The organism is Bradyrhizobium sp. SZCCHNRI1009 (assembly GCF_032487575.1).
GTDB lineage: Bacteria > Pseudomonadota > Alphaproteobacteria > Rhizobiales > Xanthobacteraceae > Bradyrhizobium.
On record NZ_JAUEUL010000003.1, the window covers coordinates 399,215 to 454,193 of the forward strand.

The window sequence follows — 54,979 nt, forward strand, 5'->3', positions numbered from 1 at the left end:
CAGCGATTCGCCAGGAAGTTTGTCACGCGTCTCAGGGCGAGGCTCGCCGGATAGCGACCGGAGCAGAGAGGATCCGTGAGGCAGAACGAGACGCAGGACGACCGCCGCGCGAAGGAGCGCGCCGACATCACCGCAAGGATTGCACGGTTCAAGTCGACCCAGGAGAAGTTCGCGCGCGAACGCGAGGAATATGCCCGCTTGGCGTGGAAGAAGGCACAGCGCGGCGAGGCCGCGGAATAGCAGGGATGAGAGAAGAGCCCGGAGGCTTTCGCCATCCGTGCCCTCCTCCTTACGACTGGCGCTTACCAGTGATGACGCCAGTGGTGGTGGCGATGATAGTACGGTCCGCCGTAATAGGCATACGGCCCGGGCGCGTAGACGTAACGCGGGCCGTAGTCGTAGTAGCCGTAGCCCGGACCATAGTAATACGGGTGCGACGCCGCGATCGCGCCGGCGGTCAGCGCTCCCGCCGCGAGGCCGAATGCGAGACCCGGGCCGATGCCGCGCGCCTGTGCCGGAGCGGGTGCCGCCAGTGCGGTGATGGCGACGGCGCCCGCGGTCGCCAGAACAGCCAATGTCTTTCTCATGATCGAATGTCCTCCAATTCCCGTGCGTCCAAACAACGCAGATGCTGGGGAGTTGGTTGCAGGCCGGCTCCCCGCCGCGCGCGTCTGGAACCGTCACCGTCGCCACACGTTCACTGCCATGGGGGGAATCCGCGATGGCATCCTGGCTGGAACTTCTGTTCAACATCATCGGCTATGGCGGATTCGTCGTGCTTGCGTCCTGTCATCCCAGGACCGAGGCGGCCGGTGTAGCGCCTGAAACAGGAGCGGACGACGGCGCGGATCTGAACGGCGAGCGCCGCTAGAGCCGAGCTTTGCGGCGATCGCCGGGCCTTCATCCACAGTCGATCCAACGCTTGTCCACAGCTCCTCGCCTGGACTCTCCGGATTGCTGATCAACGGCTTGCTGCGCCATATCCACCGGCTTCTCCCCAGCACGCGCGACGGCGCTCCTGCGCGGGCCGGAGGTCGCACGGGCCGGTCAATTTTCCCGCAAAATCCTTTGAACCTGCCTGCGCCACCCCGAGACAGATCAGTACTGGGGATTTCAGGGCCCAGTGCTCGAGGGTGGCGCCACGCGACGAAGATATTCCGTCGCGCTGGCGCTGCTGTCGTTTTTCGGGCCCCCGTGGTGCCAACCTTCGCGATCCGGGGACGGCGGCGCTTCGGCGACCGCAACGCTCAGCCGCGCTGCAACCACATAGCCGCAACGAAAAAGGCCTCCCTTCCGGGAGGCCTTTGACGTGATCACGACCGTGACTGACGGTCAGATCAGGCAACCGCGTCCTTGGCGGCCTTGACCGGGCGCGCGCGCACGATCTTGCGGGCCGGCTTGGCCTTGAACATCATCTCTTCGCCGGTGAAGGGGTTGGTGCCCTTGCGCGCCTTCACGGCGGGCTTCTTGACGACGACGAACTTGGCGAAGCCCGGCACCAGGAACACGCCGTTCTTCTTCAGCTCCTTGTGGCCGACGTCGGTGAGCGTCTCCATGACGTTCTTGACGTCGCGCTTGGACAGCTCGGTCGAGGTCGCAATCTTCTCGATCAGTTGCGACTTGGAAAGTTGGGTAGCCATCGTATCTCCTTGTGATTGATACTGGTGAATGACGTGACGACTGCGCGGCTATCAGCGCATTGCTGCGCAGACTGGTCGGGGCTTTCTGGCTGCATTGCACAGCCGGGACTTCAGTCGTCTGGTGGCGTATCACCCCGCGATTTTCGGGATTCTCCTGCATTTCAAGGGGCCCCGAAGCACCCACAGCGGCGCCAAAATTCCAACGGAGCGCGCAGAAGTCAAGCTGCGTTGGCGATCGAACGGAGCATGCGATTCATTTTCCCCTATATTTCTAGGCATTTTCGACGGTCCTGCGTGATTTTGGCCGCACATTGCAGGCGAAACACGCTGAAATACCTGCATGCGGTCGCATCGCGCCCGTTCATCCATGCCGCGAATCACTGCCAAAACAGCGATTCGCGGGCATGCGGAGAGGCTTTCGCAACACCGCGCAGCCCATCGAATGCGTCGCCGCGCGCACCGGACATCCGCGCGAGCCGGCATCGCCGCAGCATCGGGCTCGATACACGGGCGAACGAATTGCTGCTATGGATCGGCGTCCGCAGGCGGCCATTGACCATCCGCTTCGAGTTCAGGGAGAGAAGAAACGATGCGTTATCTCCACACCATGCTGCGCGTGCGCAATCTCGACGCCGCGCTCAAATTCTATTCCGATGCGCTCGGCCTCAAGGAGGTGCGCCGGATCGACAACGACAAGGGTCGCTTCACACTGGTGTTTCTCTGCGCACCCGAGGATGAACACCTGCTGAAGAGCCTGCCGCCGACGCGCGGCGCCCCGCTGGTCGAGCTCACCTACAATTGGGACGAGGAGAGCTATGGCGAGGACCGCTTCTTCGGCCATCTCGCCTATGAGGTCGACGACATCTACGCCACCTGCGACCGGCTGATGAAGCTCGGCATCACCATCAACCGGCCGCCGCGCGACGGCAACATGGCCTTCGTCCGCTCGCCCGACCTGCACTCGATCGAGCTGTTGCAGAAGGGCGAGCCGAAGGCGCCCGCCGAGCCCTGGCTGTCGATGCCGAACACCGGACATTGGTGAGTCATCTGCCCGCGTGATTCCGGCCGGAACATCGAGGCCACCCTCGCGTTGTCGCTCCGATTGACGGTGAGGATACGAGGAGGCCGAGATGGGTCGTGGAATTCTATTGTGGTTGTTGGGCGTGCCGATTCCGGTGATCATTCTGCTGTGGCTGTTCTTCGGCCGCTGATCCCGCGAACGACGCGTTCGACCGAAAAGCCCCGCCAACGAGCGGGGCTTTTTGCGTAACATGCGCTAATGATGACGCTCGCCAGAGAGGAGCCGAACGTGTCCGCCGACAACAGACTGACGATCTGGGGCCGCCCCAATTCGGTGAACGTGCAGAAGGTGCTGTGGTGTCTCGCCGAGCTCGATGTCGCCCATGACCGGATCGACGCGGGGATGCAGTACGGCCGCAACAACGAAGCGGACTATCTCGCGATGAATCCGAACGGCCGCATCCCGACCCTGGTCGAGGGTGATTTCGTGCTGTGGGAGAGCAACGCGATCATGCGCTACCTCTGCCTCGCTCACGGCGACGGCACGCCGCTCTACCCGACGACGCCGCGGCACCGCGCCGCGGTGGAGCGCTGGCTGGACTGGACGCTGTCGACGGTGCAGCCGATCGAGCGTCCGCTGTTCTGGGGATTGGTGCGTACGCCGCCGGAGCAGCGCGACATGCCCGCCTTGCAGAAGGCGGCCGACGACGCCGCGGCGATGTGGCGCATCCTCGACGCGCATCTGGCCACACGCAGCCATGTCGAGGCCGAGCGCTTCACGCTCGCCGACATCGCGCTCGGCGCCTATGCGCGGCGCTGGTTCGGAGTCGAAGGTGTTGTCAAGCCGGAGCTGCCGAGTCTCGCGCGCTGGTACGGACAGATCGCGCAACGCCCGGCCTTCATCCGCCACATCGCGCCGCCGCTGTCGTGAGCGCCTCAGCGGCCGGCCGAGGTGCCCATCTCGACGCCCAGGGCGCCGCCGACCTTCATGCAGGTATCGGTTCCCTCGACGCGTACGAAGTTCGCACCGTAGGACGCGCAGGGATTGTTGGTGGCGGCGCCTGAACGGGGTGCGGCCTTATTCGGCCCAGCCTTATTCGGCCCGGGAAGCGATGGCACAAGAAGCGATGACCCCGGCGAGCCGGCGGCCGCAACGGTCACGGCGGCGAACGCCGCGAGGACGCCCAGGATGAGAGATCGACACATGCCGCTTGTTAGCGCGTCTGCGGCAGTGAAGCGATACTGGTCTATTTGCCGATGAACTTGACGCCGACCGAGGCGCCGCGGCGCCACACCACCTGGCACTGCCGGCCGGTTCTTGCGTCGCGCGCGAAGGCGAGCCGGATGGTCGCCGGCAGCGCCGCCGCGTCCTGCAAGGTCAGCTTGGCGCCGGCGCTGGAAATGTCCTGAACCAGGCAATGGCGCACGGCGAACCCGCCATCCAGCGTGATCCACGCCGGCTGCTTCATCGATTTGCGGGCTTCCCGCTTCTTGGGCGCGGCCATCATCCTGCTCCTGCTCGCCCGCTGCAGTACGGCAAGGACCCTAATGGACGGTTGACCGGATCACGGACTGGGCGTGCGATTCATGGATGCAGGACCCCGCGCCGACACGTCTCGGCGCAAACCGTCCGTTTCAAGATCGGAGATGGAAGGAAAGCCGGCGCGGAATGGCGCTCCCTAGCGGAATCGAACCGCTCTCTCCACCGTGAAAGGGTGGCGTCCTGACCGATAGACGAAGGGAGCAATACGCACGATGCCAGAGGGCACGAGGCCCCGGTGCCATCGCCGCTTGCACGTTTCGGCAAAACCTTCAGCAAATCAGCCGCTTGAGGCGATGATCTGCGAGGTCGGCTGAACCACCGACGGTGATTCCGTGCCGCGCGCCGAACGTATAGAGGCGTTTCGCCGGCCGGGCAAGCCACCCCATGCCGGTCTTTCCAGTCTGGTCCCGCATGCTCAACGGGCCGCAAACAGCGGAGAGATGCCGTCCGTGTCGATGTAGACCACGCCGTCCTCGACCTTCACCGGATACGCGGCCAACGCACTCTCCGGAGGGTGGAGCGGTGCGCCGGTACGGGCATCCCACGTCCAATTGTGCACGGGGCAACTGAGCACGCGGCCGTCGAAGCCGGCCTCCTCCATCGGCGCCGCGGTGTGCGGGCAGACGCCCTGGAACGCCTTGAGCTTGCCATCGTCGGGCCAGGCCAGGATGATGAGCTGGGCATCGGCGATCACGAGGCGCATGCCGCCTTCGTCGATGGTGTCGGCCTTGCAGACACGGGTGAACATTCACTGGCCTCATGCTTTCCGTTGCGAACATCGCACGCGAAGCAGCCCGAGCAAGACTCGTTCCGAGGATCGCGCCGTGCCCGCGAGCCCGACAAGACCGTGGCACCCTTCTTGCTGCCCTTCCCGGCATCTTCGTCGAACGAGCCATCATGTCGCAAAGGCGACAGACCGTTCGGCGGCGAGCTGCTGCGGAGTGCGACATGACCGACATGACCGAGCTGAGAACGCGCAAGGAGCCGCTCAATCTCGCCATCGTGCATGTCGATCCCGACGCCTTCATCGCCAACCTCACGGCTTGGCTCGAGATCACCGCCTTCATCAAGGCGCAGCGCGCCGGCGAGGCCACGGTGCCTGCCGACGGCAAGACGCCCGCATTGTCGGCGGCGCAATTGAAGAACGGCGGCGTCCATGAGGTCGGCAACGACGCGCTGTTCGCCTTCGCGATGACTGCGTCGCTCAAGGGCGACAAGGCGGCGGTCGACACGGTCGAGACGGCCCTGCTCGACGGCATGGGCAAGGATTTTCCCGGCTCGTTCGCGCTGTGGCACTTCCGCGCCACGATCGATGCGCCGACCACGTTGGACGATTTCGTCGGCCAGGCCGGCAGGAAGATGCTGACCGGCGATCTGTCCCCACCGCCCCTGCGCGCCAAGGAAAATTGGAGCGCCGGACTGCGCTTCTTCGAGAAGGCGCGCAAATCGAACTTCGTCCACGAGATCATGTATCCGCTGGCGAAATGGACGCGGGCGCGCTGGACCGAGACGGCGGAGAAAGGCGTCGCCTTCCTGCACCACATCGAGGACAACGTCCCGGTGCTGCGCGAGGTGCTGGCGGACCCCCGCAACGATCAGGCGTTCATCGCCAACGTGCTGCTGCGGCTCGCACCCGCCGTCGATATGGAGCTGAACGAGGAATATCAGGGCTTCCTGCGCTCGCTGGCGCGACGCAACTGATCGAGGGGGATTCCAAGACACCCCGCCCACGCAAAAAGGCCGGCGGGCGTTACGCCGCCGGCCTCTTGTCGCGACTGCCGGCTCCGGCCGTCCGGTTCCGTCGCACTCCTGGGGGAGCATGCGAACAGGGTCGCGCGGCCTGGTTAACGATGTCTTAATACGAGCCAGCCAACCGTATGCTTACGGGGCAGCACCGTCAGCTCAGCAGCAACGGGAGCTTCTTCTCGCGACGGAGCGCGCGCTCCTGACAGCCCGACAGCCGGATGAGCTTCTGCGGATACATGTCATAGTCGTGGCTGCCGAAGGCGTTCTGCTGCGCCATCGGGACCTGCGCAGGCCTGCCCGTAGCGTCGACGGCACCTGCATCCTGCGAACCTCGGGCCGGTTGGAGCCCTGTGTTCAAAGCGGTCATAGCCAACTCCGAGACGAGTGCCTGCCCCGAGCTGAAACTATAGTCCATGGCTCGCGGGGCGCAATTGGGCAAAATGCCATCAGCCGGCCGTGGCGCGCGCCTGCTCCGCCTCCTGTTCCCAGCGCAGGATGGTCCGCTCGAGATTGTGGAATTTCTCGGCGACGTCGCCGTCGAACAGCGGGTCCTTGCGGTCGGACATGCGGGCGTCGATGTCGGCCCAATCCTCCGCCTGGAGGGTACGCAGCGCCGCGGGAAACAGCAGGGTCTCCTCCTTGCGCAGATGCTCGCGCTGGCTGTCGATGAACTCATGCACGGCGGCGTGGAAGCGTTCGCGCAGGATCTCCTGGTCCGACAGCACCGCGTTCACGGCGTCGGCAAAGCCGCGCAGCCGCCGCGCCTCGGTCTCGTGCTCGTCGTCGACGTCGCCATAGGCTGCGGCCGCGGCAGGATCGCGCTCGCGCAGCTTGCCGAAGATCATCTCCTCCTTGGGATGATGACAACGCTGCGGATAGTCCTCGAAGTAGGCGATGATGCTCTGCAGGATGTCGTAGTCCGGCCGCCGATTGTGATCGAACAGCTCCAGCTCGTGCTCGAGCACCGAGAGAAGCTTCTCGAGATTCTCGTGCTCCTGCAGCAGCGCTTCGATGATCCTTGCCATGGCCGCCCTCGCCTGTGCGCCGGCCGGGCCTTGCCGAACCGGCATTTTCCCTGAACGCAAAAGACTACGCCCGCGCGGGCGCGGGCGGCATTGCGGCAGATCAAACCGACAGGCCGATGTGACAGGTCAGCAGAACGGGCTCACTCCGCGGCCAGCGCCTGCGGCGCCCGAGCGAGGCCGAGCCGGTCCCACACGTCGACCAGCGCCTCGGCCAGGGCGTCGATCAGGCCGTCATCATGGTAGGGCGACGGCGTGATCCGCAGCCGCTCCAGGCCGCGCGGCACGGTCGGATAGTTGATCGGCTGGATGTAGATGCCGTGCTCGGACAGGAGCAGGTCCGACGCGGTCTTGCACTTCTCGGGATCGCCGACATGCACCGGCACGATGTGGGTGTCGGACGGCATGACCGGCAGTCCCGCGGCGTTCAGCACGGCCTTGAGCCGCGCCGCCCGATCCTGGTGCCGGTCACGCTCCCATTGCGAGGTCTTGAGGTGGCGGATCGCGGCGGTCGCCGCGGCGCAAACCGGCGGCGGCAAGGCGGTGGTGAAGATGAAGCCCGGCGCATAGGAGCGGACGGCGTCGATCAGATTGGCGTTGGCGGCGATGTAGCCGCCGAGGCAGCCATAGGCCTTGGCGAGCGTGCCCTCGAGGATGTCGATGCGGGCCATCGCGCCGTCGCGCTCGGCGATGCCGCCGCCGCGCGGGCCGTACATGCCGACCGCATGGACCTCGTCGACGTAAGTCAGCGCGCCATAACGCTCGGCGAGATCGCAGATCCGGTGCAACGGCGCCACGTCGCCGTCCATCGAATACAGGCTCTCGCAGACGATCAGCTTGGGCCGGTCGGGATCGGCCGCGCGCAGCAGCTCCTCGAGATGGGCGAGGTCGTTGTGCCGCCAGACCTGCTTCTCGCTCCCGGCCTTGCGGACGCCCTCGATCATCGAATTGTGGTTGAGCGCGTCCGACAGCAGCAGACAGTTCGGCAGCAGTTTTGCGATGGTCGAGATGCCGGTCTCGTTGGAGACGTAGCCCGAGGTGAACACCAGCGCCGCTTGCTTGCCGTGGAGATCGGCGAGCTCGCGCTCGAGTTCGATCAGCGGATGGTTGGTGCCGGCGATGTTGCGGGTGCCGCCGGCGCCGGTGCCCATGCGCGCGGCGACGTCGACCATGGCGCCGATCACCTTCGGATGCTGGCCCATGCCGAGATAGTCATTGGAGCACCAGATCACGACATCCTTCGGCCCCTCCGGCGAATGCCAAATCGCGCGCGGGAAGCGGCCGGCGAGGCGCTCCAGATCGGCAAAGACGCGATAGCGCCGCTCCTGGTGCAACTGGTCGAGGGCACGGTCGAAATAGCTGTCGTAGTTCATCACCTGATCCGTCCTTCCCCTGCCCACGTCCCGAACCTGCGTTCCGGCGCGCCCTTGGAGCCCTGCTCGGGGTCGGACCAAAGCGCAATCCGGCGCCTTCTTCGTTGATCCAGATCAGGGATCGCGCACATTGCCGGGCATCCGGACACCGCTCGCCGCGGCTCTCACCACGACGCGCGCGGAGGCATTCAGGCGGGCAGCGGATTCCCCGCATCGGCAATATCGAGCCGTAGCGGCGCCCCGGTATCAAGAAAGGCGGACAGAGCGGCCTCGTACGGCGCGGGGTCGAGACCGCGCGCGGACAGCCATTGCGGCTCGTAATAGGTCTGGCGGTAGCGCTCCCCGGAATCGCAGATCAGCGTGACCAGCGACCCCGTCTGTCCCTGCTGCCGCATCTCCGCCGCCAGCCGGCACAGCGCCAGGAAGTTGGTTCCGGTCGAGCCGCCGACCGGCCGCCGCAGCCGCCGCGTCAGCACGTTCATGGCCGCCACGGACGCGGCATCCGGCACCTTCATCATCCGGTCCACCACGCCAGGCACGAAGGACGGCTCGCAGCGCGGACGGCCGACGCCTTCGATCAATGACGGCCGTTCGCAAGTCCGGGCGCTGTCGCCGTTGCAGAAGGCGTCGAAGAAGGCCGAATGCTCGACATCGGCGACGCACAGCCGCGTCGGGTGGCGGCGGTAGCGCAGATAGCGGCCCATCGTCGCCGACGTGCCGCCGGTCCCTGCGCCCATCACGATCCATTCCGGCAGCGGACAGCGCTCGCCCTGCAACTGGTTGAAGATCGACTCGGCGATGTTGTTGTTGCCGCGCCAATCGGTGGCGCGCTCGGCGAAGGTGAACTGGTCCATGTAATGGCCACCGAGCCGGCCTGCGAGCGCGGCCGCCTCGGCATAGAGAAACCGGCCGTCGTCGATGAGGTGGCAATTGCCGCCGTAATGCGTGATCGCGGCGATCTTCTCTTCCGAGGTGGTGCGCGGCATCACCGCGTAGAACGGCACGCCGATCATCTGCGCGAAATAGGCCTCCGAGACCGCTGTCGACCCGGAGGAGGCCTCGACCACCGGCGTGCCTTCCCGGATATGGCCGTTGCATAGCGCATAGAGAAACAGCGATCGGGCCAGCCGATGCTTGAGGCTCCCGGTCGGGTGGGTCGATTCGTCCTTCAGGTAGATGTCGATGCCGGCGAGCGCGGGCACGATCAGCCGGATCAGATGCGTGTCGGCGGTCCGGCACTGGTCGGCCTCGATGGCCGCCACGGCGTCGTCGACCCAGCCACGGCGATAGCGTGGACCACAGGTTCTGTCGGAAGCTGACCAAGGCGGCGAATTCATCGCGGCAACCGACCATGATCCATCCGCCACATCAAGCCCGGCCGACCGTTCATGCCGCGCAAGCTGGGGGCAAATGGTCCGGCAGCGGCTCGGCGCCGGCCGCGCACTTGGCGCCGTTCGAGAGCGAGCGCAACCGCGCATTCATTCCGCCGGCCAGAACTCGCGCACGACTTGCAACCTTCCGATAATGCAAGCGATTTTCGGAAGTTTTTTTTGAATGACGGCGAGAATGGTCAAACAAATGCACGCTTTTGCGACCAAGCTGGAGATGATCGGCCAATACGACCGAGTCGAGCCTGCATCACGGGCGAGCCGAGCCTGCTCCGAGGGGCACCATGAGAGTTGTTCTTTCGATTGTCCTGGTTGCGTGCGCCATCAGCCAGACCGCTTTTGCGGAGGGTCTGGAGTGCCGGCGCGTAGCCGACCCGACGCCGCGCTTGAGCTGCGTGGAAACGCCGACGACCGCCCAGGCGCCGAGCCCCTCCCGCACCGACGCCTGGACCCCGGGCGAGCCGCGCCAGGAGGCGCCGGCGCGCGACAGCGATACGGCGACGCCAAGAGGACCCCGGCCCCGTTGAGCCCTGCCGTGCGGCCGCGGACTGCGGCCGCACAGCGGTCCCTCCCCAATCGAGCATCCGGACGGGGTTCTTTCCCTTGAAGGGCGGCTCATTCTGCCGACATGTAGATCTTGCCGTGCGGCCACGGACCGATGTCAAATCCATCCCCCGTGCGGGTGGTGGCGGCCGGTTCGGCCCCGCCGCATTGGATGATCGGAGACCATGGCTTACTTGCCATCGCAAATGAACCTGCTCGAAGCCCTCGCGACCGTGATCGGCACCGCCGCGATCGCGCCCGCGCTGCTGATCCTCTGGCTGGTGGTCGCCGCGGGTGACAATTCAGGCCCCCCGCTCAAGATCTGGACCGCCTTCCTGCTGGGTGCCGCCAGCGTGCTGCTGCTCGGCATCGTCCGGATCCCGTTCCAGCATGTCGGGCTGACGCTGGAGAATCCCTGGATCGCGCAAGCGGTCCGGGCTCTGTTCGGCGTCGCCTTGCCGGAAGAGCTCGCCAAGGTCGCGGTGATCGCCGCGCTCTGGTCGCGGCGCCGGCAGGTCGGCAATGCCATGGACACGGTGTTCTACGGCGCCGCCGTCGGGCTCGGCTTCGCGGCCTACGAGAACCTGGCTTATCTCGTCCAGCATGCCGAGATGTGGCGCTCGCTGGCGGTGCTGCGCAGCGTGCTCACCGTGCCGTTTCATGGTGCGCTCGGCATCATTGCCGGTGCCTATCTCGCGATCGCCCGCACCAGTACGGCGCTCGGCGCCAACCGCCACAATCGCGAAGGGGCGCGGCTGTCGAGCTGGGCACTGGTGCTGGCCGCTCCGGTGATGCTGCATGCGGCCTTCGACTATCCGTTGCTGCTGCTGCAGCGGGCGTCGACCCTCGACGCCGCCGCGCGCCTCTGGCTCGGCGGCGTCAGCGTGCTGATCGGGTTCTCCTCGATCGGCCTTGCCGTGCGGCTGGTGCGCCGGGTCGCCCATCACCACACGCCGCGCACCGAGGTAGCACGGGCAAGGCTGAGCCAGCTGCGCAGGATGTGGGCGCTGCTGCTGTTCGGCGGCGCCGCCGGCTTCGTCGGGCTCGGATTCGTGCTGACCTCCATTCGGCACTGGCTGCTCAACCCCGACCGCAACGTCGCCGCCGTGCTGGTTCCACTCGGTCTCACCGCGATCATCGTCGGCATGGCCCTTCTGATTGTCACAACGACGGTCTATGTTTTCGGCCGCAACCGGATGCGGACGACGGCCTAGTCCCGGCCTGCTGCGGCCGGCAGAGCAACGAAACGCGCATCGCGCGCTTGTCCGGGCCGCAGGTCCTCACCATGTGCGTGGGCAGGCGGCCGCGGCGTTGAGCGCGTGACCTTGCCCGGAGTGACGATCATGACCCTTCCCCAGGATACGATTCCGCCCGAGCTCGAACGCATGAGGTCGCAAATGGGGGCGGCCATGCGCGCGCATTGGAAGGCCTTCCTGATCGAGGGCATCCTGCTCGCGGTGCTCGGCCTGCTGGCAATGATCCTCACCCCGCTGGCGAGCCTCGCGGTCACGATCTTCCTCGGCTGGATGTTCCTGATCTCGGGCATCGCCGGGCTCGCGCTCACCTTCTGGGCTCGCGGCATGCCGGGCTTCTGGTGGTCGCTGTTGTCGGCCGTGCTCGCCATCGTCGCCGGAATCATCCTGGTGGCGCAGCCGGTCCAGGGGACGGTGACGCTGACGATCGTGATCGGCGTCTATTTCCTCGCCGAGGGCGTCGCCACCATCATGTATGCGCTGGAGCACCGCCGCGAGCTGTCCGGACGCTGGTCGTGGCTGGCAATCTCGGGCGTCGTCGACATCGCGATCGCCGGAATCATCATTTCGGGCCTGCCCGGCACGGCGATGTGGGCGATCGGTCTGCTGGTCGGCATCAACCTGCTGTTCGGCGGGCTGTCGATGATCGGCATGGCGCTCGCCGCCCGCAACGCCTGAGTCCGAGGGTTGCGATTTTCGAGATGACAAGCGGCCGCGCGGCCGCTATAGAGCGACCATGATCAACGCCGCCACCAGCTACTATTGGTACTTTAGCTACGACAGCTCGCTGGCGGCGGGAGGATCGCGCTCAATCTGACACATTGCAGCAAGATATCCGAACGAGCCGCCAGACCTGGCGGCTTTTTTATTGCCGGCAGGTGCCCACCCAAGAGACCCAGGAGCCCGCCGTGCTGAGCACCACAGACGATCTTCGTATCAAGGAAATCAAGGAATTGAGCCTGCCGGCGGAGGTGATGGGTGAAATCCCCCGCACCCTCACTGCCACCCGTGTGGTGATGGCCGCGCGCAATGCGATCCACGCCATCCTGACCGGCAGCGACGACCGCCTGCTGGTCATCGTCGGCCCCTGCTCCATCCACGATCCCGCCGCCGCGATCGACTACGCCGGCCGCCTCGCTGCCCTGCGCGAGCGCCTCGCCGACCGCCTGGAGATCGTGATGCGGGTCTATTTCGAGAAGCCGCGCACGACCGTCGGCTGGAAAGGCCTGATCAACGATCCCGGCCTCGACAATTCCTTCGACATCAACAAGGGCCTGCGGCTCGCGCGCAGCGTGCTGTCTGCCGTCAACAATCTCGGCCTGCCGGCAGGATGCGAATTCCTCGACATGACGACCCCGCAATACATCGCCGACCTCGTCGCCTGGGCTGCGATCGGCGCGCGCACCACCGAGAGCCAGATCCACCGCGAGCTGGCCTCAGGCCTGTCGTGCCCGGTCGGCTTCAAGAACGGCACCGACGGCAACATCCGCATCGCCGCGGATGCGGTGAAGTCGGCCGCCCATCCGCATCATTTCATGGCGGTGACCAAAGGCGGCCGCTCGGGCATCGCGGCGACCACGGGCAACGAGGACTGCCACATCATCCTGCGCGGCGGCAGCGGCCCCAATTACGACGCCGCCCATGTCGAGCAGGCCGCGGCCGAGCTGATCAAGTCCGGACTGCCGGCGCGCCTGATGATCGACACCAGCCACGCCAATTCGAGCAAGAAGCCGGAGAACCAGCCGCTGGTCGCCGCCGACGTCGGCCGCCAGCTCGCCGCAGGCGAGCAGCGCATCATGGGCGTGATGATCGAGAGCCACCTCGTCGCGGGACGGCAGGACGTCAAGCCGGGCGTGCCGCTGACCTACGGCCAGAGCATCACCGACGGCTGTATCGGCTGGGACACGACGGTGGAGGTGCTGGAGCAGCTCGCCGAAGCCGTCGCCGCCCGGCGTGCGGCGCTTCGCAACTCCCCACACGAGCGCTCGGCGTAACGCTCACGAACCAATAAGGCGGCGCGCGTCGGGCGCGCCGCTGGTCGGACTCAGCAGCCGCGGCAGATGCCCTTGATCTTGCGATCGAGGTCGCGGTCTTCCTTGGTCATGCCGCTCATCGAATTGTCTTCGGTCTGCTCGGCCTTCGGCAGGTCGCTGGGACGCACCTGGCGATGGCCGATCGGCGCCTGCGGCGGCATGCCGCTCTTCGATCCGGTGCCGGCGGAGGAGCCGCTGCCGCTCTGCGCCAGCGCGATGCCGTCAGTCGCGGCCATCAGGAGCCCCATCGCGATCGCAAGTCTCTTCATGTTGCTCCTCCGTGTCAGCGGAATCAGCAGGACACTTCATCCCGCGGCGGGCGGATAGAGGTGCGCCTCACCGCAATAGTCAATCACACGATAGCGCGTTTGCGCAGCTGCCACATGATCCTGCTCAACAGTTTCATCGGCAGTGAGGTATTGCGGCCCCACCGGCGCCTTGCCGTAGCCGCCGGGAATGTCGAGCACGTAGTCGGGCTGGCACAGGCCGGACACCCGGCCGCGCAGCGTTCGAATCAGGGCCTGACCTTGCGCCAACGTGGTCCGCAGATGCGCCGTGCCCGGCGCGAGGTCGCCATGGTGCAGGTAATACGGCTTGATGCGGGTCTCCACGAAGGCGCGCATCAGCGCCTCCAGGGTCGCCGCGTCATCATTGACGCCGCGCAGCAGCACCGACTGGCTGACCATGGGAATGCCGGCATCGATCAGCCGCGCGCAGGCCGCCTGAACCGGAGGACTGAGCTCGCGCGGATGGTTGGCGTGCAGCGCGACCCAGGTCGTTGCGCCCGGCACCTTCAGCGCGTCGACCAGCGCTGGCGTGATGCGCTGGGGATCGGCGACCGGCAAACGCGTGTGGATACGGATGATCCTGACGTGCTCGATGCCGGCGAGATCGGCCATGATCTCCTTCAGCCGCCGCGGTGACAGCATCAGCGGATCGCCGCCGGTGAGGATCACCTCCCAGATCTCGCGATGGCCGCGGATGTAGTCGAGCGCGCCGCGATAGGCCTCCTCCGACAGCGCATTGTCCTTGCCGGGCCCGACCATCTCGCGGCGGAAGCAGAAGCGGCAATAGACCGCGCAGACATGCACCAGCTTGAGCAGCACCCGATCGGGATAGCGGTGCACGACGCCGGGCACCGGGGCATGCGAATCGTCCCCGATCGGATCGCCGCGCTCGCCGGGCGCGGCCGTCAGCTCGTCCGGGCTGGGCACGAACTGGCGCGCGATCGGATCGTTGGGATCATCGGCGTCGATCAGGTCGGCGAGATGCGTCGTCACCGCCACGGCGTAGCGCTGCGCCACGCGCGCCAGCGCCGGCTGCTCCGCCGGGTCGGCCAGTCCCTGCGCGACGAGATCCTCGGCGCTGCGCAATGTCGTCGGACGTTCGATCCTGTTCATCGCTCACCTGTCGGCGGCGTCCACACCACCTGGTCGATCCTGATGGCGCCGGCCGCCAGCATCACCAGGCGGTCGAAGCCGAGCGCAACGCCGCTCGCCTGCGGCATCTCGGTCACGGCGGCGAGGAAGTCGTCGTCGAGCGGATAGCGCTCGCCATAGCGGCGCTCCTTCTCGGCCATCTCCTGCTCGAAGCGGCGGCGCTGCTCGGCGGCGTCGGTGAGCTCGCCAAAGCCATTGGCGAGCTCGACGCCGCAGGCATAGACCTCGAACCGCTCGGCGACGCGGGGGTCGGCGGCCACCCGTGCCAGCGCGGCCTCCGGCGCCGGATATTCATAGAGCACGGTGAGCCGACCCTGCCCGAGATGCGGCTCGACATGCTCGACCAGCACCTTGCTGAACAGGTCCGACCAGGTGTCGTCGTCGCTGATCCGGATCTTGCCGGCGGCGGCCTCGGCCAGCGCCGCACGGTCGCCCGCACCGTCACGGATGGTCGCGAGCAGGTCGATCCCAGCATGGCGCGCGAACGCGCCGGCAACCGTCAGCAGCTCCGGCTCGGCGAAGGGATCGGCGGTGCGGCCACGGAACGCGAATTGCCGGATGCCGGTGGTCCGGGCGGCGTGGGCGATCACCACGACGGTGTCGGCCATGATCGCGTCGTAAGGCGCCTCCGCCCGATACCATTCCAGCATGGTGAATTCCGGCAGGTGCAGGTCGCCGCGCTCGCGGTCGCGGAACACCCGGGCGAACTCGAATATCCGCCGCTCCCCGGCCGCCAGCAGCTTCTTGCAGGCGAATTCCGGTGAGGTTCGAAAAAAACGCCGGTAGCGGGTTCCATCCGGGCTCGTCAGGTCGGTGCGTGGTGCGTGCAGGTGGGTCTCGTTGCCCGGCGACACCTGCAGGATGCCGGTCTCGACCTCGGTAAAGCCCTGCTCGTCGAACCAGGCTCGCAACGCCCGGGTGATCGCGGCCCGGGCGAGCAGGAACGGCCTGACATCGGCGTGCCGCTGCGGCGACCACCACGGCGAAGGCGCGGGCTCCCGGGACATCAGAGGGTCGTCCGTTCGGGCCGCAAAAGACTGGCAACCCCGGACAAAATCAGTATGTTGCCGCCCGAAACCGCATTCCGCGTCGCGTGGCGCCCCGGCTTGGGCCGGCGCCCCCTTTTCAGTGTCAGGAAAACAGCTTTGAAAGTCATCGCCAGCTCTATTCGCAAGGGTAACGTCATTGAGCAAGATGGAAAGCTCTATGTCGTCGTGACCGCCGAGAACATCCATCCCGGCAAGGGCACCCCGGTCAGCCAGATCGAAATGCGCCGAATCAGCGATGGCGTGAAGATCTCGGAGCGCTTCAAGACCACCGACCAGGTCGAGAAGGCGACGATCGAGGAGCGCAACTTCACGTTCCTCTACGAGGATGCCGACGGCTTCCACTTCATGAACCCGGAGACCTACGACCAGGTCCAGGTGCCGAAGGACGTGGTCGGCAACCAGGCCGCCTATCTCCAGGAGAACATGACGGTCAAACTGTCGATGCACGACGTGGTCCCGGTGGCAATCACGCTGCCACAGCGGGTCACGCTCGAGGTCGTCGAGACCGAGCCGGTCACCAAGGGCCAGACCGCGTCGTCGTCCTACAAGCCGGCGGTGCTCTCCAACGGCGTCCGCACCGGCGTGCCGGCGCATATCACGGTCGGCACCCGCATCGTCGTCATGACCGAGGACGGCTCCTACTGCGAGCGCGCCAAGGACTGAGGCATCTCGAGGATCTGACGCCGGGGGGCGTGGGGGAATTTGGGGGCACGGGTCATCACGCTCATCGCCGCCCTGGCGGCGATCATCACGCTGGCCGCGCCATCGACGACGCGCGCGGCCGATGACTTCGCGCCGCCTGCCCTCACCATCAACCGCGCCGACTGGCGCGCGGCGCTGGATCAGCTCCGCTCCGAGCTCAACGCGGCGCCCGAGGTCGCCGCCGACTTCGCCCTGTCCGCGCGCCGGAGCGGTATTTCCGCCGGCGATGCCCGGCGCAGGCCCGCGCTGGTCCAGCTCAACGGCGTGACCTCGACCATCTTCACGGGGATCGGACGCAGTCCGGTCCCCGTTTTGCTGCCGTTCGACACCATCGCCTATCTCGCTGCGCGCCGCAGCGCCGCCATCGCGGCGCGCGACCTGTCGCGCTATCAGGCCGACTTCCAGACCGACCTGTTCGATGCCGGCCCGTCCGGCTACGACGCCGTGTTCTCGCTGCCGCCGGAGGTGACCTCCGGCCTGCCGTCGCGCGTCTTCGCCAAGCCGGTCGAGATCCAGATCACCGGCTCACTCCTCACCTACGAGGTCGCCGATCCCGCCGGCGGCAAGGGCGAAAGCGTCAAGGCGCTGTCAGCGCAATATCCGGATCTGCGCCGCTTCATTCGCGAGGGCTATGTCCGCTACGCCTTCACCCGCTTCGGCGTGCCCTACGTGGTCTCGATCCAGTGTCTCGACAGCGCGCCGCGGCCGCGGCGCCTCGCCTGCCGCGAGGCCTATCCCATCGCCGAGCGTTTCCTGAAGGCGCTGCGCATCGCCGGCGGGCAGCCGTCGCGCATCCCGCCGGAGATCGCGCCGCTCACAGCCGAGCGTCCGGTCACGTTCGATGCCGATTTCACCTATCGGCCTGTTGGCGACATCGTCGCCAACAGCGGCGGACGCGGCCGGAGCGGGCGGGCCGACCGCACCGTCTATTCGCAGATCCGCTATCCCCTGGATGCACCGGCCTATGTGCACTCGCAGTCGTTCGGCCGCCGGCGTGCGAGCGACAAATTCGATCAGCCGTGGAGCCAGTATCCCTGGCGCGACAATTTCTGCGAGGCGCGCAGCTTCAACGTCGGCCAGTGCGCCAGCGGCTTCGGCCATCAGGGCCAGGATCTCAGGCCGGGCGCCTGTCCGGTGCGGCGCGACGGCGCCCAGGGCTGCAACCCGTGGCGGCAGCGCGTGCTCGCCGTGCGCGACGGCGTCGTGATCCGCTCAACCCGGCAGCAGGCCGTGACGGTGCAGGTCAACAGCGGCACCGAGCACATCCGCTTCCGCTACATGCACATGAACCCTTCGGCGATGGACGCCGACGGCCTGCTCAACGGCCGGCGCTTGCGCGAGGGCGAGCCGATCGGCGTGGTCTCGAACTATCTCGACCATCCCAACGGCACCACGCGCCATCTGCATTTCGACGTCCAGCTGTTCACGCGCGATGGCTGGATCTGGGTCAATCCCTACATGACGCTGATCGCGGCCTATGAGCGCGTGATCGGCGGCCGCGGCCGCGAGGTCGGGCTGGAGGAGATCACTGCGTCGCAGCCGCCGTTGACCACCGGCGCGCTCGGACCCTCGCCGCTCGGGCCTGCGGCCGATGCCGCTGCCGCGCGCGACCGGAACTGATCGCCGGCGCGGCCGGAACCGCGGCCCACCGTTCCGGGTTGTCTCCGCGGAGGATCGCAGATGGTGACAGCCACCCCACATCGCAGAGCCGGCCCGGCGCTCGTTTCAGCGGCGATCGCGCTGGTCTGTGTCGGCGCGCTGACGATGCTGGTGCGCGACCGCTGGCATCCGCCCGAGATCAAGTCCGCCGACGAAGCGCGTCATTCGACCACCGGCCAGGTCGCCCGCGCCGCCGGCGCGCGCGTGATGCCGACCGACCCCAGCCTCGCGGTCGAGCCCAAGCCGGAAGGCCCCAAGCGCGCGCAGCCGGCCAATCCGTTCTGAGCGCGACGTACTTATTAGCTTGCAGCCGGCATCTGTCTCCCGCGGCTCTCAGAGAGACACAAGCTGGCCCGCCATCACCGGTGTGCTCCCTCGCCCCGTTCTTACGGAGAGAGGGTTGCGGTGAGGGGCAGCCGCACGGGAAGTATGAGTGATAGACCTGTCCCCCCTCGATCCGACCTCCCGGCGAGGTGCATGGCGCAAGCCGCGAGATCATCGTTCACATCGCGCGGCTCGCCGTCTCGCAAGGCAACTCATGAGCTCGTTGTCGTCGGTCACGCCGACCACTTGTCCTCTTCGCGGCGTTGCTCCTCGGCATTGAGACGCTCGGCGATCTCGTGCGCCATCGCCTCGTTCTTCGTCGTGGCGATCGGCTTGCCGTCCTGGCGCTGCACGCGCTGCTTATCGGCTTCCAGCGGGAAATCCTCCGGCTTGAGCGGTTCGTCCGTCCCGGTCATGCGCGCCTCCTCCGAGTTGCACGCATAACCCGCCCGGCCCCGCTGCGGTTCCAGGCAGCTCAGGACGGCGCCCTTGCCGGCCGCTCCGCCGGCGTCCAGCGGAACGCGACACCATAGCGATTCCAGAGATTGATCACGCCGATCGCCGACGTCAGGAACACCAGCTCCGTTTCGGAAAATTCGGCCCGCGCCTGGGCGTAGACCTCGTCGCTGACGCCGCCGTGCAGCGTGGTCAGCGCCTCGGTGAACGCCAGCGCCGCGCGCTCGCGGGCCGAGAATTGCGGCGCCTCGCGCCACACGACGACCAGGTTGATCTTGTCGGCGGAGACGCCGAGCTTCTCGGCCAGCAGCACGTGATGCTGCACGCAGAATGCGCAGCCATTGATCTGCGACGCCCTGATCTTGACGAGCTCGAGCAACTGCTTGTCGAGGCCGGCCTTGGCCGCCTGCTGGCTCACCGCCAGGATGGCCTCGTACAGCTCCGGCGCCTGGCTCCGGAACGCGGTGTATTCGCTGCGCGCATGTGACATTATCCGTCTCTCATGTTATCAGATGTCTGACAACTTATCAGGGCTCTGATGACATGCGCAAGGCACCGGCGTTGACGAACTCGCGAGCCTCGCGAAAGGCCGGCCCCGCGCGTCGGCCCAAATCGCAATCCAAGACGCAACCCAAGTCTCAACCCAAGAGTCAGCCCAAGACGGCGGCCCGTCCGCCATCGCCCGGCGAGGGCAAGCGCGGCGAGGACGGCCACCTCGCCTATCTGCTGCGCCAGGCGCAGGCCGCGGCGCGGCTCTCGCTCGACCGCGCGCTCGTCGCCACCGGCCTGACCCATCCGCAATTCGTGGTGCTGACGATGCTCAAGGCCTATCCCGGCCTGTCCGGCGCCGACTGCGCCCGCGTCGCGCTGCTGACGCCGCAGACCGTCAACGTCATCATCGGCAATCTGGAGCGGGACGGCGCCGTCCGGCGGACGCCGCATCCGGTCCATGGCCGGATGCTGCAATGGAGCCTGACGCGCCGTGGCCTCGCGCTGCTCGCCACGGCGCGCCGACAGGCGACTGCCATCGAACGCAGGCTCGCCCGCGGCTTGAAACGGAGTGAGCTCGCGACCATCCGGCGCTGGCTCGCGCACATCGCCGCCGATCTCCACGGCGCCTAGCGGGTTCCCGGCGCTGCCAAGGCTTTGCCGCGCACTGCCCTGACCGGGTAGACTGGCGGCCATGACCCAGTCCGATTCACGACCTCATCCGATGACCCGCCGCGCCCTGCTCCGCTCCGGCCTCGGCGCCGCCGCGCTGCTCGTCCCTGCCTTGCCGGCATCCGCGGCGCCGGCCGAGTTCGAGGCCTGGCGCAACGGCTTTCGCGCCCGCGCGCTTGCCAAGGGCATCTCGCAGGCGACCTGGACCCGGGTCATGGCACGGCTCGAGCCGGACATGACCGTGTTCAAGGAGATGCGCAACCAGCCGGAGTTCAAGGAGCAGCTCTGGCAATACATCAACCGCCGCGTCTCCGACTGGCGCGTCATCAACGGCAAGATCGCGCTGCAGAAGAACGAGGCGCTGTTCGCCCGCATCGAGAAGGATTTTGGTGTCGAGCGCGGCACGCTTCTCGCGCTGTGGGGCGTCGAGTCCGCGTTCGGCGATCCCCTGGTGCAGCAGAACCACATGCGCCCGGTGTTTCCGGCGCTCGCCGCGCTCGCCTGGAACGAGCCGCGCCGCAAGGCCTATTGGGAGACCGAGCTCACCAATGCGCTGAAAATCGTCGATCGCGGCTGGAGCACGCCGGAGGAGATGCGCGGCTCCTGGGCCGGCGCCATGGGTCATACGCAATGGATGCCCGAGGTCTGGCTCAATGTCGGTTTCGACTATGACGGCGATGGCAAGATCAACCCGTTCGGCCGCCCCGACGACGCGCTCGGCTCGACCGCGCGCTATCTCGTCAACCGCGGCAAATATCACCGCGGCGAGCACTGGGGCTACGAGGTGCGCGCGCCCGGCAACATGTCGGGCAGCCGCAGCTATGCGGCGTGGCAGACGGCCGGCGTCACCCGCGCCGACGGCCAGCCGTTCCCACAGCCCAATGCGTCAGCACAGCTCTGGGTCCCGGTCGCGGGCGGCCCCGCCTTCCTGCTCGGCCCGAACTTCTACTCGGTGAAGTCCTACAATCCGGCCATGAGCTACGCGCTCGCGATCTGCCATCTCGGCGACCGCATCCTGGGCGCCCCGCCCTTCCTGCAGCCCTTCCCCGGCTCGGAGCGCGCGCTGACCTTGGCCGAAGTGCAGGAGATGCAGAAGCGCCTGACGGCGGCCGGCTTCGACACCGGCGGCACCGACGGCCGCGTCGGTAACGACACCATGAAAGCGATCCGCGACTTCCAGGCCAAAGCGGGCCTCACGCCGGCCGACGGCTATGGTGGGCTGAAGGTGCTGGCGAAGCTCAGACAGGGCGGTTGAGCGGTACGGTCGCTGCCGTGTGACCAACAAGTAGAGTGGGCAAAGGCGCTGCCGTGCTCTCTCAACGATCGAAATCGCGGTGGCGCCGTGCCCACCATCCCGCGGTTGAGCACGCGGCCCGACGGTGGGCACGCGGCCGCCTTCGGCGGCTGCTTCGGCCACCCTACGAGTTCGCCGTCATGGCGAGTAGCGCAACGCTCCGGTCATCGCGAGCCTCGCGCCGGAGTGATCACGTCTTGGCGGCCGCCTCGCGGTGGCCGGACCTCGACGCCCGCGCCTTGGGCTGCGACGCGCTGGCAGCCTTCACCCGGATGCGCACCGAGCCGCCGCCCTTGGCCTGCTCCTCGATCTCGAAGGCGCCGGTCTTGCGAACGAGATCGCTGAGCTTGCGACAGCCATAGGTGCGCGGATCGAAGTCGGAGACCAGGTTGGAGAGCTGCTTGCCGACCTCGCCGAGCGCGACCCAGCCGTCCTCGCTCTCCATCTGCGTGATGACCTTCCTGATCATCGGCGTCGCCGCGCTGATCGGCAGCAGCGACTTCGGCGCCGCGGCGCTGTCCGCATCCTTGCTGCCCGCCGCGTCGCTGCGCAAATTCTCCGTGTAGATGAACCGGCGGCAGGCCTGCCGAAAGCTCTCCGGCGTCTTCTGCTCGCCGAAGCCGAACACGTCGGTGCCCTGCTCGCGGATGCGCGCCGCGAGACGGGTGAAGTCGCTGTCCGACGACACCAGGCAGAAGCCGTCGAAGCGTCCGCTGTGCAGCAGGTCCATCGCGTCGATCACCAGCGTGATGTCGGAGGCGTTCTTGCCGGTCGTATAGGCGAACTGCTGCTGCGGCACGATCGCGTGACGCGCCAGCGTATCGGCCCACGGCTTCGAGCGCGGGCTGGAGAAGTCGCCATAGATCCGGCGCACGCTCGCCTCGCCGATCTTGGCGATCTCCTCGAACAGCCCGTCCGCGATCTTGGCCGAGGCATTGTCGGCGTCGATCAGAACGGCAAGACGTGGCGAGCGAGGTTCGGATGGCATCGGATAGTCCTCAAGGTAGGCCCTGTTCTCATTCCCTTATACGCGGGCCGACATCCAGCCGGATGATTTTCTTGAGACGAACGGCATGGCCACGGCGGGATGCGACTTGGCACGGCCCGGGGCGTAGCGAGCGGAGACGGCCCGCAGCGCCCCCACCATTCGTATACGAACAAATTCCGGGTTCCCGCCCTGTTCTGGCGGTCGTTTTCACCTTCTCTTAATTTGCGTCGCACAACGATGCGCGCGACCCAACGACGGGATCTGCGGCAGATGATGAAAGAAGGCACTTATTCCGCCTGGTTCAGGACCCCCAAGGGCCAGGGAACGGGCATCGTCGAGCTGGTCGGTGGCAGGATCTGCGGCGGCGATACCGTGCTGAGCTATGCCGGCAGCTACGAGGCCCATGGCGATCGTTTCACCGCCATCATCAAGACCAAGCGCCATGCCCCGGGGCAGCCGTCGCTGTTCGGCCCGGACGAGCTGACGCTCAGCCTCGAAGGATGCTGCCGGGGCACGCCCGTCACCTGCTCCGGCTATGCCGCGGAAGCTCCCGACGTGCCGTTCGAGGCGCTTCTGCTGTTCTCGGCGTCCGACGACGCCGAGCCTCCCCCAGCTCCCCGGCCAACGCCGAAATTCAATCCCGATCAACTCCCGAAGCCATCCTGGCGCTGAGCTTCCGGCGCGGCCCGCCGGCTGTCACTGCGGCTTCGTGCGGCGCATGCTGAGATATCCGCCAACAGCGCCCAGCACCGGGCTCAAGGCGATGAAGGCCAGCTGCGTCCCAAGCCCGCCACGGCCGCCAAACATCGCGTACACGCCGAACCCCATGCACAGGATCGACGAGAGAGCTCCGTTCAAGATGTCGTCGTGCATGGCAAGCCGCCCAGACACGTAGCCGCCCAACACGGAGCTGAGGGCTCCGAACGTGAACGACAACGCCTTGAAGAGATTGCTCGCCATCAGTGCACGCGGATCGGAGGCCGCGAGCTCCGCCGCGGCCGATCCCGACACGATGAAGACGAGGATCGTCACGGGATAGATGGCAAGGTTCGTCGACAGAATGTCGACGATATTTCCGATCACGACGCCCTTGAACGATACGCGATTCATCTAGCCCCCTCAGCCGCCTGCGCACCTTGCCGAGCCGGTCAAGAGCGTGCAACCGCCTCGCGCGTGCGCGTCCTCGACGTTCGCCAAAGCGTGCTGCACCTGGCGCGCTGCCCCGGGGGCCTCAGTTCTCCAATCACGTGGCGCCATGCCGGCATCGCTGCGCCAATCGAACCCATTCCGCAGAACAATCAGCCGCCTGCTTCCTTCAGCTCTCGGGAGCCAACTTTCCGCTTGCTTTTATTCCGAAAATCGGAAATAACATCCGGGTCTCGTCCTCATGAGAGGGGCGCTTCGCGATCGTCATGAACGTGGAGGGCGGGATGCGGTGGCCGCGATCGTGTCGCAGCGTGCTCCATGCGCGCGGACGAACGGCAGGTTGCGGACGTGAAATCGCGTGGTCCTGGCGCCCCGAAGCTGGCGCCAAGTCGTCGGGTGATGATGAGCCCTGAGGGCGACGGTGGCTAACAAGCCGGACACCGGGGAGATCGCGTATAAGCGTGAAAACCATCGCGCAGGGAATGCCGGTTGATCGGCCTACCTGTGGTGACTGCCGCCTGCTTTTTGTTTGCAGGCGGGCCATGGGTGAGGCCTTCGCCCGGCATTCCCTGCGCCCTCTCCCATCAAGAGGGTCTTTGACGATGCATCACTCGGGCGCGAATGCGCGGCGGGATGCAAAGACACGCGAATTCATGAGAGGCACGACAGCCGCGTCATCCCCCGCTGTCGTCGCCCCAGCCTCCGCGCCGGGACCCATTACCCACAGGGAGCAAGGTGAGGCACGAACAGCGTGAGCATTTCGTTCTCACAACAACTGCTGCGGCGTATGGGAAGCTTGTCCGGGACGACGCCGAATGTGGAACCGCTACCTGATCATCGCCGGCCCATGGTCCGGCACGGCCACATCCAGCACGCGCAGCTGCACGCGCTCGATACCCTGGTAGCGGTCGACGGTGAGGGTGCCGGCGACGTGCAGGATCTGGCCCCGATGCTGAACCAGGGCGTTGCCGAGCTTCTGGCCGACCGAGCGGAATGCGATCGCATTCACGGTAGCGCCGTCGCCGGATTTGAAGCGCAGCTTGAGATGCGCCTGCCCGACCTCGTCGGCATAAACCAGCTGATGCGACGGCAGCGCCACGATCGGCTCGGGATTGCCGCTGCCGAACGGACCTGCACGATTGAGCGTCGCCACCAGCTCGGGCGTTGCGGCGCGCGCGCTGATGGCGCCGTCGATCAGGATCTCATTGACGTGCCGCGCGTCGGCGACGTCGGCCGCCAGCGCGCTTTCCAGATAGGCGCGGAATTCCGCCAGCCGCTCCTTGCGCAAGGTGACGCCGGCGGCCATCGCGTGCCCGCCGCCCTTCATCAGGATGCCCTGCTCCACCGCATGCCGCACCGCCTTGCCGAGATCGACACCCGGAATCGAGCGGCCCGATCCGGTGCCGATGCCGCCCGGCTCGAGCGCGATCGCAAACGCCGGCCGGGCAAACTTTTCCTTCAGCCGCGAGGCGACCAGCCCGACCACGCCGGGATGCCAGCCTTCCGATGCCGTGACGATGACCGCGCCCTTGTCCTCCAGCCCGAGCGAGGCCAGCGCCTCGGCCTCCGCCTGCGCTTCGGCCTGCTGCTCGATGACGCGGCGCTCGCTGTTGAGGCGGTCGAGCTCGGCGGCGATGCGCGCGGCTTCCGAGACGTCGCTCTCCAACAGCAGCCGCACGCCGAGATCGGCGCGGCCGATGCGCCCGCCCGCATTGATGCGCGGCCCCAGCATGAAGCCGAGATGCCAGGCTTCGGGCGGGCCGTTGAGACGGGCGACATCCATCAGCGCGGTGTGACCGACATGGTCGCGCCGGCGCATCGCGATCAGGCCCTTGGCGACGAAGGCGCGGTTGAGCGCGATCAGCGGCGCGACGTCGGCGACGGTGCCGAGCGCAACGTGATGCAACATGGACAGCAGATCCGGCTCCGGGCGCGTGCTGCTCCAGAAGCCGCGGCCGCGCAGCTCGCGATTGACGGCAACCAGCGTCACCAGGGTCAGCCCGACCGCGGCGAGATAGCCGAGGCCGGAGAGGTCGTCGGGCCGGTTTGGATTGACCAGCGCCTCGACCTCCGGCAGCTCGTCGCCGCATTGATGGTGATCGATCACCACCACGGACATGCCGAGCCGCCGCGCTTCCGCCAGCGGCTCGAGGCTGGTGGTGCCGCAATCGACCGTGACGAGCAAGGTCGCGCCCTTGTTCGCCAGCGCCCGGATGGCGTCGACGTTCGGGCCGTAGCCTTCGAAGATGCGGTCGGGAATGTGGATCAGCGGATCGAGCCCGCAATGGCGCAGATGCCAGGCGAGCAGCGCGGCCGAGGTCGCGCCGTCGACATCGTAGTCGCCGAAGATCGCGACCTTCTCGCCCCTCACCGCGGCGTCGGCAATGCGCTGCGCCGCCGCTTCCATCTGCGTCACCGTGAACGGGTCCGGCATCAGCTTGCGGATGGTCGGATCGAGGAAGTCGTTGACCGCGTCGAGCTCGACGTCGCGGCCGGCGAGGACGCGCGCCAGCATCTCCGGCAACTGATAGCGTTGCACCATCGCCAGGGCCCGCGCCGCGCCGCGTGCGTCCAGCCGGTCGCGCCACAATTTGTTGGTCAGCGACAGCCGCACGCCGAGGAACGCCTGCGGAGCGCTCAGGGGCAGTGCAAGGGCGGATGGTGCCATGATGCGCAGGGCCTCGCTTGCAGCGCAGCGATTCGAAAAACGGACCCCTCGAATCTACAGCTCCTGGCATCCATCAGCAGGTTCCTTCGCTGGAGCCCACCGGATTTGTGCCGGAGAACCACGGAACTCACAGGAAATGAGAGGGCTGCTGATATATACGCCTGGTTGCCTAAAATTAGAGCTGCGTTCAATGGAGTGCATTAAACAGCCGTTAGGCGAATTCCGTAACATTTCAATCAATTATTTCGTCCGATTTGTTCGCCCTCTTCGTGCCGACGAGGAGGCGCGGCAACATGGAGTTGATTGCCGATGCTGACCGCGCCCGAGTTGAAGACGCTTTCCTCCGCCGCTCCGTCACAAACGACTCCCAAGGACGACGAGACCGACGTTTCGGCGCTGATCGCGCGGCTCACCGGCGAGGTCAATCAGATCGCCTGCGAGAAGACCAAGTCGATCCAGCAGATCACCAACCAGATGAAGATGCTGGCCTTGAACGCGCTGATCGAAAGCTCGCGGGTGGGCGCGCAGGGCGCGGGCTTCGCCGTGGTGGCCCAGGAGGTCCGCGCCGTCGGCCAATTGGTCGAGACCATCGCGCGCGAGCTCGAAGGCCAGCTCACGACGCGCACCGGCAATCTCAAGAGCTCGATCGAGCGCATGACCGAACGGGCCCGCGGCGAGCGCATGGTCGATCTGGCGCTGAATGCGATCGAGCTGATCGACCGCAATCTCTATGAGCGGACCTGCGACGTGCGCTGGTGGGCGACCGACTCCGCCGTGGTCGATTGCGCCGCCGCTCCGGACGCGGCGCGCGTCGCCCATGTCTCCGAACGGCTCGCGGTGATTCTCTCGGCCTACACGGTCTATCTCGATTTGTGGCTGTGCGATCCCAGCGGCAAGGTGATCGCCAACGGCCGCGCCGACCGCTTCAACGTCGTCGGCCAGAGCGTGGCCGAGACCAGATGGTTTCGCGAGGCGCGTGGATTGCGCTCGGGCGACGACTACGTCGCCGGCGACGTTGAGTGCCAGCCGCTGCTCGGCAACGCCCAGGTCGCGACCTATTGCGCCTCGGTCCGAGAGGACGGCAAGGCGCATGGCAAGCCGCTCGGCGTGCTCGCCATCCATTTCGACTGGGAGGCGCAGGCGCGCGCGATCGTCCAGGGCGTGCGCGTCAGCGAAAGCGACAAGGCGCGTGTGCTGCTGGTGGACTCCAATCTGCGCGTGATCGCATCCTCGGACGGTCAGGGCATTCTCAGCGAGCGCGTGTCGCTGAAGCTCGATGGCAAGCGCAGCGGCTTCTATCAGGATGCGTCCGGACGATTGGTCGCGTTCCACGCCACGCCCGGCTACGAGACCTACAAGGGGCTCGGCTGGTACGGCGTGATCGTGTCGGGCGCGTGAGGCGGGAGGATCAGCAGCCCAAGCGGTCGGCGATGCCGTTGAAATCATCGGCAACGATGTCCCAGGCCCCGGTGGCGTCGAAGTCGCGGCTCTGCAGCGGGCCGTATTCAGTGGGACGGGCGACGAAGGCGGTCTTCAGGCCGTAACGTTGTGCCGCCTCGAGATCGTTGTTGTGCGCGGCGACCATCATCACCTCGCCGGGCGCAAGACCCAGCAGACGCGCGGCGCCGAGATAGGTCTCGGGGTCGGGCTTGTAGTGCGCGAACAGCTCGGCGGAGAGGATCAGGTCCCACGGAAGGCCTGCGAACTTCGCCATGTTGGTGAGGAGCGCGACGTTGCCGTTGGAGAGCGGCGCGATGATGTATTTGGACTTCAGCCGGGTCAGGCCGGCGACACTGTCGGCCCACGGATGCAGCCGGTGCCAGCCGCGGGTGAGATGATCGAGATCGGCTTCGGTGAGCCCGGTGATGCCGAGCTTGGCGACCAGCGTCTCCAGCGAACGGCGATGCAGGACGTCGAGGATGACGTAGCCGCGCTCGGGGTGCTTGCGGACCTCGTCCATCGAGCCGACATAGAGCCCGCGCCAGCCATCGACCAGCGCGGTCCAGCCGCCCTGGATGCCGCGGGTCTTCGACCACGCGGTGAAGTCGTTGATCAGGCTGGTGCGCCAGTCCACGACGGTGCCGAACACGTCGAACACCAGCGCCTTGACCATGGACAGATCGGACATGCTGAATCGCTCCCCGACTTCGTCATTCCGGGATGCCTGCGAAGCGCGCAGACCCGGAATCTCGATCTGCGCGCTCGGGATTCCGGGTTCACGCTTCCGCCGTCGCTCTACGAGCTTCGGCGGACAAGTCGCGTGCCCCGGAATGACAGGTTTGGATTAGTCGAGGTGGAACTTCGCCAACTGGCGGTGCTCGGCGCGGATGTAGCGCACCGTGCCAGTGACCGAGCGCATCACGACGGTCTCGGTCTCGATGACGCCGTCCTTGCGGAACTTGACGCCGGAGAGCAGCGAGCCGGTGGTGACGCCGGTCGCCGCGAACAGGCAGTCGCCGCGCGCCATGTCCTCGATGCCGTAGATCATCTTGGGATCACCGACGCCCATCTTGTGGGCGCGCTCGCGCTTCTCCTCGGTGTCGAGGATCAGGCGGCACTGCATCTGGCCGCCGATGCAGCGCAGCGCCACTGCGGCCAGCACGCCCTCAGGCGCGCCGCCGGTGCCGAGATACATGTCGACGCCGGTATTGTCCGGGTCGGCGCAGTGGATCACGCCGGCGACGTCGCCGTCGGTGATCAGGCGCACCGCGGCGCCGGTCGAGCGGACGCCCTGGATGATGTCGGCGTGGCGCGGACGGTCGAGCACCAGCACCGTGATCGCGCCGGGCTCGACGCCCTTGGCCTTGGCGAGCCGGCGCACGTTGTCGGCCGGCGTCGCGTCGATGTCGACGACGCCCTTGGCGTAGCCGGGGCCGACCGCGATCTTCTGCATGTAGACGTCGGGGGCGTGCAGCAAGGTGCCGCCATCGGCCATCGCCATGGTCGCGATCGCGCCCGGCATGTTCTTGGCGCACAAGGTCGTCCCCTCGAGCGGATCGACCGCGATGTCGACCTTGGGGCCGGCATTGAGGCCGACCTTCTCGCCGATGTAGAGCATCGGCGCTTCGTCGCGCTCGCCCTCGCCGATCACGACCGTGCCTTCGATCGGCAGCTTGTTGAGCTCGCGGCGCATCGCATCCACGGCCGCCTGGTCGGCCGGCTTCTCCTGGCCGTGGCCGCGCAGCCGCGCCGCCGACACCGCCGCCCGTTCGGTCACGCGCACCAGCTCCAGCGTCAGGATGCGCTCGAGCAGCAATTGTTGCGGGACAGAAATCTGCGTCGACATCGATCAACTCCTCAAGACGTCAAGGCGGACATCCGCCATCAAAATCTACCGCTCGCACGCCGCCCCCCTGGGCGGCATCCGGGTCAGGCGGTCGGCACGAACGGCCGCTCCCCGCCAGTCTACTCTCCCGCTTTGAGCATGAACCTATACCAAACGCCACGCGTTTGTTTGAGCAGGGACAAGCGGTTCCCTGGGCATCATGCGCTAGTTCTTCTCGATCCGGATGACCTGGGGCTTGCCGCTGATGACCTTGTCGCGCTGCACCGCCTGGAGCGCGCGATGCACGGCATCCTCGTGTGTCGCATAGGTGATCAGGATGACCGGCACCGGCGCCGACTTGCCGGCCGTCTTCGCCGGCTCGCTGCCGTTGGGATGGCGCTGCACGATCGATTCGATCGAGATCTTCTGCTCGGCCAGCCGGGTGGCGATGGTGGCGGCGGTGCCGGCATGGTCACGCGCCATCAGGCGGATGTAATAGCCACCCTCGTGCCGCTCCATCGGCGCCTTCTCGGTCGCCTGCAGCTTCTCGACCGGGCGGCCGAACGGCGCGGCGCGGATGCCGCGCGCGACATCGGCGATATCGGCCACGACCGCGGAGGCCGTCGCGGCGCCCCCTGCTCCCGGACCGACCAGCGTGATCGGCGGGATACCGTCGCCGTCGATCGTGACCGCGTTGGTGACGCCCATCACCTGGGCGATCGAGGAGGATTTCGGCACCATCGTCGGATGCACCCGCTGCTCGATGCCCTTGGCGGTCCGCACGGCGACGCCGAGCAGCTTGACGCGGTAGCCGAGCTCGGCCGCCGCCTTCAGGTCCTCCGGAGCGATCGAGGAGATGCCTTCCACATAGATGGATTTCTCCGCCACCTGGGTGCCGAAGGCGAGGCTCGCGAGGATCGCGAGCTTCTGCGCGGTGTCGTGGCCATGAATGTCGAACGACGGATCGGCCTCGGCATAGCCGAGGCGCTGGGCGTCCTTCAGGCACTCGTCGAACGACAGCCCTTCCTGCTCCATCCGGGTCAGGATGTAGTTGCAGGTGCCGTTGAGGATGCCATAGACGCGGCTGATGCCGGTGCCGGCGAGACCCTCGCGCAGGGTCTTGATCACCGGAATGGCGGCGCAGACGGCCGCCTCGAAATTCAGCGCGCCGCCATGCTTCTCGGCCGCCTTGGCGAGCTTCAGACCGTGCTTTGCGATCAGCGCCTTGTTGGCGGTCACCACCGACTTGCCGGCCTTCAGCGCGGTGTCGATCGCCGACAGCGCAGGATCGCCGGCGCCGCCCATCAGCTCGACCAGGCAATCGACCTCCGGATCCGAGGCAAGCGCCAGCGCATCCTTGGCCCAGGTGATGCCGGACAGATCGATGCCGCGCTTCTTGGCCTTCGACCGCGCCGTCACGGCGACAACCTTGACCGGGCGCCCCGTCCGCTCGGTCAGCACGCGCGCCTGACGCTCGATGAGACGAACGACCTCGACACCCACGGTGCCGAGGCCCGCGATGCCCACTCTCAGGGGTGCGACCATGGAATCAAAGAACCTGTCGAAAGGAAAGTACGGGAGGGCTCAGCGCCGGTTGGCGATGGGAACGACGTTGTGCAACGTTTCGATCCCGCTTTCAAGGAAGCGGCGGACACCGCGCGCGGCCTGCCGAATGCGCTGCTCGTTCTCGACCATCGCGATGCGGACATAGCCCTCGCCATGCTCGCCGAAGCCGACGCCCGGCGACACCGCGACGCCGGACTTCTCGACCATGAGCGTCGCGAACTGCATGCTGCCGAGGCTCTTGAACTTCTCCGGCAGCGGCGCCCAGGCGAACATCGAGGCCTCGGGCGACGGGATCTCCCAGCCGGCCCGGCCGAACGACTCGACCAGCGTGTCGCGGCGCTTGCGATAGACGTCGCGCATCTCGCGGATGCAGTCGTCGGGGCCGTTGAGCGCAGCGGTGGCCGCCACCTGGACCGGCGTGAACGCGCCGTAGTCGAGGTACGATTTGACGCGCGCGAGCGCCGCGATGATGCGCTCGTTGCCGACGGCAAAGCCCATGCGCCAGCCGGCCATCGAATAGGTCTTGGACATCGAGGTGAATTCGACGGCGACATCCATCGCGCCGGGCACCTGCAGCACCGACGGCGGCGGGTTCTTGTCGTCGAAATACACCTCGGCATAAGCGAGGTCCGAGAGGATCAGGATCTCGTGCTTCTTCGCGAATGCGACGAGGTCGCGATAGAAGTCGAGGCTCGCGACATAGGCGGTCGGGTTGCTCGGATAGCAGACGATCAGCGCCAGCGGCTTCGGAATGGAATGGATGATCGCGCGCTCGGCCGCCTCGAAGAATTGCGGGGTCGGCTCGGACGGCACCGAGCGGATCACGCCGCCCGCCATCAGGAAACCGAAGGCGTGAATCGGATAGCTCGGATTCGGGCAGAGGATGACATCGCCCGGTGCGGTGATCGCCTGCGCGACGTTGGCAAAACCTTCCTTCGAGCCCAAGGTCGCCACGATCTGAGTGTCGGGATTGAGCTTCACCCCGAAACGGCGGTCGTAATAGCCGGCCTGCGCCCGGCGCAGTCCGACGATGCCGCGCGAGGCCGAATAGCGGTCGGTCCGCGGCTTGCCCAGGGTCTCCTTGAGCTTCTCCAGCACGTGCGGCGGCGCCGGCAGATCCGGATTGCCCATGCCGAGATCGATGATGTCGGCCCCGGCATTCCGCGCGGCCGCCTTGGCCCGGTTGACCTGCTCGAACACGTAAGGCGGCAAACGGCGGATGCGGTAAAAATCTTCCATGGGTCTCTCGGCTCCGGCAACCGGGGGCGGATTCGCCAGCAGGGCTGGCGCTGCGGCGGCGTTCGCCATGCCTTGAAACCGGTGCTGGATCAGGAGTTTAGCACGGGCTCGCGGCTTGGCTGGCAACGACACGCGGAGGTGTTGATTCCGGTTGTTTTATCATGGCCGCCGCGCCGCGCCAGACAATTACGCCACGCCACGCGGCCGATCGCCCAGCCTTTGTCCCGGGCCGGTCATTTGGGCCTGACGCTGGTCCCCGCCGAAGCCTGGCGGTCGCGCGCCGCGAGCAGCTCCTTTTCGATCTTGTCGCGCTCCTGCGGCGAGATGATCGGCGCATCGCGGTCGCGCGGCACGTCGTTGACGGGCAGATACCCACCCGGCTCCTTGGGTCGGGCGACGGCATCCGCGTCGAGCGAAGGCATGTCCGCGATTGGACTGGAGCACCCGGCAAGCGCGAGCGCGCCGAACACGACGAGTCCCGCAACAAGGGCGCGCCGTCCCGACCTCCAACCTCGCCCCTGCGTCCCCACGCGCACGTCCCTCAGCCCCCAACTTCCAATCGACGGTCCCCGGCCCGACCGCAGCGCGGCGCATTTTGCCGCAGCACAACCAATTGTCACTCGAAACGTGACCGGCTTGAACAGGAATTTCATCCAGCTACGTGATCATGATGTCGGAAGCGAGAGAATTTTTTCGCAGCGCAACAATCAGAAATCGAATTTGCCGCAAACTCGCGGATTATTGATCTCGCGCGGTGACGAAACGATCCCGACGCGATAGTGTGATCGAGCCATGACCGACGTTCAGAACAGCAGCAATCCAGAAAAAACATTCGATGCGGAAGCGTTCGCGATGAACATCGCGAAGGCCATGGAAAGCAGCGGCAAGGCGCTGTCCGCCTATCTGAAGCCGCGCGAGACCGGCGAGGTTCAGGACCGGCCACCGACCGAATTGACCGAGGTCGTCAAATCCTTCACCGCGGTCGCCGACTACTGGCTGTCGGACAAGGATCGCGCCAGCGACGTCCAGACCAAGATCGCCAAGGGCTATCTCGATTTGTGGGGCTCGGCCGCGCGCCGTCTCGCCGGCGAAGACGCGCCCCCGGCCATTTCGCCCTCGCCGCGCGACAAGCGCTTCGCCGATCCGGAATGGAAGTCGAACCAGTTCTTCGATTTCGTGATGCAGGCCTATCTGCTGACGACGCAATGGGCGCAGGACCTCGTCCACAATGCCGAAGGCCTCGATCCGCACACGCGCAAGAAGGCCGAGTTCTACGTCAACCAGATCACCAATGCGCTGGCGCCCTCGAATTTCGTTCTGACCAATCCTGAGGTGCTGCGGCAGACGGTGGCGTCGAGCGGCGATAACCTGGTGCGTGGCATGCAGATGCTCGCGGAGGACATCGAGGCCGGCAAGGGCTCGCTCAAGATTCGCCAGTCCGACCCGGCCAATCTCGAGGTCGGCGTCAACATGGCGACGACGCCGGGCAAGGTCATCTTCCAGAACGACATGATGCAACTGATCCAGTACGCGCCGTCGACGGAGAACGTGCTGCGCACGCCGCTGCTGATCGTGCCGCCCTGGATCAACAAGTTCTACATCCTCGATCTGCGCCCCGAGAAATCCTTCATCAAATGGTGCGTCGATCAGGGCCTCACGGTGTTCGTGATCTCCTGGGTCAATCCCGACAAGAAGCTCGGGACCAAGACCTGGGAGGACTACATGAAGGAAGGTCCGCTCACCGCGATGGACGTCATCGAGAAGGTGACGGGCGAGATGAAGGTGCACACGATGGGCTATTGCGTCGGCGGCACCATGCTGGCGACGACGCTGGCCTGGCTCGCCGACAAGCGCCGCCAGCGCGTGACCTCCGCGACCTTCCTGGCCGCACAGGTCGACTTCACCCATGCCGGCGATCTCCTGGTGTTCGTCGACGAGACCCAGATCTCGGCGCTGGAACGCGACATGCAGGCCTCGGGCGTGCTCGAAGGCAGCAAGATGGCGATGGCCTTCAACATGCTGCGCTCGAACGACCTGATCTGGTCCTACGTCGTCAACAATTACCTGAAGGGCCAGGCGCCGCAGGCGTTTGACCTGCTGCACTGGAATTCGGACGCCACGCGGATGTCGGCGGCGAACCATTCCTACTATCTGCGCAACTGCTATCTGGAGAACCGGCTGACGCAGGGCACCATGGTGCTCGACAACACGCTGCTCGACCTCTCCAAGGTGAAGGTGCCGGTCTACAATCTCGCCACCCGCGAGGACCACATCGCGCCGGCCGACTCCGTGCTGTACGGATCGCAATTCTTCGGCGGTCCGGTGAAATACGTGCTGTCGGGCTCGGGCCACATCGCCGGCGTCGTCAACCCGCCCTCCTCCGGCAAGTATCAGTACTGGACCAATGACCAGATCCACGACATCTCGCTGAAGGACTGGATGAAGGGCGCGCAGGAGCACAAGGGCTCGTGGTGGCCGGACTGGCGCGAATGGCTGAGCCAGCTGGATCCGGAAGAAGTTCCCGCACGCGACGTCGGCAGCGAGGCCTATCCACCGCTCGAGGATGCGCCGGGCTCCTATGTCCGCGTCCGCGCATAGCGTGATCCGCCGCGATTGACTATAACCGCTCCGTCCCGCCGGGACGGGACGGGAATCAGTTGAGGGGATCTCGATGACGCGCGAACTGTTCTGGCTGACGCTCACGGTCATTCTGACCGGCCTGCTGTGGGTTCCCTACATCCTGAACCGCTGCCAGGTCCGCGGCCTCACGGGCGCCATGGCCAATCCCTCCCGCAACGACAAGCCGCACGCGCCGTGGGCCACGCGGCTGATGTTCGCGCACGACAATGCGGTCGAGAACCTCGTGATCTTCGCGCCGCTGGTGCTGATCCTCAATGCGATCGACTACTCGACCAAATGGACCGTGCTCGCCTGCGCCGTCTATTTCTGGTCGCGCGTCGCTCACGTCATCGTCTACGCGATCGGCCTGCCGGTGTTCCGGACGCTGGCGTTCGTGGTCGGCTTCGCGGCACAGGCTGTGCTCGCGGTCGCGATCTTCGGCTGGCTCTAGCGATCCGCTAGGGCAGATTGTCCCGCAGGAAGATATCGATGCGGATGCGCTCCTGATCGGGACTGATCGGCTCCCCCGAGCAGTGCGCGAGCAGGACGCGCGCCGCCGAGCGCGCCTCGTGGCCGGGATCCTGGTTGATGATGGCGTCGCACGTGCCGCGGACCAGGAACCTCCTGGTGTGCTGGGTCAGCTCATGCGTGATCCACACCACCTCGCGAGCCCGCCCTGAGGCCTCCAGGGCATCGGCGATGCCGCGATTGCCGGCGCCGCAGCAATAGATGCCGAGCAGATCCGCATGGCGCGCGAGCAGCGCCGCGGTCAGCTCCCGCGTGCGCTCGCTGTCGTCGCGGCCCTCGATCACGGGCAGCACCCGCAGGTTCGGATATTCGCTGGAGAGGATCTGGTTGAAGCCGAACTGCCGCTCGGCATGATCGCGCAGCGACAGAGATCCCGCGATCACCGCGACCGTTCCCTCGCGACCGCCGAGATAGCGTCCCATCAGGGTGGCGGCGGTTCGCCCCGCGGCCGGATTGTCGATCCCGACATAATGCAGGCGGCGCGAGCTGGGCGCGTCCGAGACCAGGGTCACCACCGCGACACCGCGCGCGGTGAGCTCGTCGATCGCGGCGCGCACTCTGGGGTGATCGAGCGCGATGACCGCAACGCCCTGATAGGCCGGCGACAGGTTCTCCAGCGCACCGGCCAGCACGTCAGGATCGAACACGTCGACGTGGAGGATATCGATGAAGCCGCGCTGGCCGGCCAGCCACTCCGCCGTGCGCTGGACCTGCTCGGTCAGGACGGTCATGAAGCTGTTGCCACCGGTCGGCAGCACGAAGGCAAAGCGGAAGCTCTGGCCGCGCGCGAGCCGTGCCGCGGCGACGTCGGCGCGATAACCCAGCTTGGCAACAGCGGCCTCCACCCGGGCAACGGTCTTGGCACGCACGCCCTCGCGCCGGTTGATGACGCGGTCGACGGTGGCGAGCGACACGCCCGCCGTCCGCGCGACGTCCTCCAGCGTGGCCCGGACCGGCAACGGGTTCGCGTCAGCCGTCACTCGCGCGCCGCCCATAACATGCCGCGGGTCATCAACGTCCGGATCTCCGGCACGTCGAGCTCGTAAGCGCGGTGGCCGAGCGAGGAATAGAACACCCTGCCCGCGCCGTAGCGCTTCTTCCAGACCACCGGCATCACCACCCCCTCGATCCACGGGGCGTGCTCTCCGGTGAAGGTCGTGGTCGCCAACACCTCGTTGGCCGGGTCGACGTGCATGTAATACTGCTCGGAACGGTGCTCGAAACTTGTCAGGCCCTTCATGATGGGATCGTCCGGCCGGGTCAAGTCGACCCGGTAGTCGATGATATTGCCGGGATGGGCGACCCATTGCCCGCCGCACAGGAACTGGTAGTCGACCGAATCGCGGAAGGCATCGCACATGCCGCCATGATGGCCGGCGAGCCCAACGCCGCTGCGCACCGCCGCGCAGAGATTGAGCGCTTCCGCCTTCTCGATCTTGGACATCGTGTAGATCGGGATGATCAGCGACAGATCGTGGATCGCAGGATCTGCGAATGCAGCCGTCGTGGTCTCGATCCGCACCTCGAAGCCTTCCGCCTTGAGCCAGCCGCGGATCATCGAGGCACAGAGATCGGGGTCATGTCCCGGCCAGCCGCCCCACACAATCATTGCCTTGCGCATGTCTCTGTCCTCAGTCGATCTGTCCGGTGTCGCGTCCAACCGGCAACATCGCCGGCCGCTCCACGCGGCTCTCGATCTTGACCCGCCGGCCTTCGTTTGCGGAGGTCTGGAACGCTTCCATGACCTCCAGCACGTGGAACGCGAGCGCGCCGCTGGCGCGATGCGGCCGGTCGTTCAGGATCGCGGTCGCCATGTCAGCGACGCCGATGGAGCGGAACTCGCCGTCGATGTGACCATGCGTCAACGGCATCGTCTGCCAGTCGCCGCCGGTCCTGGCGACCTGGACCTCGCCGCCGAAGCGGTTGGGGTCCGGCACCAGCATGCTGCCCTCGTCGCCATAGATCTCGATGGGGGCGTGCCGGTGCTTCGGGACGTCGAAGCTCATCGTGACCGAGACCACCGCACCGCTTTCGAATTCGAGCGTGCCTGCGACGTGCGTCTGCACCTCGACCGGGATCAGCGTGCCGCTCATCGGCTGGCTGGTGACGAGGCGCTCCGCTCGCGGGCGCGCGGTCGAGCCCATGACGCTCGCCACCGGGCCGAGCAGTTGCACGAGATCGGTGATGTAGTACGGCCCCATGTCGAGCATCGGCCCGCCGCCGCGCAGATAATAGAAGCCCGGCGCGGGATGCCAGCGCTCATGGCCGGGGCAGCCGAAGAAGGCGCTACCGGCCACGGGTGTGCCGATCGCGCCGTCGTCGATCAGCTTGCGTGCGGTCTGGTGTCCGCCGCCCAGGAAGGTGTCGGGCGCGCAGCCGACGCGGAGATTCTTCTGCGCGGCAAGCTCGATCACCTTGCGGGCCTCGGCGACGTCGATGCCCAGCGGCTTCTCGGAATGCACGTGCTTGCCGGCGTTCAGCACGGCGAGACTGACGTCGGTATGGGCGAGCGGCACGGTGAGATTGATGACGATCTCGACGTCATCGCGCTTCAGCAATTGATCGACCCGCATCGCCGGCAGGCCGAAGGCCGCGCCCTGCCGCTCGGCGGCGTCGCTGCGCATGTCGGCGAGCGCCTTGATGTCCAGAACGGGAAAGCGCTGCGCGGCCTTCAGATACGCCGTGCTGATGTTGCCGCAGCCGATGATGCCGATGCCGACTTTTCTCATTGGGGTCTCCGTGAGGTCTCGTTCATCCCTTGACCGCGCCCGATGTCAGGCCGGCAACGATGTGCTTCTGCGCCAGGAGGAAAAGGACGATCGTGGGCAGGATGGTCAGGGTGATGAAGGCGAGGATCAGGTGCCACTCGGAGGAATATTCGCCCTGATAGACCATGATGCCGAGCGGCCAGGGATACAGCGCGTCGGTGTTGAGCATCACGAGCGGCAACAGATAGGCGTTCCAGCTGTTCACGAAAGTGATGGTGCCCACGGTCGCCAGGATCGGGCGCGACAATGGCAGCGTCACATAGCGGAAGAATTTGACGTAGCTGCAGCCGTCGACCAGCGCGGCCTCGAGCAGCTCGTAGGGGATGTCCTTGAAGAAGCGGCGCAGCAGCAGCACGCTCATCGCAAGGCTGAAGGCGACCTGCGGCAGCGCGACGCCGAAATAGGTGTCCAGCAGCCCGAGATCGCGCACCTTGATGAACAGCGGCAACACCGCGGTCGCCGCCGGAAACAGCAGGCCGAGCGTCAGATAGCTCAACAGCATCGAGCTGCCGTAGAATCGGACATGAGCAAAGGTGAAGGCCGCCATCGACGCGACGATGAGAGTCAGGACCACCGTCAGCGTGGAGATGATCAGCGAGTTGCGCAGCAGCTGCCAGTAGCGCCCGGAGAACAGGATGTCGGCATAATTCTGCCACTCCCAGCGCTGCGGCAGGCCAAACGGATTGACGCGCAGTTCCCCGAGCGACTTGAAGCCGCCCAGCAGCGTCGCGAGCAGCGGCACCAGCACGAAGATGGCGACGATCGCGAGGAACACCGCCTTGAACAGCACGGCGGGATCGAACGGCGCTTGGCTCGTCTCGGCACTATTCATCGCGCATGAACCATCGCTTGTAGGTGAAGGCAAATGTCACACAGATCACGAACAGGATGACACCGATGGCGCTGCCATAGCCGACCCGCATGCGGGAGATGCCGTTGTTGTAGAGGAAGCTCACCATCGTGTTCGAGGAGTCGGCGGGGCCACCGCGGGTCAGCGGCATCACGAGATCGAACAGCTGCAGCGAGCCGACGATGGCGAAGAACACCGACAGCCGGATCGTCGGATAGAGCAAGGGGATGACGACATGGCGCAGGCTCTGCGTCCGGGTGGCTCCGTCGATCCGTGCCGCCTCGATCAGGCTCTTGTCGATGCTTTGCAGCGCCGCGATGAACAGCATCATGTGGAAGCCGAAATACTTCCAGACGATCACGATCAGCACCGCCAGCATCGCCGTGTCGGTCGAGGCCAGCAGATGCGGCGGCTCGGCGCCGAAGCTGCGCCAGATCGACGCGACCAGGCCGTAATCGCCGTCATAGACGAAGCTGAAGATCAGCCCGGTCGCGATCTCGGCGAGGATATAGGGCATGAAGAACAGCATGCGCAGCGCGACCGCGCCGCGAAACCGCTCCGCGAGCATCAGGGCCAGTGTCAACGCCAGCGGCAGCTGGACGCAGAGCGAGACCGCAATGATCAGGCCGTTGTTGCGCAGCGCGAGCCAGAAGGCGCGCGTCTCCAGCACGAAGCGGTAGTTGTCGAAGCCGATCCAATGGGTCGGCCGTCCGAATCCGTTCCAGTTGAAGCCGGAGTACCAGGCGGCCTCGCCGATCGGCAGCACCACGAACAGCGTGAACAGCAGCAGCGCCGGCGGCAGGAACAGGACCAGGACGGTGAAGCGGCCGTCCCAGCTCGGGCCGCGCACCGCGCGCGCGGAGAGCGATGCCGGCGACACCATCGCCGGCGAGCCCGCGATCGGCCGCGCCACGTCAGTTGCCCTGCTTCCGCGCCGCCTCGATCGCCTGGGCGGCGTCCTGCGGGGTCATGCTGCCGCCGGCAATCTCCGCGGAGACGTCATTGACGACACGGCCGACGGAGGGACCCAGGCTCTGGTCATAGAAGTTCTGGTGATAGTTCGATTTTGCCAGATTGGACGCGATCAGCTTCATGAAGGAATTGTTGAGGCCGGCGTCGGCGCCCTGCACCACCGGGATGATGAAATTCCCTGCCGCCAGCCGGGTCTGGACGTCCTTGGAGATGAAGTACTTCAGGAAATCGACCGCTTCCTTGGGCGAGCCCTTGGTGACCAGCCAGCCGGTGATGCCGCCGAGCGTATCCGTCGGCGCGCCCTTGCCGCCTTGCACGACCGGAAAATCGAACCAGCAGATCTTGTCTTCGCTGAGGCCCACCTTGTCGGCGGCGAGCGCCCGCTGCAGGTTGTAGACGGAGCTGATCGCGAGCGTCATGGCCGCCTTGCCGTCGCCGAAATAGCCGACGGCCTGCGGATTCTTGAAGCCAAGAAAGCCGTTCTGGAACGGCTGGAGATCGACGAGCTGCTTGAACAGCTCGCCGGACTTGACGAAGGTGTCGCCAGCAAAGCCGCCATTCTCGCCGCGCAACGCCGCGTCGAATGCCGGCTTGCCGCCGATGCGCACCGCCAGATGCGTCCAGTAGAAATGCAGCGGCCATTTGTCGGCGCCGCCGACGACGATCGGGGTCACGCCCGCGGCCTTCAACGCCTTCACGGCCGCCAGCAGATCATCCCAGCTCTTGATGGCAGCCGGATCGACCTTCGCCTTGGCCATCAGCTCCTTGTTGCAGACGAAGCCGACCTGCGACAGCGAGATCGGCAGGCCGTAGACATGGCCGTTGTCGGTGAAGGCCGCGAGCGCTGCCGGCGTCACGCTGTCGCTGTAACCCTTCACCTGGTCGGTGATGTCCTCGAGGACGCCGGCCTCGATCTGCGCCTTCAGCACGCCGCCGGCCCAGCTGTAGATGATGTTCGGCCGGTCCTTGGATTGCAGGATGGTCGGCAGCTTGGCCTTGTAGGCCTCGTTCTCGAGGAACTGCATCTCGATCTTGGTGCCGGGATGCGACGCCTCGTAGGCGCGGGCCACCTCCTCCCAGATCTTCACCTGGGTCGGATTGACCTCGATATGCAGCCATTTCACCGTGGTGTCGGCGCTTGCGGCGGTCGCACCAAGCAGGCATGCGGCAGCGGCGAGTCCCAGCTTCGCGAGCAGTCCCATCGGAATCCTCCCAACCGTCTTCTTTGTTGCGGTAATCCTGTCCTCATTTTCTGAGGTGCGCAACTGAAATTCTGACAGTGAGAACCTCAAGGATGAGGTGTTCGCGTTTGCGATACGTATTGCAGGCGGGAGAGACGGCTAGCTGAGCTGGGAAGGCGGGGACCGACCGGCGCGAGCTGGCGCCGGCTGCGCAAGAGAATATGCCGTGGACCGTATGACGCTCAGGTGCACCGTGCCTTGAAATCGGCGGCGACGAGTTTTGCCATCACGTCGTTGAGGTGGGCCTGGTCGCGCGTCTCGATCACCAGCTCCAGCAGGGTCGCCTTCGCCGGCAGGTCCGAGAAGGTGCGCTGGTGCGAGACCTCGATGATGTTGGCGCCCGCATCCGCAAGCAGGGTGGAGACGGCCGCGAGCTGTCCCGGGCGGTCGACGATGTCGATCGACAACTGCGTCAGCCGCCCCTCACGCGCCAGCTCGCGGGTCAGGACCGAGGCGATCAACCGGGTATCGATGTTGCCGCCGCTCAGCACCAGGCCGACATTGCGTCCGGCAAACTGCGCAGGATGCGCGAGCACGGCGGCGAGACCGACGGCGCCGGCGCCTTCGACCACTGTCTTCTCGATCGAGATCAAGGTCGCCAGCGCACGCTCGATCTGCGGCTCGGTGACCAGCAATATGTCATCGACGAGCTGTCGGATGATCTCGGTCGTGATCCGGCCCGGCGACTTCACCGCGATGCCCTCGGCCAGCGTATCACCGCGCATCGGCAGCTGGCTGTTGCGGACGGCGTTGTACATGGAGGGATAGAGTTCGGCCTGCACGCCGACGATGCGCAGGCCCGGCTTGATGGCGCGCGCCACGACCGCCATGCCGGAGATCAGCCCGCCGCCCCCGATCGGCACCACGAGCGTATCGAGCTCGGGGACCACCGCGAGCATCTCCAGCGCCACCGTGCCCTGCCCGGCGATGATCAGCGGATCGTCGTACGGGTGAATCATGGTCATGCCCTTGGCCGCACCGTGCTCCCTGGCAAATGCCCCCGCCTCTTCCAGGGTGGCGCCGGAAATCACGACCTCGGCGCCGTGCCGCTTGGTGTTCTCCACCTTCACCATCGGCGTGCCCACCGGCATCACGATGGTCGCGGGAATGCCGAGACGCCGCGCATTGTAGGCGACGCCCTGCGCGTGGTTGCCGGCCGACATCGCGATCACGCCGCGTTCGCGCTGCCCGGCGGACAGCGCATTCAGCCGGTTCAGCGCGCCGCGCTCCTTGAACGAGGAGGTGAACTGCAGGTTCTCGAATTTGAGCCAGACGTTGCAGCCGCAGATCTCGCCGAGCGTCCTGCTCTGGTTGCAGGCCGTCGCGAGCACGGCGCCGCCGATGGTTTCCGCGGCGGCGCGCACGTCGTTGACGGTGACGGGCAGCGCGTTCAAATCGGTGGCGGTCATGGGTCTGCCCATTCCTCAGCGTGCGTCATTGCACAGCGCGGCCGGCGGAACGCAGGCCGTCGCATGATGTTGCCGATCGTGCCCGGCGCTTCCGCGACCGGATGATCCAGATCGATCTCAGCTCACGAGATCGGGCAGTCCGAGCATCAGCCGCATGTTCTGCACGGCCGCGCCCGATGCGCCCTTGCCGAGATTGTCGAGCCGCGCCACCAGCACCGCCTGATGATGCTTGTCGCTGGCGAAGACGTAGAGCTCGAGCTCGTTGGTCTCGTTCAGCGCCTCCGGCTCGAGCCGGCCGCTCTTGGCCGCCGCGCCGTCGAGCGGCATCACCGAGACGTATTGGCTGCCGGCATAGTGCTTCGCCAGGGCCGCCTGCAGGTCCGAGCCCGACGGCCTGCCCGGCAGGGTGTCGAGCTGCAGCGGCACGGAGACCAGCATGCCCTGCCGGTAGTTGCCGACCGAGGGAATGAAGATCGGCCGCCGGGTCAGCCGCGAATAGAGCTGCAATTCGGGCAGATGCTTGTGCTCGAGGCCGAGGCCGTACAGCTCGAAGTTCGGCGCGGTGCCGTTCTCGAAGGCCGCGATCATGGTCTTGCCGCCGCCGGAATAGCCGCTGACGGCATTCACCGTCACCGGATAGTCCTGCGGCAGCAGGCCGGCATCGACCAATGGCCGCAACAGCGCGATGCCACCGGTGGGATAGCAGCCGGGGTTGGAGACCTTGCGTGCATTGCGGATCTTGTCGGCCTGATCGGCGGCGAGCTCGGGAAAGCCATAGGCCCAGTCCGGCGCGACGCGATAGGCGGTCGACGCGTCCAGCACCTTCGGCGCAGAGCTGCCCATGCCGTCGATCAGCGCCACCGTCTCCTTGGCGGCGTCATCGGGCAGGCAAAGGATGACGAGATCGACCTCGGCCATCAGCGCCCGCTTGGCTGCCGGATCCTTGCGCTTGTCCTCGGCGATCGTCTTCACGACGATATCCGGCTGGTGCCGGAGCCGCTCGGCGATTCCCAGGCCGGTCGTGCCCGAGCCGCCGTCGACGAACACGGCGCGTGTCGCAGTCCCGGAGGTGATGTGAGCTTTCGGCAAATTGCTGTCGATCACGGTCATGGCACGCTCCTTAGGTCTGGGTTTCGCCGGCAAAGGCCTGGGGCCGCGCCTGCCGCATGAGAGACGATATCTGTTGCGAGCCGATGTCGGGCCGCTCGCCGAGCCGGGTCGCGACCGCCGCATAATCGGCTTCCGACTTATGCTGGTTGAGCTTGAAGCTGCCCTCGACCTCGTCGATCGTCATCACGATGCCGACGATCGCCTTGCGCATCGCCTCGAGCCGGCCAGCGCTCATCTTGCCCGAGGTCCACGGCGCCTTCGGCAACAGCCATTGCTCGAACTTGGCGCTGACCGCATCCACCTGCTCTGCAAGCTCCGCCTCCGACAGGATGCGCGCCGGGCCGGTCAGATGCACCGCCTGATAAAGCCAGGTCGGCACCTGATCGGGCGAGACGTACCAGTCGGCCGACACATAGGCATCGGCGCCGTTGACGGCGAGCAGCCACCGCGTCGCGCCGTCGGCGAGCTTCGCCAGCGGATTGCCGCGGGCGACGTGGAAGAACGCCTGCGGCGTGCCGTCGTTCAGCGCCCCCAGGTGAAACGGCACGGAGGACGCAATCGGCCTAGTGCCGTCCCACGCGCAGACCGTGCCGAAGCCGCGCGCCTCCGCAAAGCCGAGGCTCGCGGCGCGATCGGGCTTGAAGGGCGGTGGCGTGTACATCGGAAAACTCCTGCTGGACGAAGGAGCCGCCTGATCGATCGCGCTGCAAGGAGAAAGTTTGCCGCGGGACGGATCCGGCGGCAGGGGCTGTGATCTAGACGCAGATCATCGCCCGTACCGCGGAGGTACGACGGCGCATTTCGGCGATCATGTTGGTCGCTGCGTTGATCATGGGGGCAGGCCTATAGGGCCGCAGGGTTCCTGCGTCAAGCTCGCACGTCGGCCCGGCCCGTTCGGGGCTGGCGTCAGACCGCATGCCACAGCCATTCCATGGTGCGCCCGATGATGTCGCCGAACAACAGCAGCACCGCCGACCACACCAGCGCCGACACGAAGTTGGCGATCTGGAACACCATGTAGGGCATCTCGAAAATGCCCGCCGCCAGCGGCACCGACGCGCGCAACGGGCCGAAGAACCGGCCGATGAAGATGCTCGGCACGCCCCAATCGCGCACGAAGGCCTCGCCGCGCGGCAGCAGCTCCGGGTATCGCGACAGCGGCCACATCTGGGCGACGCGGTCCTTGTAGCGGTAGCCGAACCAGTAGGAGACCCAGTCGCCGAGCGCGGCGCCGATTCCACCGGCCAGCCATATCGGCCAGAAGCTGATCCCGGTGGCGCCGATCAGGGCGCCGATCGCGACCAGGGCGCCCCAGGCGGGAATCAGGAGCGAGACGAAGGCCAGGGACTCGCCAAAGGCAAGCAGCAGGACGATCGGAGCAGCCCAGGCCTGATGGTCGCGCACGAAGTCGGCAACCGCGCGGCCAAAATCTTCCATCTGCTCGACGCCTTTCTGCTCCGCGGCGCTTAAGTGCTTGAAGGCCTTCGCGGTTCCATGGCGCAGACTGGTACGCCACCGAACCCGCCCACTTCAAGTCACAACAACCGGCTGAACCGCGTGAACAGCGGCGATCCGGCGATCGGAACCGGCCAAAACGTGGCGGGCTGGTGAACGTCGTTGTTTCCCGGGGTCATTGTTTTATGCCGGTCCATGGCATAGTCAGGCCCAACGATTCGTTCCCTCTTGCGCACACGCAACATCCAATTCCATGGGTAAACCGTTGAAATCAGCTGCAAAAGCCAAGGCCAAGGGCGTCACGGACCCGTTGGCGGCGTTCGCCGCCAAGGGCAAGGCTCCGGCCAAGCCAGCCGCCCGCGCAGGCAGCGCCGAGGGCGATTACACCGCCCGTGACATCGAGGTCCTCGAGGGCCTGGAGCCGGTGCGGCGCCGCCCCGGCATGTATATCGGCGGCACCGACGAAAAGGCGCTGCACCACCTGTTCGCCGAGGTCATCGACAACTCGATGGACGAGGCGCTGGCGGGACACGCCACCTTCATCGAGGTCGAGCTCGATGCCGAAGGCTTCCTCACCGTGACCGACAACGGCCGCGGCATTCCGATCGATCCACATCCGAAGTTTCCCAAGAAGTCGGCGCTTGAGATCATCATGTGCACCCTGCACGCGGGCGGCAAGTTCGACTCCAAGGTCTACGAGACCTCGGGCGGTCTGCACGGCGTCGGCATCTCCGTGGTGAACGCGCTGTCGACCCGGCTCGAGGTCGAGGTCGCACGCAACCAGAAGCTCTACCGCATGATCTTCGAGCGCGGCCACCCGAAGGGCAAGCTCGAGGAGGTCGGCAAGGTCGCCAACCGGCGCGGCACACGGGTACGTTTCCAACCCGACCCGACCATCTTCGGCGCCAAGGCGACGTTCAAGCCGCAGCGCCTGTTCAAGATGGCGCGCTCGAAAGCCTATCTGTTCGGCGGCGTCGAGATCCGCTGGAAATGCGATCCGTCGCTGCTGAAGGGCATCGAGGACGTCCAGCCCGAGGCGACGTTCCACTTCCCCGGCGGCCTGAAGGACTATCTGGCCGCAGCGATCCATGCCGACACGCTGGTCCATCCGGATATCTTCGCCGGCAAGTCGGGCCGCACCGGCGGCCATGGCGGCTGCGAATGGGCGGTCGCCTGGACCGCTGATGCCGACGGCTTCCTGTCGTCCTACTGCAACACGATTCCGACGCCCGACGGCGGCACGCACGAATCCGGCATCCGCAGCGCGCTGCTGCGCGGCCTGAAGGACCACGCCGAGCGCGTCGGCCAAGGCAAGCGCTCGGCCAACATCACCTCCGAGGACATCATGGCGGGCGCCGCCATCATGCTCTCGGTGTTCGTGCGCGAGCCCGAATTCCAGGGCCAGACCAAGGATCGCCTCGCGACCGCCGAGGCCCAGCGCATCGTCGAGCAAGCCGTCAAGGATCCGTTCGATCACTGGCTGTCGGGCAATCCGGTGCAGGCCAACCGGCTGCTCGATTTCGTCATCGAGCGCGCCGAGGAGCGCATCCGCCGCCGCCAGGAGAAGGAGACGGCGCGCAAGACCGCGACCAAGAAGTTGCGCCTGCCGGGCAAGCTTGCCGACTGCACCGACGCCGGCACCGAGGGCTCCGAGCTGTTCATCGTCGAGGGCGACTCGGCCGGCGGCAGCGCCAAGCAGGCGCGCGACCGCAAGAAGCAGGCGGTGCTGCCGCTGCGCGGCAAGATCCTCAACGTGGCCTCCGCCGGCAAGGACAAGCTGACGGCGAATGCCCAGCTCGCCGACCTCGTGATGGCGATCGGCGCCGGCACGGGCACGTCGTATCGCGAAGAGGATCTGCGCTACCAGCGCATCATCATCATGACCGATGCCGACGTGGACGGCGCCCACATCGCCTCGCTGCTGATCACGTTCTTCTACAGGCAGATGAGACCGCTGATCGACGAGGGCCACCTCTACCTCGCCGTGCCGCCGCTCTACCGGCTGACCCATGGCAGCAAGACGTTCTACGCGCGCGACGATGCCCACCGGGACGAGCTCCTCAAGCGCGAGTTCAACGCCAACGCCAAGGTCGAGATCGGCCGCTTCAAAGGTCTCGGCGAGATGATGCCGGCCCAGCTCAAGGAAACCACCATGGATCCGGCCAAGCGCACCCTGCTGCGCGTGGTTCTGCTGGCCGAGGATCGCGACGGCACCGCCGACTCGGTCGAGCGGCTGATGGGGACCAAGGCAGAGGCCCGCTTCGCCTTCATTTCGGAAAAGGCCGAATTCGCCAGCGACGAGCTGCTCGACGTCTAGCTTTTGACCCGATTTCACGCCTCCATTGCAGGTTCCATTCGCTCGCGCGAGCCTGCAATCACCTAGTTTGATCAGAGACTTACGGGGGCCGCGCGCATCCCGCAGCGCACTTTCCCCTCCGGTGTGCTCAACCTGCAACAGCTTTTGGGCACCAATCGGCTATAGTTCGGGCACATCTGGCGAGGGAATCGCCGCCGCAACCCGGCACCTGCGACACGACGATCTTGGGGAATTGAATATGAAAAAGCTTTTGCTTGCTGCCACTGCGCTGGTTGCGATCACGGGTGCCGCCTCGGCTGCTGATCTGGCGGCTCGCCCCTATGTGAAGGCTCCGATGATGCCGGTGGCGCCGAGCTGGACCGGTTTCTACATCTTCGGTGGCGCTGGCGGCGGCCTCTGGGATGCCGATTCGCACACCAACTTCAACGGCGTGCCGGTGACGATTGATCAGCGCGTCGGCGGCGACGGCTTCCTCGGCACGGTCGGCGCGGGCTATGACTGGCAGGTCAACCCGACCTGGGTTTTCGGCCTGTTCGCTGACGGCCAGTTCGGCAGCCTGCGCGGCACCCTGCAGGATCAGTTCGCTGCCCTGACCGGCCGCATCAAGATGGAAACCGCCTGGGCCGCGGGCGCCCGCGTCGGCTACTTGGTTGCGCCGAACGTGCTGTCCTACGTCAACGCCGGCTACTCCGGTTCGCACTGGTCGGGCACTGGCCTGACCACCCTCACGGGCGCAGCGTCCGGCTTCCACACCGACTCGTTCAACCGCAACGGCTGGTTCGTCGGTGGCGGCGTCGAGAACAACCTGAACATCTTCGGTATCTCGGCGCCGGGCTGGTTCATGAAGACCGAATATCGCGCCGCCTACTACGACCGCAAGGACATCGCGGTCCGTACCGACGTCGGCAACCTCGCGACGACCGACTCGGTCAGCTTCAAGCCGTGGGTGCAGACCATCAGCACCTCGCTGGTTTACCGCTTCAACTGGACCGGCCCGGCCGTCAAGTACTGAGCGGACCGCACGCGGTCTTTCGATTTTTCTGCGAAAAGCCCCGGTTGATCCGGGGCTTTTTGTTTTTGCCTCCGATATTGGCGGCTGGAGCCGCTGGTCATCTGCCGCAGCGGCCGCTAGCCTCCTCCTCATAAAACATCACAAAAAAGACGGCAGCAGCGTCTCCGATGCTGTGACGCGGTCGATGAGGGAGGAAGTGGCCATGCGGAGATTCCTGATGATCGGCGGCCTGCTTCTGCTCGCCGTCGGCCTGCTCTGGGTCGGCCAGGGCACCGGGGTGGTGGCATGGCCGCGGACGAGCTTCATGATCAACCAGCTGCAATGGGCCGGCTACGGCGTCGGCATGGGTGCACTCGGCCTGGTGATGATCTGGCAGGGCACCTGCTGACGTCTGACAACAACATGGAGACACGACATGGCGGGCCGCTTCGACCTGAGTGGCAAGGTTGCGATCGTGACAGGAGGCAACGGCGGAATCGGCCTGGGGATGGCGCGCGGGCTTGCCGATGCCGGCGCCGACATTGCCGTGGTCGGCCGCAACGAAGCCAAGTCACAGGCGGCGGTGGCTGATCTCGCCGGTCGCGGCGGCCGTGCCATCGCCGTCACAGCCGACGTCAGCGACAAGGACGACGTCGCCGCCATGGTCGCGCGCGTGGCCAGCGAGCTCGGTCGTATCGACATCCTCATCAACAATGCCGGCATGAGCATTCGCAAGCCGCCGCACGTGCTCGAGCTGGAGGAGTGGCAGCAGGTGATCGACACCAATCTCACCAGCGCGTTCCTGTGCTCGAAGGCCGCCTACCCGGCCCTCAAGGCGAGCGGCGGCGGCAAAATCATCAACATCGGCTCGATGCTGTCGATCTTCGGCGCCAGCTTCGCGCCGGCCTACGCGGCCAGCAAAGGCGGCATCGTGCAGTACACGCGCGCCTGTGCCTGCGCCTGGGCGCCCGACAACATCCAGGTCAACGCGATTCTGCCCGGCTGGATCGACACCGACCTGACGCGCGCGGCGCGTAGCCAGATCGACGGCCTGCACGACCGCGTGCTGGCGCGCACGCCCGCGGCACGGTGGGGCGACATCGACGACTTCGCCGGCATCGCGACGTTCCTGAGCTCGCCGGCCTCCGACTTCGTCACCGGTACCGCGATTCCCGTCGATGGTGGCTATTCGATCATGGCGTAGCCGACGCCTCAGCGTCGAAAGCTCTTGATCTCGGAGACGCTGCCGTCGCGATAGGTCAACTCCACCGAGACGAACTTCGTCGCCAGCGGCAGCTTCAAATAGGGCGTGGCGTTGGAGGGAATCGCAATGGGATCGCGCATGTCGCAGCCGGGCATGTTGAGGACCTTGTCCGGCACCGCCGTGTCGATGCCGATGCGGACCTCGCGGATGGCGCAGCGATACGACATCAGGTGCGTGTAGTAGACCAGGAGGCCGTTGAACTCGCGGAACGACAGCCAGCTCGTCGCGGTCATGTCGAGGATCTTGCGCTGGTCGTGCACCAGCGCGGCCTCCGGCTCGAAGCGGATCGGGAACGGTCCCTGCATCTCGCCGGATGCATCGACATAGCGGACCTGGATGGTGCCCGCGGGCGCATCCGCCGGCAGCTGGATCGAGGGATTGGGCATGCGCTTGCGCGTGCGCGGATCGAGCACGTCCATGAAGCCGGTCTCGCGAAACTCCCCCGCCTCGCCCATGCGCCAGGAAATGCCGAGCGTCGGATCGGCGATCGAGAACGTGACGGTCCAGCCGCCATTGTGGCGCGAGAACATCGCGATCGGTGCGTTCAGGCTCTCGTTCGCCGGCGGAATGCGCGGCGCGGAGACGGGAGGCAGCGCCGCAAGCTTCTGCTGCGGCTCGGCCGGCTTGTCGGCCGCAGCCGGCCCCTTCGCCATGCCGTTGAGAAAGACATCGTCGACCATCTGGTCGAAATAGACCGGGATCTGCTTGTGCCGCACGGTCTCGGCGAGTTCGCTGACCACGCGGCGGGTGCGCTGCGCGACCTGCACCAGATTGACGCCGGGCTGCGTCAGCTCCTTGGCGAAGGTGCGCGTGAACACCGAGTTCGGATTGGCGTCATCGTTGGAGAGACGGTCGAGCGCGGTCTGGCGTGGGCCGGCCGAGAACACCGAGAATACGCCTTCGGGCAACTGCGTCATCGGCGCCAGGCCGCCCCCGCCCGCCACCGCGCGCGTGCCCGAGCGCTCGAACGGATTGTTGCGGCAGGCATCGAACACCAGGATCGAGGTGCGCGCCTTCTTGTTCTGCAGCCGCTCGATGACGCGGTCCGCGAGGATCGAGGCGTCGCGCACCAGCTCTTCCTGGCCTTCGGTGGCCGCGGGCACGTCGGTCGGCAACAGGAAGTTCTGGCCCGCGATCTCGAAGCCATGACCGGCATAGAAGAAGAACGCGGTGTCGCCCGGCTCGACGGCGTTGTCGAACGCCAGCAGCGTCTGGCTGAACTGCTGGCGATTGAGATTCTCCGCGACCATGACGTTGAAGCCGAGCTGCTTCAGCGTGTCGCCCATCGTCCGCGCGTCGTTGACGGCCTTCTGCAGCTTCGGCACGAACCGGTAGTCGTTATTGCCGATCACGAGCGCGACGCGCTTCTCGGCATGCGCGGCCGGCGCCAGAACCACCGCCAGCATCGCCAGCCCGCACGCCAGCCACATCCGCATCGATCTCATCGTCCGTCCCTGCACTCATCGCGTGGGCTGCCGCCCTCGGATAGTCGACGGCACGCCGCCACCGGTTCATCCCCGGGGCACACGCGGCTGCTCCCCCTGCCGAACACACGCCGCAATTCCGTCGACAATTCGACCGGAGCGCTTTCCGCGACCGGCCGCCAGTGCTTCGGAGCACCCGAATGCGACAGCTCGACGACAGGTTGCCTGCAAATAATGCAAAAACATTAAGCTTTTTCGGTACTTCGCCCCCCTCTTCCATTGACTTTGCAGGATTCGCCCCTATCTTCCGCAGCAGCGCGGCCGGATCGCATCCGATTCCTGAGAAATTGACCGCGGGCCGGCGCTAGTCAGAAAACCCCCAGCTTCCTTAGAGCATGCCGTTTCGGGGTTGAGCGCGACCACAGCCTTTTACCCTCGATTCCTAACGGCGGCGTCGAATAGAGGCCCCGTCGCCTATCGGCGCGTGACATAGAGGCTCGATGTCTTTTTCCAATCTCGGCTTGTCCGACAAGGTGTTGGCTGCAGTTGCGGCCACCGGCTACACCAACCCGACCCCCATTCAGGAACAGGCGATTCCTCATGTGCTGGCGCGCCGCGACGTGCTCGGCATCGCCCAGACCGGTACCGGCAAGACCGCCGCTTTCGTCCTGCCGATGCTCACGATCCTCGAAAAGGGCCGCGCCCGCGCGCGAATGCCACGCACCCTGATCCTGGAGCCGACCCGCGAGCTGGCGGCCCAGGTCAAAGAGAACTTCGATCGCTACGGCGCCGGACAGAAGCTCAATGTCGCCCTGCTGATCGGCGGCGTCTCCTTCGGCGACCAGGACGCCAAGCTGACCCGCGGGGTCGACGTGCTGATCGCCACGCCGGGCCGACTGCTCGATCATACCGAGCGCGGCGGCCTTCTCCTCACTGGCGTCGAGTTGCTGGTCATCGACGAAGCCGACCGCATGCTCGACATGGGCTTCATTCCCGACATCGAACGCATCTGCAAGCTCGTTCCCTTCACCCGCCAGACCCTGTTCTTCACCGCGACCATGCCGCCGGAAATCCGGCGCATCACCGAAGCCTTCCTGCACAATCCGCAGAAGGTCGAGGTCTCCAAGCCGGCGACGACAGCCGTCACGGTGACCCAGTTGCAGGTGCCCTCGGGACGCGAGGCGCATCAGAAGCGCGAGGTGCTGCGCAGGCTGTTGCGGGACGCCAAGGATCTCAACAACGCGATCATCTTCTGCAACCGCAAGCGCGACGTCGCCATCGTTCACAAGTCGCTGCAGAAGCATGGCTTCAGCGTCGGCGCACTGCACGGCGACATGGACCAGTCGGCCCGCACCGCCGCGCTCGATCAATTCCGCAAGGGCGAACTGCCATTGCTCGTCGCCTCCGACGTCGCCGCACGCGGCCTCGACATTCCCGAAGTCAGCCACGTCTTCAATTTCGACGTGCCGCATCATTCGGACGACTACGTTCACCGCATCGGCCGTACCGGCCGCGCCGGACGGACCGGCACTGCAATCTCGATCGTGGCTCCGGCCGACCAGAAGTCGATGGTCGCGATCGAGAAGCTGATCGGACAAGGCATTCCCACCATCGAAGGCGACTACGAGGTGCAGGAATCCTCGGGCGACGAGGACAGCCGTGAGCGGCGTCCGCGCGACGCCGCGCGTCGCGGCAGCCGCGGCAAGGCGCGGGAGCGCGATGCGGGATCGCGTGATCGTGATGCAGCTCCGCGCGAGCGCGATCGTGAGCCGCGGCCAGCAGCGCCGCGCGCCGCCCAGGCAGCTTCTCCCCGGCCTGCTGCGCCGAGCGCCCGCAAGGAACAACCGCGTAACGAACAGCCTCGCAATGAAGCGCGGCGGCCGCGGCGCGACCACGACAACGAGCCTGCCGATCATTCACATCTGCCGGCGTTCCTGCTTCGCCCGGTGCGGGCCCCGCTTCCCTGAGCGAGTACAAGATTCCGGGCTGCGCGACATGCGGCCGCCCGGACTGTCGCGTCCGCGATGATCAGTTGCTGCATTCGTCGTACTTGACTGGAGTCGACATCGCCGAGCCCTCGGCGAATGCGCGCGTGCGCGAATAGTTCCAGCTCGCGTCAGCAAGCTCCCGCAGCATCCTATGCAGCTCATTGAACATATGCGGTGCCGGTCCCAGATGAACGGCTCGTGCGCACATCCGGGACTCTACGGCCGTATTTACCCCTGGTTCACAAACGTCCTTTAGCTTGGCCGGCATTGTTTATTTCATTGCTGTGACGACGACGGCGACGCGGGCGATTGGGGGAGAACCTGTGGTGGTCAATGCGCTTGACGAACACGAACGCACGATAGGCTTCGCCGAAGTCGCGCTCAGCCAGATCAGGACGCTTCGCCATTCGGCCAATCCGCGCAACTACGAGATCTGGTACGTCTACGCGACGGGCTACAACGCACCGCTGAACGAGATCATCAACGAGACGCTGTCGCGCAACGGCAGGCTGTCGCAGTCCGATCTGGATCAGCTCTACGACTCCTACCTCGCGCATCTCAAGACCTCGGATCGCATCGACAAGGTCGGCGCGCGCGTGGTCGGCGAGATCGACGACCTGATGAACATGCTCAGCGATGCCCTCGGCAGGACGGCGAGCTACGATGCGAGCCTCGCGGGCGCCGATCAACGGCTCGCATCGGCCACCAGCCGCGAGCAACTGGTCGACATCATCGAGGCGCTAGCCCATTCGACCAAGCAGATGCGCGAAACCAACCGCATCCTCGAAGAACGGCTGACGCTGTCGAAGGACGAGATCAGCGGGCTGCAACACAGCCTGGAGGTGATCCGGGCCGAGAGCCTGACCGATCCGCTCACAGGGCTCGGCAACCGCAAATATTTCGACCGGATGCTCGAGACGACGGTGCAGTCGGGGCTCGCGACCCAGCAGCCGCTGTCGCTGCTGATGTTCGACATCGACCATTTCAAGTCCTTCAACGACTCCTACGGACATCTCACCGGAGACCAGGTGCTGCGGCTCGTCGGGATGACCCTGAAGCATGCCATCAAGGGCCAGGACATCGCCGCGCGCTACGGCGGCGAGGAGTTCGCTGTCGTTCTGCCGAACACCACGCTGCAGCACGCACTGACAGTGGCCGATCACATCCGCCGCGCCGTCACGGCAAAGGAGCTGAAGAAGAAGTCGACCGGGGAGATCCTCGGACGTGTGACGATCTCGGTCGGCCTGTCCCTGCTGCGGGCCGGTGACGATACGGATACGCTGATCGAACGCGCCGACGCCTGCCTCTATGCCGCCAAGCGCAGCGGGCGCAACAAGGTGGTGTGCGAGAACGATCCCGAATATGCGGCAGCCACGCGCGGCCAGGTTGCCTGAGGGCCAGGTGGCCAGCCGAGCGTCGAGAGCATCAGCGCGTCCGCGATGATGCTGTGCGCGACGTCCGGCCCCGCACCGCCGTCGCGCTGCGAGCCTTGCGGCCGGCGGGCGCCGTTTCCGCGCCCTTGCCAA

At 66.2% G+C, this 54,979-nt stretch carries 57 protein-coding genes and 1 tRNA gene (1 of these 58 only partly in view); 24 read left to right on the plus strand and 34 right to left on the minus strand.

All coding sequences use genetic code 11. The annotated features are described in order from the left end of the window. The first annotated feature begins 75 nt into the window (after positions 1–75). Positions 76–240: a hypothetical protein gene (locus tag QX010_RS08675; protein WP_315712073.1), complete on the plus strand. Its 165-nt coding sequence runs from the start codon at positions 76–78 to the stop codon at positions 238–240. Positions 241–302: 62 nt separating this feature from the next. Here QX010_RS08675 and QX010_RS08680 read toward each other — a convergent pair whose 3' ends face one another. Continuing rightward, positions 303–587, minus strand: a complete 285-nt coding sequence (locus QX010_RS08680; RefSeq protein WP_316178863.1) for a hypothetical protein — start codon at positions 585–587, stop codon at positions 303–305. 134 nt (positions 588–721) lie between these two features. Here QX010_RS08680 and QX010_RS08685 point away from each other — a divergent pair, with 134 nt between their 5' ends. Further along, a complete protein-coding gene (locus tag QX010_RS08685) occupies positions 722–871 on the plus strand; it encodes a hypothetical protein (RefSeq protein ID WP_315800080.1) in 150 nt (49 codons plus the stop codon). A gap of 466 nt (positions 872–1,337) precedes the next feature. On the opposite strand, the gene QX010_RS08690 is transcribed toward QX010_RS08685, so the two are convergent. Then, entirely contained in the window at positions 1,338–1,640 is a 303-nt protein-coding gene (locus tag QX010_RS08690) for an HU family DNA-binding protein (RefSeq protein ID WP_172109121.1), read from the minus strand. A 589-nt stretch (positions 1,641–2,229) separates the two neighbouring features. On the opposite strand from QX010_RS08690, the gene QX010_RS08695 reads away from it, so the two are divergent. Both QX010_RS08695 and QX010_RS08700 read left to right on the plus strand, forming a co-directional pair. Beyond that, positions 2,230–2,682, plus strand: a complete 453-nt coding sequence (locus tag QX010_RS08695) for a VOC family protein (RefSeq protein WP_012044102.1) — start codon at positions 2,230–2,232, stop codon at positions 2,680–2,682. 240 nt (positions 2,683–2,922) lie between these two features. Continuing rightward, positions 2,923–3,591: a glutathione S-transferase family protein gene (locus QX010_RS08700; protein WP_410051932.1), complete on the plus strand. Its 669-nt coding sequence runs from the start codon at positions 2,923–2,925 to the stop codon at positions 3,589–3,591. 316 nt (positions 3,592–3,907) lie between these two features. Here QX010_RS08700 and QX010_RS08705 read toward each other — a convergent pair whose 3' ends face one another. The 3 genes from QX010_RS08705 to QX010_RS08715 all read right to left on the minus strand — a co-directional run bounded on the left by QX010_RS08705 (position 3,908) and on the right by QX010_RS08715 (position 4,951). Further along, the gene (locus QX010_RS08705; protein WP_315712079.1) at positions 3,908–4,165 is read right to left on the minus strand and encodes a PilZ domain-containing protein; all 258 of its coding nucleotides are present in this window, start codon (positions 4,163–4,165) and stop codon (positions 3,908–3,910) included. A gap of 165 nt (positions 4,166–4,330) precedes the next feature. Further along, positions 4,331–4,405, minus strand: a tRNA-Glu gene (locus QX010_RS08710). 213 nt (positions 4,406–4,618) lie between these two features. Beyond that, positions 4,619–4,951: a Rieske 2Fe-2S domain-containing protein gene (locus QX010_RS08715; RefSeq protein ID WP_316178866.1), complete on the minus strand. Its 333-nt coding sequence runs from the start codon at positions 4,949–4,951 to the stop codon at positions 4,619–4,621. Positions 4,952–5,151: 200 nt separating this feature from the next. Between QX010_RS08715 and QX010_RS08720 the strand changes: the two genes are divergently transcribed. Then, positions 5,152–5,904: a hypothetical protein gene (locus tag QX010_RS08720; protein ID WP_316178867.1), complete on the plus strand. Its 753-nt coding sequence runs from the start codon at positions 5,152–5,154 to the stop codon at positions 5,902–5,904. A 196-nt stretch (positions 5,905–6,100) separates the two neighbouring features. On the opposite strand, the gene QX010_RS08725 is transcribed toward QX010_RS08720, so the two are convergent. The 4 genes from QX010_RS08725 to QX010_RS08740 form a co-directional block, all read right to left on the minus strand. Then, on the minus strand, positions 6,101–6,226 hold the full coding sequence (locus tag QX010_RS08725; protein WP_316178869.1) for a hypothetical protein: 126 nt from the start codon (positions 6,224–6,226) through the stop codon (positions 6,101–6,103). A gap of 169 nt (positions 6,227–6,395) precedes the next feature. Further along, positions 6,396–6,974: a hemerythrin domain-containing protein gene (locus tag QX010_RS08730; RefSeq protein WP_315800085.1), complete on the minus strand. Its 579-nt coding sequence runs from the start codon at positions 6,972–6,974 to the stop codon at positions 6,396–6,398. A 140-nt stretch (positions 6,975–7,114) separates the two neighbouring features. Then, positions 7,115–8,344 carry a 5-aminolevulinate synthase gene (gene hemA, locus QX010_RS08735; protein ID WP_316178871.1) on the minus strand — a complete coding sequence of 410 codons (1,230 nt, stop codon included), beginning with the start codon at positions 8,342–8,344 and terminating at the stop codon, positions 7,115–7,117. 188 nt (positions 8,345–8,532) lie between these two features. Next, the gene (locus tag QX010_RS08740; protein WP_316178872.1) at positions 8,533–9,681 is read right to left on the minus strand and encodes a PLP-dependent cysteine synthase family protein; all 1,149 of its coding nucleotides are present in this window, start codon (positions 9,679–9,681) and stop codon (positions 8,533–8,535) included. A 779-nt stretch (positions 9,682–10,460) separates the two neighbouring features. On the opposite strand from QX010_RS08740, the gene QX010_RS08745 reads away from it, so the two are divergent. From QX010_RS08745 to QX010_RS08755, 3 genes are all read left to right on the plus strand, one after another. Then, positions 10,461–11,489 (plus strand): PrsW family glutamic-type intramembrane protease, encoded by a 1,029-nt coding sequence (locus QX010_RS08745; RefSeq protein ID WP_315800088.1) that lies wholly within the window; start codon positions 10,461–10,463, stop codon positions 11,487–11,489. A gap of 129 nt (positions 11,490–11,618) precedes the next feature. After that, positions 11,619–12,206: an HdeD family acid-resistance protein gene (locus tag QX010_RS08750; protein ID WP_316178874.1), complete on the plus strand. Its 588-nt coding sequence runs from the start codon at positions 11,619–11,621 to the stop codon at positions 12,204–12,206. Between the two features lie 230 nt (positions 12,207–12,436). Next, complete coding sequence (locus QX010_RS08755; RefSeq protein WP_316178876.1) at positions 12,437–13,522, plus strand: 3-deoxy-7-phosphoheptulonate synthase; 1,086 nt, start codon at positions 12,437–12,439, stop codon at positions 13,520–13,522. Positions 13,523–13,572: 50 nt separating this feature from the next. On the opposite strand, the gene QX010_RS08760 is transcribed toward QX010_RS08755, so the two are convergent. From QX010_RS08760 to epmA, 3 genes are read right to left on the minus strand one after another with little or no spacing between them, the layout of a single operon-like run. Then, positions 13,573–13,830, minus strand: coding sequence for a hypothetical protein (locus tag QX010_RS08760; protein ID WP_315800091.1), 258 nt, complete (start codon positions 13,828–13,830; stop codon positions 13,573–13,575). Positions 13,831–13,866: 36 nt separating this feature from the next. Continuing rightward, positions 13,867–14,961, minus strand: coding sequence for a lysine-2,3-aminomutase-like protein (locus QX010_RS08765; protein WP_316178878.1), 1,095 nt, complete (start codon positions 14,959–14,961; stop codon positions 13,867–13,869). Then, complete coding sequence (gene epmA / locus QX010_RS08770) at positions 14,958–16,007, minus strand: EF-P lysine aminoacylase EpmA (RefSeq protein ID WP_316178880.1); 1,050 nt, start codon at positions 16,005–16,007, stop codon at positions 14,958–14,960. Before epmA ends, QX010_RS08765 begins: the two co-directional genes overlap by 4 nt. A 138-nt stretch (positions 16,008–16,145) precedes the next feature. On the opposite strand from epmA, the gene efp reads away from it, so the two are divergent. From efp to QX010_RS08785, 3 genes are read left to right on the plus strand one after another with little or no spacing between them, the layout of a single operon-like run. Further along, on the plus strand, positions 16,146–16,712 hold the full coding sequence (efp, locus tag QX010_RS08775; protein WP_006614774.1) for an elongation factor P: 567 nt from the start codon (positions 16,146–16,148) through the stop codon (positions 16,710–16,712). Positions 16,713–16,751: 39 nt separating this feature from the next. Continuing rightward, the gene (locus QX010_RS08780) at positions 16,752–18,371 is read left to right on the plus strand and encodes a M23 family peptidase (RefSeq protein WP_410051933.1); all 1,620 of its coding nucleotides are present in this window, start codon (positions 16,752–16,754) and stop codon (positions 18,369–18,371) included. A gap of 60 nt (positions 18,372–18,431) precedes the next feature. After that, positions 18,432–18,695, plus strand: a complete 264-nt coding sequence (locus tag QX010_RS08785) for a hypothetical protein (protein WP_316178882.1) — start codon at positions 18,432–18,434, stop codon at positions 18,693–18,695. A gap of 272 nt (positions 18,696–18,967) precedes the next feature. Here the strand turns inward: QX010_RS08785 and QX010_RS08790 are convergent, their stop codons facing one another. Further along, complete coding sequence (locus QX010_RS08790) at positions 18,968–19,150, minus strand: hypothetical protein (protein ID WP_316178884.1); 183 nt, start codon at positions 19,148–19,150, stop codon at positions 18,968–18,970. 59 nt (positions 19,151–19,209) lie between these two features. Beyond that, complete coding sequence (locus QX010_RS08795) at positions 19,210–19,680, minus strand: carboxymuconolactone decarboxylase family protein (RefSeq protein WP_316178886.1); 471 nt, start codon at positions 19,678–19,680, stop codon at positions 19,210–19,212. Between the two features lie 53 nt (positions 19,681–19,733). Between QX010_RS08795 and QX010_RS08800 the strand changes: the two genes are divergently transcribed. Together QX010_RS08800 and QX010_RS08805 are read left to right on the plus strand one after the other, a co-directional pair. After that, the gene (locus tag QX010_RS08800) at positions 19,734–20,312 is read left to right on the plus strand and encodes a MarR family winged helix-turn-helix transcriptional regulator (RefSeq protein ID WP_316178888.1); all 579 of its coding nucleotides are present in this window, start codon (positions 19,734–19,736) and stop codon (positions 20,310–20,312) included. 61 nt (positions 20,313–20,373) lie between these two features. Next, positions 20,374–21,606 (plus strand): lytic murein transglycosylase, encoded by a 1,233-nt coding sequence (locus QX010_RS08805; protein ID WP_316178889.1) that lies wholly within the window; start codon positions 20,374–20,376, stop codon positions 21,604–21,606. Positions 21,607–21,835: 229 nt separating this feature from the next. On the opposite strand, the gene QX010_RS08810 is transcribed toward QX010_RS08805, so the two are convergent. Further along, on the minus strand, positions 21,836–22,633 hold the full coding sequence (locus QX010_RS08810) for an NYN domain-containing protein (RefSeq protein ID WP_316178891.1): 798 nt from the start codon (positions 22,631–22,633) through the stop codon (positions 21,836–21,838). A gap of 270 nt (positions 22,634–22,903) precedes the next feature. Here QX010_RS08810 and QX010_RS08815 point away from each other — a divergent pair, with 270 nt between their 5' ends. Then, positions 22,904–23,305: a hypothetical protein gene (locus QX010_RS08815; RefSeq protein WP_316178893.1), complete on the plus strand. Its 402-nt coding sequence runs from the start codon at positions 22,904–22,906 to the stop codon at positions 23,303–23,305. A gap of 24 nt (positions 23,306–23,329) precedes the next feature. Here the strand turns inward: QX010_RS08815 and QX010_RS08820 are convergent, their stop codons facing one another. Both QX010_RS08820 and recJ read right to left on the minus strand, forming a co-directional pair. Continuing rightward, positions 23,330–23,716, minus strand: a complete 387-nt coding sequence (locus QX010_RS08820; protein WP_316178894.1) for a hypothetical protein — start codon at positions 23,714–23,716, stop codon at positions 23,330–23,332. 889 nt (positions 23,717–24,605) lie between these two features. Further along, positions 24,606–26,447 (minus strand): single-stranded-DNA-specific exonuclease RecJ, encoded by a 1,842-nt coding sequence (gene recJ / locus QX010_RS08825; protein WP_316178895.1) that lies wholly within the window; start codon positions 26,445–26,447, stop codon positions 24,606–24,608. Between the two features lie 309 nt (positions 26,448–26,756). Here recJ and QX010_RS08830 point away from each other — a divergent pair, with 309 nt between their 5' ends. Then, the gene (locus QX010_RS08830; RefSeq protein ID WP_316178897.1) at positions 26,757–27,845 is read left to right on the plus strand and encodes a methyl-accepting chemotaxis protein; all 1,089 of its coding nucleotides are present in this window, start codon (positions 26,757–26,759) and stop codon (positions 27,843–27,845) included. 10 nt (positions 27,846–27,855) lie between these two features. On the opposite strand, the gene QX010_RS08835 is transcribed toward QX010_RS08830, so the two are convergent. From QX010_RS08835 to QX010_RS08855, 5 genes are all read right to left on the minus strand, one after another. Continuing rightward, positions 27,856–28,575 carry a haloacid dehalogenase type II gene (locus tag QX010_RS08835; RefSeq protein WP_316178898.1) on the minus strand — a complete coding sequence of 240 codons (720 nt, stop codon included), beginning with the start codon at positions 28,573–28,575 and terminating at the stop codon, positions 27,856–27,858. Between the two features lie 156 nt (positions 28,576–28,731). Then, positions 28,732–29,733: a class II fructose-bisphosphatase gene (gene glpX, locus QX010_RS08840; RefSeq protein WP_315712118.1), complete on the minus strand. Its 1,002-nt coding sequence runs from the start codon at positions 29,731–29,733 to the stop codon at positions 28,732–28,734. Positions 29,734–29,937: 204 nt separating this feature from the next. After that, entirely contained in the window at positions 29,938–31,257 is a 1,320-nt protein-coding gene (locus QX010_RS08845) for a homoserine dehydrogenase (RefSeq protein ID WP_315800108.1), read from the minus strand. Positions 31,258–31,296: 39 nt separating this feature from the next. Further along, the gene (locus tag QX010_RS08850; protein ID WP_315800109.1) at positions 31,297–32,517 is read right to left on the minus strand and encodes an LL-diaminopimelate aminotransferase; all 1,221 of its coding nucleotides are present in this window, start codon (positions 32,515–32,517) and stop codon (positions 31,297–31,299) included. Between the two features lie 233 nt (positions 32,518–32,750). Then, a complete protein-coding gene (locus tag QX010_RS08855) occupies positions 32,751–32,987 on the minus strand; it encodes a hypothetical protein (protein WP_315800110.1) in 237 nt (78 codons plus the stop codon). 322 nt (positions 32,988–33,309) lie between these two features. On the opposite strand from QX010_RS08855, the gene QX010_RS08860 reads away from it, so the two are divergent. Next, positions 33,310–35,115 carry a class I poly(R)-hydroxyalkanoic acid synthase gene (locus QX010_RS08860; RefSeq protein WP_315800111.1) on the plus strand — a complete coding sequence of 602 codons (1,806 nt, stop codon included), beginning with the start codon at positions 33,310–33,312 and terminating at the stop codon, positions 35,113–35,115. 73 nt (positions 35,116–35,188) lie between these two features. Further along, positions 35,189–35,587, plus strand: coding sequence for an MAPEG family protein (locus QX010_RS08865; protein WP_315800112.1), 399 nt, complete (start codon positions 35,189–35,191; stop codon positions 35,585–35,587). A 7-nt stretch (positions 35,588–35,594) separates the two neighbouring features. Here the strand turns inward: QX010_RS08865 and QX010_RS08870 are convergent, their stop codons facing one another. From QX010_RS08870 to QX010_RS08915, 10 genes are all read right to left on the minus strand, one after another. Then, positions 35,595–36,644: a LacI family DNA-binding transcriptional regulator gene (locus QX010_RS08870; protein WP_316178901.1), complete on the minus strand. Its 1,050-nt coding sequence runs from the start codon at positions 36,642–36,644 to the stop codon at positions 35,595–35,597. Next, positions 36,641–37,285: a ThuA domain-containing protein gene (locus QX010_RS08875; RefSeq protein ID WP_315712128.1), complete on the minus strand. Its 645-nt coding sequence runs from the start codon at positions 37,283–37,285 to the stop codon at positions 36,641–36,643. The genes QX010_RS08870 and QX010_RS08875 overlap by 4 nt, the downstream gene beginning before the upstream one ends. Before the next feature lie 10 nt (positions 37,286–37,295). Next, complete coding sequence (locus QX010_RS08880; RefSeq protein WP_315800114.1) at positions 37,296–38,393, minus strand: Gfo/Idh/MocA family oxidoreductase; 1,098 nt, start codon at positions 38,391–38,393, stop codon at positions 37,296–37,298. A 22-nt stretch (positions 38,394–38,415) separates the two neighbouring features. Continuing rightward, positions 38,416–39,264: a carbohydrate ABC transporter permease gene (locus tag QX010_RS08885; RefSeq protein WP_315800115.1), complete on the minus strand. Its 849-nt coding sequence runs from the start codon at positions 39,262–39,264 to the stop codon at positions 38,416–38,418. Continuing rightward, the gene (locus tag QX010_RS08890) at positions 39,257–40,195 is read right to left on the minus strand and encodes a sugar ABC transporter permease (RefSeq protein WP_315800116.1); all 939 of its coding nucleotides are present in this window, start codon (positions 40,193–40,195) and stop codon (positions 39,257–39,259) included. Before QX010_RS08890 ends, QX010_RS08885 begins: the two co-directional genes overlap by 8 nt. 1 nt (position 40,196) lies before the next feature. Beyond that, a complete protein-coding gene (locus QX010_RS08895) occupies positions 40,197–41,456 on the minus strand; it encodes an extracellular solute-binding protein (RefSeq protein ID WP_316178904.1) in 1,260 nt (419 codons plus the stop codon). A gap of 221 nt (positions 41,457–41,677) precedes the next feature. Next, positions 41,678–42,904 (minus strand): threonine ammonia-lyase, encoded by a 1,227-nt coding sequence (locus QX010_RS08900; RefSeq protein ID WP_316178906.1) that lies wholly within the window; start codon positions 42,902–42,904, stop codon positions 41,678–41,680. A gap of 117 nt (positions 42,905–43,021) precedes the next feature. Continuing rightward, positions 43,022–44,014 (minus strand): N-acetyl-gamma-glutamyl-phosphate reductase, encoded by a 993-nt coding sequence (gene argC, locus QX010_RS08905; RefSeq protein WP_316178908.1) that lies wholly within the window; start codon positions 44,012–44,014, stop codon positions 43,022–43,024. A 10-nt stretch (positions 44,015–44,024) separates the two neighbouring features. Further along, the gene (locus QX010_RS08910; RefSeq protein ID WP_315800120.1) at positions 44,025–44,675 is read right to left on the minus strand and encodes an FMN-binding negative transcriptional regulator; all 651 of its coding nucleotides are present in this window, start codon (positions 44,673–44,675) and stop codon (positions 44,025–44,027) included. Positions 44,676–44,920: 245 nt separating this feature from the next. Next, positions 44,921–45,451 (minus strand): DedA family protein, encoded by a 531-nt coding sequence (locus QX010_RS08915; RefSeq protein ID WP_315800121.1) that lies wholly within the window; start codon positions 45,449–45,451, stop codon positions 44,921–44,923. Positions 45,452–45,722: 271 nt separating this feature from the next. Between QX010_RS08915 and parE the strand changes: the two genes are divergently transcribed. The 4 genes from parE to QX010_RS08935 all read left to right on the plus strand — a co-directional run bounded on the left by parE (position 45,723) and on the right by QX010_RS08935 (position 49,981). Continuing rightward, complete coding sequence (parE, locus tag QX010_RS08920; RefSeq protein WP_316178910.1) at positions 45,723–47,786, plus strand: DNA topoisomerase IV subunit B; 2,064 nt, start codon at positions 45,723–45,725, stop codon at positions 47,784–47,786. Positions 47,787–48,024: 238 nt separating this feature from the next. Beyond that, a complete protein-coding gene (locus QX010_RS08925) occupies positions 48,025–48,798 on the plus strand; it encodes a porin family protein (protein WP_315800123.1) in 774 nt (257 codons plus the stop codon). A 202-nt stretch (positions 48,799–49,000) separates the two neighbouring features. Then, positions 49,001–49,186 carry a hypothetical protein gene (locus tag QX010_RS08930; protein ID WP_009027935.1) on the plus strand — a complete coding sequence of 62 codons (186 nt, stop codon included), beginning with the start codon at positions 49,001–49,003 and terminating at the stop codon, positions 49,184–49,186. Between the two features lie 27 nt (positions 49,187–49,213). After that, a complete protein-coding gene (locus tag QX010_RS08935) occupies positions 49,214–49,981 on the plus strand; it encodes a glucose 1-dehydrogenase (protein ID WP_315800124.1) in 768 nt (255 codons plus the stop codon). Positions 49,982–49,989: 8 nt separating this feature from the next. On the opposite strand, the gene QX010_RS08940 is transcribed toward QX010_RS08935, so the two are convergent. After that, complete coding sequence (locus QX010_RS08940; RefSeq protein ID WP_410051934.1) at positions 49,990–51,486, minus strand: caspase domain-containing protein; 1,497 nt, start codon at positions 51,484–51,486, stop codon at positions 49,990–49,992. 179 nt (positions 51,487–51,665) lie between these two features. Between QX010_RS08940 and QX010_RS08945 the strand changes: the two genes are divergently transcribed. The 3 genes from QX010_RS08945 to QX010_RS08955 all read left to right on the plus strand — a co-directional run bounded on the left by QX010_RS08945 (position 51,666) and on the right by QX010_RS08955 (position 54,847). Then, entirely contained in the window at positions 51,666–51,833 is a 168-nt protein-coding gene (locus QX010_RS08945; protein ID WP_315800125.1) for a hypothetical protein, read from the plus strand. Between the two features lie 132 nt (positions 51,834–51,965). After that, positions 51,966–53,432, plus strand: coding sequence for a DEAD/DEAH box helicase (locus QX010_RS08950; RefSeq protein ID WP_315800126.1), 1,467 nt, complete (start codon positions 51,966–51,968; stop codon positions 53,430–53,432). A gap of 347 nt (positions 53,433–53,779) precedes the next feature. Beyond that, positions 53,780–54,847, plus strand: coding sequence for a GGDEF domain-containing protein (locus tag QX010_RS08955; protein WP_316178913.1), 1,068 nt, complete (start codon positions 53,780–53,782; stop codon positions 54,845–54,847). A 31-nt stretch (positions 54,848–54,878) separates the two neighbouring features. On the opposite strand, the gene QX010_RS08960 is transcribed toward QX010_RS08955, so the two are convergent. Next, positions 54,879–54,979 carry the end of a TfoX/Sxy family protein gene (locus QX010_RS08960; protein ID WP_315800128.1) on the minus strand. Its footprint extends 466 nt past the window's final position, so the window shows 101 of its 567 coding nt (coding positions 467–567); the start codon falls outside the window, past its right edge; the stop codon is at positions 54,879–54,881.

What these genes read in the sequence shown, in the direction of transcription:
- QX010_RS08680 (WP_316178863.1), bottom strand. Translation starts at nt 587, where the DNA reads ATGAGAAAGACATTGGCTGTTCTGGCGACCGCGGGCGCCGTCGCCATC.
- QX010_RS08685 (WP_315800080.1), top strand. Translation starts at nt 722, where the DNA reads ATGGCATCCTGGCTGGAACTTCTGTTCAACATCATCGGCTATGGCGGA.
- QX010_RS08690 (WP_172109121.1), bottom strand. Translation starts at nt 1,640, where the DNA reads ATGGCTACCCAACTTTCCAAGTCGCAACTGATCGAGAAGATTGCGACC.
- QX010_RS08695 (WP_012044102.1), top strand. Translation starts at nt 2,230, where the DNA reads ATGCGTTATCTCCACACCATGCTGCGCGTGCGCAATCTCGACGCCGCG.
- QX010_RS08700 (WP_410051932.1), top strand. Translation starts at nt 2,923, where the DNA reads ATGACGCTCGCCAGAGAGGAGCCGAACGTGTCCGCCGACAACAGACTG.
- QX010_RS08705 (WP_315712079.1), bottom strand. Translation starts at nt 4,165, where the DNA reads ATGGCCGCGCCCAAGAAGCGGGAAGCCCGCAAATCGATGAAGCAGCCG.
- QX010_RS08715 (WP_316178866.1), bottom strand. Translation starts at nt 4,951, where the DNA reads ATGTTCACCCGTGTCTGCAAGGCCGACACCATCGACGAAGGCGGCATG.
- QX010_RS08720 (WP_316178867.1), top strand. Translation starts at nt 5,152, where the DNA reads ATGACCGACATGACCGAGCTGAGAACGCGCAAGGAGCCGCTCAATCTC.
- QX010_RS08725 (WP_316178869.1), bottom strand. Translation starts at nt 6,226, where the DNA reads ATGGCGCAGCAGAACGCCTTCGGCAGCCACGACTATGACATGTATCCG.
- QX010_RS08730 (WP_315800085.1), bottom strand. Translation starts at nt 6,974, where the DNA reads ATGGCAAGGATCATCGAAGCGCTGCTGCAGGAGCACGAGAATCTCGAG.
- hemA (WP_316178871.1), bottom strand. Translation starts at nt 8,344, where the DNA reads ATGAACTACGACAGCTATTTCGACCGTGCCCTCGACCAGTTGCACCAG.
- QX010_RS08740 (WP_316178872.1), bottom strand. Translation starts at nt 9,681, where the DNA reads ATGAATTCGCCGCCTTGGTCAGCTTCCGACAGAACCTGTGGTCCACGC.
- QX010_RS08745 (WP_315800088.1), top strand. Translation starts at nt 10,461, where the DNA reads ATGGCTTACTTGCCATCGCAAATGAACCTGCTCGAAGCCCTCGCGACC.
- QX010_RS08750 (WP_316178874.1), top strand. Translation starts at nt 11,619, where the DNA reads ATGACCCTTCCCCAGGATACGATTCCGCCCGAGCTCGAACGCATGAGG.
- QX010_RS08760 (WP_315800091.1), bottom strand. Translation starts at nt 13,830, where the DNA reads ATGAAGAGACTTGCGATCGCGATGGGGCTCCTGATGGCCGCGACTGAC.
- QX010_RS08765 (WP_316178878.1), bottom strand. Translation starts at nt 14,961, where the DNA reads ATGAACAGGATCGAACGTCCGACGACATTGCGCAGCGCCGAGGATCTC.
- epmA (WP_316178880.1), bottom strand. Translation starts at nt 16,007, where the DNA reads ATGTCCCGGGAGCCCGCGCCTTCGCCGTGGTGGTCGCCGCAGCGGCAC.
- QX010_RS08785 (WP_316178882.1), top strand. Translation starts at nt 18,432, where the DNA reads ATGGTGACAGCCACCCCACATCGCAGAGCCGGCCCGGCGCTCGTTTCA.
- QX010_RS08790 (WP_316178884.1), bottom strand. Translation starts at nt 19,150, where the DNA reads ATGACCGGGACGGACGAACCGCTCAAGCCGGAGGATTTCCCGCTGGAA.
- QX010_RS08795 (WP_316178886.1), bottom strand. Translation starts at nt 19,680, where the DNA reads ATGTCACATGCGCGCAGCGAATACACCGCGTTCCGGAGCCAGGCGCCG.
- QX010_RS08800 (WP_316178888.1), top strand. Translation starts at nt 19,734, where the DNA reads ATGCGCAAGGCACCGGCGTTGACGAACTCGCGAGCCTCGCGAAAGGCC.
- QX010_RS08805 (WP_316178889.1), top strand. Translation starts at nt 20,374, where the DNA reads ATGACCCAGTCCGATTCACGACCTCATCCGATGACCCGCCGCGCCCTG.
- QX010_RS08810 (WP_316178891.1), bottom strand. Translation starts at nt 22,633, where the DNA reads ATGCCATCCGAACCTCGCTCGCCACGTCTTGCCGTTCTGATCGACGCC.
- QX010_RS08815 (WP_316178893.1), top strand. Translation starts at nt 22,904, where the DNA reads ATGATGAAAGAAGGCACTTATTCCGCCTGGTTCAGGACCCCCAAGGGC.
- recJ (WP_316178895.1), bottom strand. Translation starts at nt 26,447, where the DNA reads ATGGCACCATCCGCCCTTGCACTGCCCCTGAGCGCTCCGCAGGCGTTC.
- QX010_RS08830 (WP_316178897.1), top strand. Translation starts at nt 26,757, where the DNA reads ATGCTGACCGCGCCCGAGTTGAAGACGCTTTCCTCCGCCGCTCCGTCA.
- QX010_RS08835 (WP_316178898.1), bottom strand. Translation starts at nt 28,575, where the DNA reads ATGTCCGATCTGTCCATGGTCAAGGCGCTGGTGTTCGACGTGTTCGGC.
- glpX (WP_315712118.1), bottom strand. Translation starts at nt 29,733, where the DNA reads ATGTCGACGCAGATTTCTGTCCCGCAACAATTGCTGCTCGAGCGCATC.
- QX010_RS08845 (WP_315800108.1), bottom strand. Translation starts at nt 31,257, where the DNA reads ATGGTCGCACCCCTGAGAGTGGGCATCGCGGGCCTCGGCACCGTGGGT.
- QX010_RS08850 (WP_315800109.1), bottom strand. Translation starts at nt 32,517, where the DNA reads ATGGAAGATTTTTACCGCATCCGCCGTTTGCCGCCTTACGTGTTCGAG.
- QX010_RS08860 (WP_315800111.1), top strand. Translation starts at nt 33,310, where the DNA reads ATGACCGACGTTCAGAACAGCAGCAATCCAGAAAAAACATTCGATGCG.
- QX010_RS08865 (WP_315800112.1), top strand. Translation starts at nt 35,189, where the DNA reads ATGACGCGCGAACTGTTCTGGCTGACGCTCACGGTCATTCTGACCGGC.
- QX010_RS08875 (WP_315712128.1), bottom strand. Translation starts at nt 37,285, where the DNA reads ATGCGCAAGGCAATGATTGTGTGGGGCGGCTGGCCGGGACATGACCCC.
- QX010_RS08880 (WP_315800114.1), bottom strand. Translation starts at nt 38,393, where the DNA reads ATGAGAAAAGTCGGCATCGGCATCATCGGCTGCGGCAACATCAGCACG.
- QX010_RS08885 (WP_315800115.1), bottom strand. Translation starts at nt 39,264, where the DNA reads ATGAATAGTGCCGAGACGAGCCAAGCGCCGTTCGATCCCGCCGTGCTG.
- QX010_RS08895 (WP_316178904.1), bottom strand. Translation starts at nt 41,456, where the DNA reads ATGGGACTGCTCGCGAAGCTGGGACTCGCCGCTGCCGCATGCCTGCTT.
- QX010_RS08900 (WP_316178906.1), bottom strand. Translation starts at nt 42,904, where the DNA reads ATGACCGCCACCGATTTGAACGCGCTGCCCGTCACCGTCAACGACGTG.
- argC (WP_316178908.1), bottom strand. Translation starts at nt 44,014, where the DNA reads ATGACCGTGATCGACAGCAATTTGCCGAAAGCTCACATCACCTCCGGG.
- QX010_RS08910 (WP_315800120.1), bottom strand. Translation starts at nt 44,675, where the DNA reads ATGTACACGCCACCGCCCTTCAAGCCCGATCGCGCCGCGAGCCTCGGC.
- QX010_RS08915 (WP_315800121.1), bottom strand. Translation starts at nt 45,451, where the DNA reads ATGGAAGATTTTGGCCGCGCGGTTGCCGACTTCGTGCGCGACCATCAG.
- parE (WP_316178910.1), top strand. Translation starts at nt 45,723, where the DNA reads ATGGGTAAACCGTTGAAATCAGCTGCAAAAGCCAAGGCCAAGGGCGTC.
- QX010_RS08925 (WP_315800123.1), top strand. Translation starts at nt 48,025, where the DNA reads ATGAAAAAGCTTTTGCTTGCTGCCACTGCGCTGGTTGCGATCACGGGT.
- QX010_RS08930 (WP_009027935.1), top strand. Translation starts at nt 49,001, where the DNA reads ATGCGGAGATTCCTGATGATCGGCGGCCTGCTTCTGCTCGCCGTCGGC.
- QX010_RS08935 (WP_315800124.1), top strand. Translation starts at nt 49,214, where the DNA reads ATGGCGGGCCGCTTCGACCTGAGTGGCAAGGTTGCGATCGTGACAGGA.
- QX010_RS08940 (WP_410051934.1), bottom strand. Translation starts at nt 51,486, where the DNA reads ATGAGATCGATGCGGATGTGGCTGGCGTGCGGGCTGGCGATGCTGGCG.
- QX010_RS08945 (WP_315800125.1), top strand. Translation starts at nt 51,666, where the DNA reads ATGCGACAGCTCGACGACAGGTTGCCTGCAAATAATGCAAAAACATTA.
- QX010_RS08950 (WP_315800126.1), top strand. Translation starts at nt 51,966, where the DNA reads ATGTCTTTTTCCAATCTCGGCTTGTCCGACAAGGTGTTGGCTGCAGTT.